54 protein-coding genes (1 of these 54 running past the window's edge) are annotated in these 57,671 nt (G+C 66.9%); 35 read left to right on the top strand and 19 right to left on the bottom strand.

Annotated elements, in window-relative coordinates; genetic code table 11:
- On the bottom strand, positions 1–164 hold the start of the coding sequence (locus M1M07_RS17215) for an IclR family transcriptional regulator (protein WP_248674995.1). 664 nt of this gene lie to the left of the window's left edge; only the first 164 of its 828 coding nucleotides appear in the window; it begins with the start codon at positions 162–164; the stop codon falls past the left edge of the window.
- A 333-nt stretch (positions 165–497) separates the two neighbouring features.
- Here M1M07_RS17215 and M1M07_RS17210 point away from each other — a divergent pair, with 333 nt between their 5' ends.
- On the top strand, positions 498–1,412 hold the full coding sequence (locus tag M1M07_RS17210; RefSeq protein WP_248674983.1) for an LLM class F420-dependent oxidoreductase: 915 nt from the start codon (positions 498–500) through the stop codon (positions 1,410–1,412).
- 3 nt (positions 1,413–1,415) lie between these two features.
- Complete coding sequence (locus M1M07_RS17205) at positions 1,416–2,561, top strand: NADH:flavin oxidoreductase (RefSeq protein ID WP_248674982.1); 1,146 nt, start codon at positions 1,416–1,418, stop codon at positions 2,559–2,561.
- Positions 2,562–2,619: 58 nt separating this feature from the next.
- On the opposite strand, the gene M1M07_RS17200 is transcribed toward M1M07_RS17205, so the two are convergent.
- Complete coding sequence (locus tag M1M07_RS17200; RefSeq protein WP_197251752.1) at positions 2,620–2,970, bottom strand: hypothetical protein; 351 nt, start codon at positions 2,968–2,970, stop codon at positions 2,620–2,622.
- Between the two features lie 68 nt (positions 2,971–3,038).
- Here M1M07_RS17200 and M1M07_RS17195 point away from each other — a divergent pair, with 68 nt between their 5' ends.
- From M1M07_RS17195 to M1M07_RS17185, 3 genes are all read left to right on the top strand, one after another.
- On the top strand, positions 3,039–3,422 hold the full coding sequence (locus M1M07_RS17195; protein ID WP_282582122.1) for a type VII secretion target: 384 nt from the start codon (positions 3,039–3,041) through the stop codon (positions 3,420–3,422).
- A 161-nt stretch (positions 3,423–3,583) separates the two neighbouring features.
- Positions 3,584–5,638 carry a hypothetical protein gene (locus M1M07_RS17190; protein ID WP_248674981.1) on the top strand — a complete coding sequence of 685 codons (2,055 nt, stop codon included), beginning with the start codon at positions 3,584–3,586 and terminating at the stop codon, positions 5,636–5,638.
- Between the two features lie 275 nt (positions 5,639–5,913).
- Positions 5,914–6,702, top strand: a complete 789-nt coding sequence (locus M1M07_RS17185) for a hypothetical protein (protein WP_197251749.1) — start codon at positions 5,914–5,916, stop codon at positions 6,700–6,702.
- A gap of 87 nt (positions 6,703–6,789) precedes the next feature.
- On the opposite strand, the gene M1M07_RS17180 is transcribed toward M1M07_RS17185, so the two are convergent.
- From M1M07_RS17180 to M1M07_RS17160, 5 genes are all read right to left on the bottom strand, one after another.
- Positions 6,790–8,148, bottom strand: a complete 1,359-nt coding sequence (locus tag M1M07_RS17180) for an MFS transporter (protein WP_197251767.1) — start codon at positions 8,146–8,148, stop codon at positions 6,790–6,792.
- 330 nt (positions 8,149–8,478) lie between these two features.
- The gene (locus M1M07_RS17175) at positions 8,479–9,282 is read right to left on the bottom strand and encodes an SDR family oxidoreductase (RefSeq protein ID WP_197251748.1); all 804 of its coding nucleotides are present in this window, start codon (positions 9,280–9,282) and stop codon (positions 8,479–8,481) included.
- Between the two features lie 51 nt (positions 9,283–9,333).
- Positions 9,334–9,591 (bottom strand): hypothetical protein, encoded by a 258-nt coding sequence (locus M1M07_RS17170; RefSeq protein ID WP_197251747.1) that lies wholly within the window; start codon positions 9,589–9,591, stop codon positions 9,334–9,336.
- Complete coding sequence (locus M1M07_RS17165) at positions 9,569–10,747, bottom strand: Rieske 2Fe-2S domain-containing protein (RefSeq protein WP_248674980.1); 1,179 nt, start codon at positions 10,745–10,747, stop codon at positions 9,569–9,571. The genes M1M07_RS17170 and M1M07_RS17165 overlap by 23 nt, the downstream gene beginning before the upstream one ends.
- 139 nt (positions 10,748–10,886) lie before the next feature.
- Positions 10,887–12,554 (bottom strand): AMP-binding protein, encoded by a 1,668-nt coding sequence (locus M1M07_RS17160; protein WP_248674994.1) that lies wholly within the window; start codon positions 12,552–12,554, stop codon positions 10,887–10,889.
- Positions 12,555–12,725: 171 nt separating this feature from the next.
- Between M1M07_RS17160 and M1M07_RS17155 the strand changes: the two genes are divergently transcribed.
- From M1M07_RS17155 to M1M07_RS17125, 7 genes are all read left to right on the top strand, one after another.
- Complete coding sequence (locus tag M1M07_RS17155) at positions 12,726–14,408, top strand: class I adenylate-forming enzyme family protein (protein WP_248674979.1); 1,683 nt, start codon at positions 12,726–12,728, stop codon at positions 14,406–14,408.
- Positions 14,409–14,509: 101 nt separating this feature from the next.
- The gene (gene echA20, locus M1M07_RS17150) at positions 14,510–15,271 is read left to right on the top strand and encodes a (7aS)-7a-methyl-1,5-dioxo-2,3,5,6,7,7a-hexahydro-1H-indene-carboxyl-CoA hydrolase (protein ID WP_197251744.1); all 762 of its coding nucleotides are present in this window, start codon (positions 14,510–14,512) and stop codon (positions 15,269–15,271) included.
- A gap of 13 nt (positions 15,272–15,284) precedes the next feature.
- Positions 15,285–16,184: a cholesterol ring-cleaving hydrolase subunit IpdA gene (ipdA, locus tag M1M07_RS17145; protein ID WP_248674978.1), complete on the top strand. Its 900-nt coding sequence runs from the start codon at positions 15,285–15,287 to the stop codon at positions 16,182–16,184.
- Positions 16,181–16,939, top strand: a complete 759-nt coding sequence (gene ipdB, locus M1M07_RS17140; protein WP_248674977.1) for a cholesterol ring-cleaving hydrolase subunit IpdB — start codon at positions 16,181–16,183, stop codon at positions 16,937–16,939. The genes ipdA and ipdB overlap by 4 nt, the downstream gene beginning before the upstream one ends.
- Positions 16,936–18,000 (top strand): nitronate monooxygenase family protein, encoded by a 1,065-nt coding sequence (locus tag M1M07_RS17135; protein WP_197251741.1) that lies wholly within the window; start codon positions 16,936–16,938, stop codon positions 17,998–18,000. Before ipdB ends, M1M07_RS17135 begins: the two co-directional genes overlap by 4 nt.
- A 165-nt stretch (positions 18,001–18,165) precedes the next feature.
- Positions 18,166–18,939, top strand: coding sequence for an SDR family NAD(P)-dependent oxidoreductase (locus tag M1M07_RS17130; protein WP_248674976.1), 774 nt, complete (start codon positions 18,166–18,168; stop codon positions 18,937–18,939).
- Between the two features lie 129 nt (positions 18,940–19,068).
- Entirely contained in the window at positions 19,069–21,057 is a 1,989-nt protein-coding gene (locus M1M07_RS17125) for a CocE/NonD family hydrolase (RefSeq protein ID WP_248674993.1), read from the top strand.
- A gap of 59 nt (positions 21,058–21,116) precedes the next feature.
- Here the strand turns inward: M1M07_RS17125 and M1M07_RS17120 are convergent, their stop codons facing one another.
- The gene (locus tag M1M07_RS17120) at positions 21,117–22,301 is read right to left on the bottom strand and encodes a serine hydrolase (RefSeq protein WP_248674992.1); all 1,185 of its coding nucleotides are present in this window, start codon (positions 22,299–22,301) and stop codon (positions 21,117–21,119) included.
- 29 nt (positions 22,302–22,330) lie between these two features.
- Positions 22,331–23,950 carry an NAD(P)/FAD-dependent oxidoreductase gene (locus tag M1M07_RS17115; protein WP_197251739.1) on the bottom strand — a complete coding sequence of 540 codons (1,620 nt, stop codon included), beginning with the start codon at positions 23,948–23,950 and terminating at the stop codon, positions 22,331–22,333.
- 178 nt (positions 23,951–24,128) lie between these two features.
- Here M1M07_RS17115 and M1M07_RS17110 point away from each other — a divergent pair, with 178 nt between their 5' ends.
- Positions 24,129–25,949, top strand: a complete 1,821-nt coding sequence (locus M1M07_RS17110) for a sigma-54-dependent Fis family transcriptional regulator (protein ID WP_248674975.1) — start codon at positions 24,129–24,131, stop codon at positions 25,947–25,949.
- 20 nt (positions 25,950–25,969) lie between these two features.
- Here the strand turns inward: M1M07_RS17110 and M1M07_RS17105 are convergent, their stop codons facing one another.
- Positions 25,970–26,554 (bottom strand): TetR/AcrR family transcriptional regulator, encoded by a 585-nt coding sequence (locus tag M1M07_RS17105; RefSeq protein ID WP_197251737.1) that lies wholly within the window; start codon positions 26,552–26,554, stop codon positions 25,970–25,972.
- A 97-nt stretch (positions 26,555–26,651) separates the two neighbouring features.
- Between M1M07_RS17105 and M1M07_RS17100 the strand changes: the two genes are divergently transcribed.
- The gene (locus tag M1M07_RS17100) at positions 26,652–28,058 is read left to right on the top strand and encodes a cytochrome P450 (RefSeq protein ID WP_248674974.1); all 1,407 of its coding nucleotides are present in this window, start codon (positions 26,652–26,654) and stop codon (positions 28,056–28,058) included.
- 24 nt (positions 28,059–28,082) lie between these two features.
- Here the strand turns inward: M1M07_RS17100 and M1M07_RS17095 are convergent, their stop codons facing one another.
- From M1M07_RS17095 to M1M07_RS17085, 3 genes are all read right to left on the bottom strand, one after another.
- Positions 28,083–28,352, bottom strand: a complete 270-nt coding sequence (locus tag M1M07_RS17095; protein ID WP_197251735.1) for a DUF2277 domain-containing protein — start codon at positions 28,350–28,352, stop codon at positions 28,083–28,085.
- A 794-nt stretch (positions 28,353–29,146) separates the two neighbouring features.
- Positions 29,147–30,556: an aldehyde dehydrogenase family protein gene (locus M1M07_RS17090; protein ID WP_197251734.1), complete on the bottom strand. Its 1,410-nt coding sequence runs from the start codon at positions 30,554–30,556 to the stop codon at positions 29,147–29,149.
- Positions 30,553–31,350, bottom strand: coding sequence for an SDR family NAD(P)-dependent oxidoreductase (locus M1M07_RS17085; protein ID WP_248674973.1), 798 nt, complete (start codon positions 31,348–31,350; stop codon positions 30,553–30,555). The genes M1M07_RS17090 and M1M07_RS17085 overlap by 4 nt, the downstream gene beginning before the upstream one ends.
- Before the next feature lie 138 nt (positions 31,351–31,488).
- On the opposite strand from M1M07_RS17085, the gene M1M07_RS17080 reads away from it, so the two are divergent.
- The 12 genes from M1M07_RS17080 (at position 31,489) to M1M07_RS17025 (ending at position 43,533) form a co-directional block, all read left to right on the top strand.
- Positions 31,489–32,322, top strand: a complete 834-nt coding sequence (locus M1M07_RS17080) for a FadR/GntR family transcriptional regulator (RefSeq protein ID WP_307846146.1) — start codon at positions 31,489–31,491, stop codon at positions 32,320–32,322.
- Between the two features lie 9 nt (positions 32,323–32,331).
- Positions 32,332–33,066 carry an alpha/beta fold hydrolase gene (locus M1M07_RS17075; RefSeq protein WP_197251731.1) on the top strand — a complete coding sequence of 245 codons (735 nt, stop codon included), beginning with the start codon at positions 32,332–32,334 and terminating at the stop codon, positions 33,064–33,066.
- A 67-nt stretch (positions 33,067–33,133) separates the two neighbouring features.
- Entirely contained in the window at positions 33,134–33,934 is an 801-nt protein-coding gene (locus M1M07_RS17070) for an alpha/beta fold hydrolase (RefSeq protein ID WP_197251730.1), read from the top strand.
- A 94-nt stretch (positions 33,935–34,028) separates the two neighbouring features.
- Positions 34,029–35,384 carry an ABC transporter substrate-binding protein gene (locus M1M07_RS17065; RefSeq protein WP_197251729.1) on the top strand — a complete coding sequence of 452 codons (1,356 nt, stop codon included), beginning with the start codon at positions 34,029–34,031 and terminating at the stop codon, positions 35,382–35,384.
- Position 35,385: 1 nt separating this feature from the next.
- Positions 35,386–36,186 (top strand): ABC transporter ATP-binding protein, encoded by an 801-nt coding sequence (locus M1M07_RS17060; RefSeq protein WP_197251728.1) that lies wholly within the window; start codon positions 35,386–35,388, stop codon positions 36,184–36,186.
- A 74-nt stretch (positions 36,187–36,260) separates the two neighbouring features.
- On the top strand, positions 36,261–36,965 hold the full coding sequence (locus M1M07_RS17055) for an ABC transporter ATP-binding protein (protein WP_368862566.1): 705 nt from the start codon (positions 36,261–36,263) through the stop codon (positions 36,963–36,965).
- 2 nt (positions 36,966–36,967) lie between these two features.
- Positions 36,968–37,912 carry a branched-chain amino acid ABC transporter permease gene (locus tag M1M07_RS17050; protein ID WP_197251726.1) on the top strand — a complete coding sequence of 315 codons (945 nt, stop codon included), beginning with the start codon at positions 36,968–36,970 and terminating at the stop codon, positions 37,910–37,912.
- Positions 37,909–39,051, top strand: a complete 1,143-nt coding sequence (locus M1M07_RS17045) for a branched-chain amino acid ABC transporter permease (protein ID WP_248674970.1) — start codon at positions 37,909–37,911, stop codon at positions 39,049–39,051. Before M1M07_RS17050 ends, M1M07_RS17045 begins: the two co-directional genes overlap by 4 nt.
- Positions 39,052–39,203: 152 nt before the next feature.
- On the top strand, positions 39,204–40,706 hold the full coding sequence (locus tag M1M07_RS17040) for a carotenoid oxygenase family protein (RefSeq protein WP_248674969.1): 1,503 nt from the start codon (positions 39,204–39,206) through the stop codon (positions 40,704–40,706).
- A 136-nt stretch (positions 40,707–40,842) separates the two neighbouring features.
- Positions 40,843–42,465 carry a long-chain fatty acid--CoA ligase gene (locus M1M07_RS17035; RefSeq protein WP_248674968.1) on the top strand — a complete coding sequence of 541 codons (1,623 nt, stop codon included), beginning with the start codon at positions 40,843–40,845 and terminating at the stop codon, positions 42,463–42,465.
- A gap of 145 nt (positions 42,466–42,610) precedes the next feature.
- Positions 42,611–42,856 carry an SDR family NAD(P)-dependent oxidoreductase gene (locus M1M07_RS17030; RefSeq protein ID WP_308200809.1) on the top strand — a complete coding sequence of 82 codons (246 nt, stop codon included), beginning with the start codon at positions 42,611–42,613 and terminating at the stop codon, positions 42,854–42,856.
- Positions 42,857–42,969: 113 nt separating this feature from the next.
- Positions 42,970–43,533 carry a MaoC/PaaZ C-terminal domain-containing protein gene (locus tag M1M07_RS17025; protein WP_248674967.1) on the top strand — a complete coding sequence of 188 codons (564 nt, stop codon included), beginning with the start codon at positions 42,970–42,972 and terminating at the stop codon, positions 43,531–43,533.
- Here M1M07_RS17025 and M1M07_RS17020 read toward each other — a convergent pair.
- From M1M07_RS17020 to M1M07_RS17005, 4 genes are all read right to left on the bottom strand, one after another.
- Entirely contained in the window at positions 43,461–44,615 is a 1,155-nt protein-coding gene (locus tag M1M07_RS17020; protein ID WP_248674966.1) for an acetyl-CoA C-acetyltransferase, read from the bottom strand. The two genes, M1M07_RS17025 and M1M07_RS17020, sit on opposite strands and share 73 nt — an antisense overlap.
- An 8-nt stretch (positions 44,616–44,623) precedes the next feature.
- Positions 44,624–45,238 carry a TetR/AcrR family transcriptional regulator gene (locus tag M1M07_RS17015; RefSeq protein WP_248674965.1) on the bottom strand — a complete coding sequence of 205 codons (615 nt, stop codon included), beginning with the start codon at positions 45,236–45,238 and terminating at the stop codon, positions 44,624–44,626.
- A 70-nt stretch (positions 45,239–45,308) separates the two neighbouring features.
- Positions 45,309–46,109, bottom strand: coding sequence for an SDR family oxidoreductase (locus M1M07_RS17010; RefSeq protein ID WP_248674964.1), 801 nt, complete (start codon positions 46,107–46,109; stop codon positions 45,309–45,311).
- Complete coding sequence (locus tag M1M07_RS17005; RefSeq protein WP_248674963.1) at positions 46,106–47,314, bottom strand: acyl-CoA dehydrogenase family protein; 1,209 nt, start codon at positions 47,312–47,314, stop codon at positions 46,106–46,108. The genes M1M07_RS17010 and M1M07_RS17005 overlap by 4 nt, the downstream gene beginning before the upstream one ends.
- A 44-nt stretch (positions 47,315–47,358) precedes the next feature.
- Here M1M07_RS17005 and M1M07_RS17000 point away from each other — a divergent pair, with 44 nt between their 5' ends.
- Genes M1M07_RS17000 through M1M07_RS16975 form a run of 6 tightly spaced genes read left to right on the top strand, consistent with a single transcriptional unit; the run spans position 47,359 to position 53,528 of the window.
- On the top strand, positions 47,359–48,906 hold the full coding sequence (locus tag M1M07_RS17000) for a FadD3 family acyl-CoA ligase (RefSeq protein ID WP_248674962.1): 1,548 nt from the start codon (positions 47,359–47,361) through the stop codon (positions 48,904–48,906).
- On the top strand, positions 48,903–49,772 hold the full coding sequence (locus tag M1M07_RS16995) for an enoyl-CoA hydratase (RefSeq protein ID WP_248674961.1): 870 nt from the start codon (positions 48,903–48,905) through the stop codon (positions 49,770–49,772). The genes M1M07_RS17000 and M1M07_RS16995 overlap by 4 nt, the downstream gene beginning before the upstream one ends.
- Entirely contained in the window at positions 49,772–50,932 is a 1,161-nt protein-coding gene (locus M1M07_RS16990) for an acyl-CoA dehydrogenase family protein (RefSeq protein WP_248674960.1), read from the top strand. The genes M1M07_RS16995 and M1M07_RS16990 overlap by 1 nt, the downstream gene beginning before the upstream one ends.
- Entirely contained in the window at positions 50,929–51,894 is a 966-nt protein-coding gene (locus tag M1M07_RS16985; protein WP_248674959.1) for an acyl-CoA dehydrogenase family protein, read from the top strand. The genes M1M07_RS16990 and M1M07_RS16985 overlap by 4 nt, the downstream gene beginning before the upstream one ends.
- A complete protein-coding gene (locus M1M07_RS16980; protein WP_248674958.1) occupies positions 51,891–52,946 on the top strand; it encodes an acyl-CoA dehydrogenase family protein in 1,056 nt (351 codons plus the stop codon). Before M1M07_RS16985 ends, M1M07_RS16980 begins: the two co-directional genes overlap by 4 nt.
- Before the next feature lie 18 nt (positions 52,947–52,964).
- Positions 52,965–53,528, top strand: a complete 564-nt coding sequence (locus M1M07_RS16975) for an AAA family ATPase (protein WP_248674957.1) — start codon at positions 52,965–52,967, stop codon at positions 53,526–53,528.
- 59 nt (positions 53,529–53,587) lie between these two features.
- Here M1M07_RS16975 and M1M07_RS16970 read toward each other — a convergent pair whose 3' ends face one another.
- Positions 53,588–53,905 (bottom strand): helix-turn-helix transcriptional regulator, encoded by a 318-nt coding sequence (locus M1M07_RS16970; RefSeq protein WP_197251713.1) that lies wholly within the window; start codon positions 53,903–53,905, stop codon positions 53,588–53,590.
- A 5-nt stretch (positions 53,906–53,910) separates the two neighbouring features.
- Complete coding sequence (locus M1M07_RS16965; RefSeq protein WP_248674956.1) at positions 53,911–54,342, bottom strand: SRPBCC family protein; 432 nt, start codon at positions 54,340–54,342, stop codon at positions 53,911–53,913.
- A 123-nt stretch (positions 54,343–54,465) separates the two neighbouring features.
- Here M1M07_RS16965 and M1M07_RS16960 point away from each other — a divergent pair, with 123 nt between their 5' ends.
- From M1M07_RS16960 to argJ, 3 genes are all read left to right on the top strand, one after another.
- Positions 54,466–55,338, top strand: coding sequence for an aldo/keto reductase (locus M1M07_RS16960; RefSeq protein WP_197251711.1), 873 nt, complete (start codon positions 54,466–54,468; stop codon positions 55,336–55,338).
- An 88-nt stretch (positions 55,339–55,426) separates the two neighbouring features.
- Positions 55,427–56,176: an acetoacetate decarboxylase family protein gene (locus M1M07_RS16955; protein ID WP_197251710.1), complete on the top strand. Its 750-nt coding sequence runs from the start codon at positions 55,427–55,429 to the stop codon at positions 56,174–56,176.
- A 188-nt stretch (positions 56,177–56,364) separates the two neighbouring features.
- Positions 56,365–57,513: a bifunctional glutamate N-acetyltransferase/amino-acid acetyltransferase ArgJ gene (argJ, locus tag M1M07_RS16950; RefSeq protein WP_197251709.1), complete on the top strand. Its 1,149-nt coding sequence runs from the start codon at positions 56,365–56,367 to the stop codon at positions 57,511–57,513.
- Positions 57,514–57,671 lie beyond the last annotated feature (158 nt).

Genomic DNA, 57,671 nt, shown 5'->3' with positions numbered 1-57,671 from the left:
TAACCGAACGACGCGTGGTCGACCCATTCGAGCCGGACCATCTGGTCGAGGATGCGGTGGACGGTGGAGCGGGGCAGCCCGGTGCGGCAGGCCACCTCTTCGAGGGTGAGCCGGGAGGAGGCGTTGTCGAAGGCGTCGAGGATCAGCGTCATGCGCTCGACCATGGAGGCGGGCAGTTCACGCTGCGGCGCCGACGATCCCCGAGCCGACTCCGATGTGGTCTCGTATTCCCCTTCAGCAGCATCGAATTCGGGCATCGACGTAACCTCCTCCAACCCCTCGGACCGAGGGAGACCCCAAGAGACTGAAATTCATTCTTGTGACCGACGTAACAAGTATTGCCGATCGGCCCGTGATTGACAACATCCCACTGAACAGGAAGCACACCGGCCACCCGTTCCCCGACCGGTAGAACGGTCGGGAAGGACGATCACGCGCTTCACACCCGGGCCGCCGCCCGGGCGCGCGCCGGGTTCGCGTACGAGGGGTTCGATCGCATGTACATAGGTGTCACATCGCCCGTGGTCATCGACCACCCCGCCTCCCGCGCCGAATGGGAGCGCCACGCCGGCATCGACGAACTCGCGCGCGTCGCCGAGACCGCCGATCGCCTCGGCTACCACCACCTCACCTGCAGCGAACACGTCGCCGTCCCCACGCGGATCGCCGCCGAACGCGGCGGCGTCTACTGGGACCCGCTGGCGACCTTCGGATACCTCGCCGCACGCACCCGGCGGATCAGGCTCAACACCCGGGTGCTCGTGCTCGGCTACCACCATCCCCTCGAGATCGCCAAGCGGTACGGCACCCTCGACGCCGTCAGCGGCGGCCGGCTGATCCTCGGCCTGGGCGTCGGCAGCCTCGAGGAGGAATTCGCACTGCTCGGGGCGTCCTTCGAGGACCGCGGCGCCCGTGCCGACGAAGCGCTCCGCGCGCTGCGTGCCGGACTGTCGACCCCGAATCCCGAGTTCCACGGCACCTACTACGACTACGAGGACGTCGAGGTACGCCCGCACGCGGTGCAGCCGCGGGTGCCGTTCTGGATCGGCGGCCGCACCGGTCGGTCACTGCGTCGGGCGGTCACGCTCGGTGACGGCTGGCTGCCGTTCGGTCTCACCGTGCAGCAGATCGCCGAGATGCTGCGCAAGGTGGATCCGCCGGAGGGATTCGACGTCGTCCTCGACGCCGGTCGCCCGCTCGATCCGCTCGGCGACCGCGACGCCACCCTGCGGGCCCTCGAACGACGCCGCGCAATCGGCACCACGATCGTGAGCGCGACCTTCGCCGCCACCGGCGCGGACCACTACTGCGATCAGCTCGCGGCGCTGCGCGAGATCGCCGTCGAGACCGGGGCCGAATTCGAATCCGATTCTCCGCAAACACCTTCCGATGTCGACGAAAGCTCCCGATAACGCATGACGAGAACCCTGTCCCCACTCTTCCGGCCCCTGACGGTGCGCTCGCTCGAGCTGCCCAACCGGATCGTGATGTCGCCGATGACCCGGTCGCACTCCCCCGGCGGCGTGCCGGGGCCCGACGTCGCCGAGTACTACCGGCGACGCGCCGCCGGCGGAACCGGCCTGATCGTCACCGAGGGCGTCGCGATCGACCACCCGACGGCCGTCGACAACCCGCGGGTCCCGCGGATGCACGGCGACGACGCCCTCGACGGGTGGCGGCGCGTCGTCGACGCCGTCCACGCCGAGGGCGGCCGGATCATCCCGCAGCTGTGGCATGTCGGGCCGCTGTGGGGCGCGATGACGAGTAACGTCGACCCGGCTCTGACGCCGATGCGCCCGTCGGGTGTGTGGGGCGAGCCCGGCGTCACGACCTATTCGGACGAGTACGTCGCGCAGGCCTCGCGGCCCTGCCGGCCGATGACCGACGACGACATCACCGACGTCATCTCCGCCTACGCGCGCGCGGCGCGGGCCGCGCTGGACGTCGGGTTCGACGGGGTCGCGCTGCACGGCGGCCACGGCTACCTGCTCGACGCGTTCCTGTGGGCGAGCACCAATCGCCGCGACGACGAGTGGGGCGGCGACCTGCAGCGACGTACCCGGTTCCCGGCCGCGGTGGTCGCGGCGATCCGCGCCGGGATCGGCGAGGACGCCCCGATCTTCTTCCGGTTCTCGCAGCACAAGCAGCAGGACTACACCGCACGCATCGCGGAGACCCCGGACGAGCTGGGCACGATCCTCGGCGCCCTCGCCGACGCGGGAGTGGACGTGTTCGACGCGAGCATCCGCCGCTTCGACGTCGCCGCGTTCGAGGGCAGCGACCTGTCGCTCGCGGGGTGGGCGAAGAAACTCACCGGCGCGATGTCGATGGCCGTCGGCAGCGTCGGTATCGCGACCACGTTGCGCGAGACCCGCCTCGGCGTGGCCGCACCGTCCCGCGACAACATTCCCGAACTCGAACGACGGCTCGCCGCAGGAGAATTCGATCTCGCCGCGATCGGGCGCCTGCATCTCGCCGATCCGCAGCTCGCCACGACCCTGCGTGCCGGTGGTCCTCTCCCCGAGTTCGATCAGGGCGTGCACGCGCGCACCCTGACCTGACCCCCGCACCCGTGCGCGTTTTCGGTAGTCGGAACTACCAGAAACGCGCACAGGGTCGTCAGCGACGTTGGTCCAGCGCGGACATCAGGTAGGACACCGGTCGAACATAGTCGTCCGGATCCTGCTCACGGACCACCGGACGCTGCGGCCACGGCTTGTCCATGGCAGCCTCCACCACCGCACTGGCCTCCGCGATACGCGGATCCGCGAACAACGCCGCTTGGGTAGCACGACGACGTTCCACAAGCTCCGTGTGGGCACGTCCCATCACTTCGGTGATGTGTTCGGCGAGTGCTGCTCCGGTGCTCGCCAGCGCGCGGTCGTCGATTCGCAGCTGTTCGACGGATCCGTCGGCGCGCAGATGCACAGAGATCAGGTCGCTACTCGCGCTCGCGGTTACAGTCGTCACCTCGGAGACGAGGTCGTCGAGTCGGCCGACAAGCGGATCGGCGCCAGATCCATGCCGACGATCCCCCGATGTGTGTCCATTCTCCCCTTTGTCCGAGTCGGGTACGCTACCAGTGCGTCATCGGGGGACGACGAAGTTTCGGGGGGATTCACGCGGTGTACGTCGATACTGCGCGGGTGCGTGAGCTCGCGGCCCACATCAGCGCTACCGGCACGGATGTCGGTGACCTACGCACGGCCGACAACTACCCGGCCGTTCGTAACGGTCTTCCGGGGTCGACAGTCGCGCCGGCAGCCTTGGCACTTGCACTTCTCGTCCATACGGCCATGCAGCAGGTTTCCGCGCAGCTCCTCGACTCGGAGAACCGCTTGATGGCTACCGCCGACATCTACGAGGTCACCGAAGACGACTTTGCGGCCGACCTTTCGATCCACGGGGAGCCTCTGTGGTGACTCCGACTGTCTCCCAAGTTCTCTCCTGGACACCGGAATCACTGCGGGGACTGTGCTCGGAGTGGAGAACCGCCGCCTCCACGACCGCCGACCGCATGAAAAGCGCGGGGACCGTGACCACCGACTCCTACACATTTTGGGGTCCGGGTGCCGGTGATTCGATGCGCGACCGCGTTCACAGCATCCTCGACTCCGGGCGGAAACTCACCGCTGCTCTGGAGGACGCATGCACAACTCTCGAAGCACATCGAGGCCACCTTCAGGACGCGGTCGACGTCGCCGTGATGGCCATTCGAGCGACCATGTCAACAGGATTCACCGTCGCCGACGATGGCATGGTCACTCCCCCGCCGGCAGTTCCGGATCCCGGGCACCCGAGCGGCTCGATGATCATTGTGCAAGCGGTTGCCCTCCAGAGCAAGGCAGACGAGTTCACCCGAATCATCACTCGGCATCTCGACCAGGTCGGTGTCGCCGACGACCGGGCCGCTGTCGCGCTCACCGAGATCCTCACCGACGTGCAGAAAGCTGTCGGTCTGGATCCTGTTCTGGGAGAGGCCTATCGATCGCTCGCCGTTGCCGACGCGGTTGCCGACGGGATCGCGGTACGCAACGGGCCCCTCGAGCCCGAGGATTACAACCGGATCTGCACAATCCTCGAAGCGAGCCAGCTCTCCCCGGCGCAGCTCGAAGCACTTGCACGCGGTGAGACCGTCGACAGTGTTCCGACCGTCGTCATGGACTACCTGCGCGACTTCTATCGAGAAGCAGGTTCCGACGGTCTACTCAACCTCGCGGAGGCCCTTCGGTCCCGCGAGCAGGCAGGCGATCCGCACGCCGCCGCGCAGCTCGACGCATTGGCCAACGGTCTGCTCACTATCTCGAACGACAACGTCGGCGACGGTTGGGTCGGTGGCAGCTATGACCTGCTTCCGGACGACTTGAGAGACACGTTGTCCCGAATCAACAGCCACTCGCTCGGACCCACCTACGACGCCCTCCACGACGTTACGACAGCCTACAATGAGGGGCGGATTCCAGAAGTCGCCGCTCTGTTGGCCGAGGCCAATCCGACTTTCGTTCCCGGGGTCGAGTTCGCGACCGAACTCGACCGAGCAGCGTCGAGCATGGTCGACGTATCGACGCCGTCAGGCAGTGCAACGCTTTTCGACACCACAGCTACGAAATTTCTGGAGATCGGCACACGAAACGAGGCTGCCTCGTACGAACTGCTCACCACTCCCGGAAATGCCCGGATATTGATACCGCTACTCGAACACGACTGGGGCGACGGAGGAGTCACCGCAGGGCGGCTCGTCGACTGGATCGCCCGAGACGCAGTGGTCACCGACCCCGACAACTCGACGCGCGCTGACCGCGCCGGTGAGGCTGCTCACTCCCTTGCCACCCTGATGTCATCCTCCGGGTCGGAAACACCCCTCGCCTTCACGGATCCCACGAACACCAACCCCTACGACCGGCTCATGAACATTCCCGGAGTCGGCGACGGAAGGTCATCGCTCGGAGAAGTGAATCCGGCACTGGCACAATCGATTGCCAGCTCTCTGTCTCCGTACGTGATCGATATGGTCACCAGCGACAGAACCTTGTCGACTACATCGAATTTCGGACAGCTCGGCCCCGTCGAGACAACTCGCCTGTTCTCCATTCTCGATGGTGATCCCCATGCCGGGACCCTCATCAGCGGGCACGCGCTCGCTGCTGCCGACGAGATCGATCGCGCGTTCGCACGTTCCGATCGCGAGCCTCCTCCGATCATGCTGGGTGAAACCTCCGGACGACTGCACGCCGCGGTTGAGGGCGGGCTTGACATCGAAATCGGAGATCGGATGAACGATCTGGACGAGCGCAAGGCGGAACGTGCGACAACTCGCGCTGGGTTCTTCGGCGCCGCGCAAGCAATCGGCGCCGGTGCGGTGAGCTACCTTCCACCGCCTTGGGGCGTCGCTGCATCGACTGGAACGTACGTCGCAGGCTCGTTCCTGTCGTCCGACATCATCGACGCGGACGGAAACCTGACAAACGAATTCGCACTGTCACCTCAGGCACGATTCAGGCTGGGCGCCGGTGAGTCCGGCACGCCGGACCAGACGCAGGTCACCGACAACGAGATCAGTTACATCATGTTCAGTGAACTGGTCGCATCCGGCCGAGTATCAGGCATCGAACTGCCCGAATACCTCTGGCGCGACTAACGTCTTGCCACGTATGCCGAGATCACCGATGGCGAGGAGTCGCACTCGGCCGAACTCGACAGGCTCGGCTCCGCGGCACGGCGCGGAATCGTCGAATACATGCCGGGCATCTTCGACGATGCCGGACTTCGATCCGTCGATGGGTACCTGCACCAGCACTCGATCGCTGTCAACTCATACCGCGACATGATCTTCGGACACGCAAGTCCACAGGACTCATTCGGAACCACGATTCGGGGGTCAGGCGATCCCACTTCGATGAGCAGGTGGCCCGCATGACAACCACCCGGCAACTCTCGGGAGTTCTTGCAGCGATTGCCATCGGCTCCGCCGCCGCCTGCCACTCGGCCGGTGAACCGACTACTGAGCGCAGCACGACCTCCACTGTGACGTCTCGGTACGCCGTCGCCGCATATCAAGTGCCCGAAAATATCCGGAACTCCACCGTCGTCTGGTCAGCCGAGCCCGCCATAGATCTCCACGGTGAGCAGGCGACGCTTGTCCGCGCCGCCGTCGAGGCCGACTGGATCGCCCTCGGGAGTCCACTTACCAAGAGCTACCCAGGCTATGAACGTGCCATCGATACCGATTCCAAGGCATCCTACGAAAGGTTCGGTTCCGAGGCAGCCCGGGAATTCGGTACCGCCTACCGCCACATCATGCGCATCGAACCCCTGGAGGACGGATTCGTCGCACACACATGCCATCAAACCTCGAACGTAGCTGTCGAAAGGGAACCTGGTCGGTACCTTCGTCGGATTTACGGTGGAGACTTCGAAACTGCCATCACGTTCAAGCGCGTGGGAACGGCGACCGTACCGGGAACGCCGGAACCGACAGCGACGGCCGAAAAGGAGGAATCCGGCCGCCCTCAATGGCAGGCTCCCACCTACGACCTCTTCACCGGTTGGAACATCATCCGCGGTGACTGGTCCGGATCCGAGCACACCCAGGCCTGCCGACAGTGGGGACGACAACTCGTCACCGAAGCTCCCGAGCAGGGCACCATCGAAGTCTGGTCCGACACTCCACCCGAAACCCTGCCCGCGTTTCCCGGGTGGTGATGGCTGATGCGAAATTCATAAACGGGACCCGTGCGCGTTCCTGGTAGTTGGAGCTACCAGAAACACGCACGGGGCAGCGGGAGTCGGTCAGTCCGCGGTCCGCCGCGGGATCATCACCGTGAGCGCGATGGCCACGACCGTGCAGATCACGATCATGGCACCGACGAGGTTCAGGCCGGTGATCGTCATCGCACCCTGCGACGTGACCGTTGCGGTCAGGATCATCGTCGCGAGCGACGTGCCGACGCCCTGGCCCGCCATCCGCAGCACGGTCTGGGTGCCGGTCGTCTCGCTGGTGTTGCGTTCCGGCACGGACTCGACGACGAGGATGGGCAGCGCGGTGTATGCGAACGCCGTCGCGACCGACACCACGACCACCATCGCGGTCATCGCGAGTTCCGAACTGTGCGCGGTCAGCATCACGACGACACCGACGACGAACAGCGCGCTGCCGAGCAGCATCGACATTCGCGCGCCCACGGCCGCGGCGATCCGGCCGCTGATCGGTGTGCACGCGAATCCGAACAGCGAACCGATGAACGACAGCCACCCGGCGTGCGTCGCGGACAGACCCAGCCCGAACGACCCGGTCGTCGGGGACTGCATCACGATCGGGATGATCATGGTCACCACGCCCAGCGGACCCATCGCGATCGCGAGCGTCGCGAGCATCGTCAGGGAGAACTTGCGATCGGCGAACAGGCGCACGCTGATGAGCGGGTTCGGGACCTTCAGTTCCCACCGCACGAGCAACGCGAGCCCGGCGAGTCCACCGATGACGAGCGCGAGGAACCGCGGGTCGGACCAGCCCCACGCGCCGACCTTGTTGATGCCCAGCAGCACCGCGGCGACGGATGCGGCGAACAGGACGGCGCCGATGTAGTCGATCGCCTCCTTCGTTCCCTTCGGGGGTCGCCAGGGCAGAACGAACAGCACGAGGAACAACGCAAACAGTGAGTAGGCTGCAGCGACCACGAAGATCATGTGCCAGCTCGCGTAGTCGATGAGCAGCCCGGCGACGAGCAGCGAGGCGGCACCGGCGGTCACCGCGGTGCCCGAGATCAGCGCGACGGCGACGGGTACACGCGCGGGGGGAAGGTGCTCACGTGCCAGGCCGATGCACAGCGGCAGGATCGCGCCGGCCACGCCCTGGATCGTCCGGCCGACGATGATGCTGCCGAGGCTGTCGCCCAGGGCGCTGATGAGCGAGCCGAGGGCTGCGAGGGCGAGCAGGACGACCAACACGCGTTCGCGGCCGTACATGTCGCCCAGCCGGCCACATGCGGCCGCGGACGCCGCGGCCACCAGGAGGAACGCCGTGACGGCCCAGCCGACCGTGGTGGCGTCGCTGCCGAAATCCTTGATGAGCGTGGGGATCGCGGCGTACATCATCGATGTTTCGAAGGCGCTGATGATCTCGACGGCGATCAGCACCGCCACGATCACCCAGACGGGACGTTGGCGGGCGTAGCGCCCCTTGGCCGGTGGATCGGGAATCAGAGGTTCGACTCGAGTCGCATCGGAAGTCACAGATTCGGTTCCAGACTTTTCGGCGCACCGCGTATTGCGGTACGCGGGTGAAGGGAGGGGGAGGGAACGACGGCAACAGCCGTGTCCCACATCACTTTCCCGCTCCGAATGTGCCTGCCGCCTCCGCGGTCTCACTCAGCAGGAACCAAAAAGGAAGACGCCCAACGTATGTCGTGGGCGTCTTCCTCGAAACTTCTCGTGCGCGTTTCCGGTAGCGGGAACTACCGAAAACGCGCACGGGGCAGGTCAGCGGTTCAGCAGCGCGCGCATCGCCTCGGCCGCGCCGCGGACCAGTGCGTCGCGCGGGAATCCGCTGCGCTTGACCGCAGCCTTGTAGTTGCCGCCCGCAACCCACACCGGGCCGTCGGCGAGGTGCTCGAGACCTTCGCGGGCGACCTCCTCCGGCTCGGACACGAGCATGCCCGGCACGTCGAAGTTCAGCCCGGCACGTTCCATCGCGGGGGTACGGGTGACACCGAGAACCAGTTCGAGGACGTCGACGCCGTACGGCGCGAGCTCGAGCCACAGGCTCTCCGCGAACACCCGGCTGAAGGCCTTCGACGCCGCGTAGATGCTCTGGTGCTCCGAACCCATGTACCCGGCAAGGGATCCGAGCAACATGATCCCGCCGCGACCCATGTCCTTCATGCGCGCCCCGAACAGGTGCGCGAGCTCGACCTGCCGGTGCACGTTCAGATCGATGACGCCGCGGAAACCGTCGAGGTCGCCGGTGACGAACTCGTGGCCGTAGCTGTTGGCGCCGGCGTTGAAGATGAACAGTCCCACCTCGAGGTCCGCGGTGGCCGTGCGGATCTGCTCGACGGCGTCGTCGGCGAGCAGATCCAGTGCGAGCGTGCGCACCTCGACGCCGTGCTCGCGCACCGCGGCGGCGGTGTCCTCGAGCGGCCCCGGCTTGCGGGCGATCAGCAGCAGATCGAACCCGGCGCGGCCGAGTTCGTCGGCGAAGGCAGCGCCGACTCCCTCGGAGCCACCGGCGATCACCGCCCACCTGCCGTAACGGGCACTGTCGATCTGCAGGGTTTCGCTCATCACTGTCCTTCGGATTCCGTTGTTACGCGAGCCGACACGAATCGGATCGAACTACTGGAGGATCGGGCCGGGAATAGGCGCGTCGTCGAGGACGTCGATCAGCCCCTCGGTCGCGGCGCGGGCCACACCGGCTTCCAACGCCGAACACGTCAGGACCGGTGCACCCGGCCGGCGACCCGATCCCGCCGCGTTGCCGAGCTCATGACAGCGGCTGCGCGCCTGCGCGTTCCACTGGACCTCGGTGTGCTCCCAGCTGTTCTTCCGCACGAGCACCTGGGCCTGGCACTCACTGCACCGCAGGGGCTGCATCCGTGTCCGCCTTCGCCGCGCGGGCCGCCCGGGCGGCGACGTTCGCTTCGACTTCCTTCATCCACGCCGCGACCGGACGCGTGGTGTCCATCTCGAACTCGAACCGGTCGGTCATCTCCGGGGTCACGTCCGCGACGTCGACGTAGAACTGCTCGTACCAGCGGCGCAGCTGGTAGACCGGGCCGTCCTCCTCGCACAGCAGCGGGTTCTCGATGCGGGTCTTGTTCTTCCAGATCTCGATGTCCTGCTCGAAACCGCGGGCGATGAAATCACCGAACTTCCTGGCGGTTTCGAGGGCGACATCGTCGGGCAGCTGCGGCGACTTCTTGACGATCATGCCGTACATCAGCACGAACTTGTCGGCCGAGACCGGGTAGTGGCAGTTGAGCAGAACCGACTCGATGTCGTAGCCCTCGTACTCGTACTTCAGGTCGTCGATCATGAACGACGGTCCGAAGTACGAGGCCTCCGAGCGGCTGCCCAGCATCTTCGGCTGCCCCTCGGTGTTCGGGCGCATGTCGTCACGTGCCTTGCCGTGCATGACCTGGGTCGCGACGTGACCTTCGAAGATGTTCTTGAAGAACGTCGGGAACGAGTAGTGCACGTAGAAGAAGTGCGCCATGTCGACGATGTTGTCGATGATCTCGCGGCAGTTGGTGTCGACCTCGGTGGTGTACCAGACCCAGTCGGTCCACTCGTCGCTGGTGGCACCCTCGATGCGCGGGATCGTGACGTCGGCCGGCGGCGGGTTGCCCTCGGGGTCGTGCCAGACGAAGAACAGACCGTCCTGGTCGAGGGTGCGCCACGCGCGGGTCTTCGCGAGCGGCGGGACCCGGCGGGCGTAGGGGATGTTGGTGCACTTGCCCTTGCCGCCCCAGCGCCAGTCGTGGAACGGGCAGGCGATGTCGTCGCCCTTGATCGTTCCCTGGCTGAGGTCGCCGCCCATGTGCCTGCAGTACCCGTCGAGAACCTGCAGTTCCCCGGCGGTGTCGGCCCACACGACGAGTTTGGTGCCGAACGCCTCGACGGAGTGCGGCTTCCCGTCCCGGAAGCTCTCCGCCAGACCGAGGCAGTGCCAGCCGCGGGCGAAGCGGGTGGGAGCGGTACCGGTGACGATCTCGCGGATGTCGGAAGTACCGGTGGTTTCCAAGCTCACGGCTGGCCGTCCTTTCGGCAGTGATGGTCGGTGGGATCGAAAGTGCTACTGAGGTTTCCGTGCTCCTTCGATCCTCACGGTAGGTGAGTCCGGAAGCGGCGGAATCGCAGGTCCCACTCGCCGGGATCCGGGGTCGGGCTCAGGCGACCGGCGCCGGGAGCAGCGCCGCGCGACCGTTCGCGACGAAGTCGCGTTCGATGTCGGCGCGGGCGGACTCGTCGAGCAGAACGTATTCGGGGGTGCGCCCGACACGCACGTAGACGGGGTCGTCGGTGTACCACGCGACCACCCGCAACGGCGCCTTGTCGATCTTGTTGCTGCCGGTCAGCGGAATCCGGTCGGTGACCCGCACGAACCGCGGCCACCACTTGTCCCCCATGTCCGGTTGTTCGGCCAGCTCACGGCCGAAGGCGACCGGGTCGAACACGGCACCGGCGTCGAGTTCGACGGCACACATCACCTGATCGCCGGTCGTCGGGTCCGGCACCGCGAACACCGGGGCCGACAGCACGCCGGGAAGGCGCTGCAGGATCCGTTCGACGGGCGCGGCGGCGAAGTTCTCGCTGTCCACGCGCAGCCAGTCCGAAGCCCGTCCCGCGAAGTAGAAGTAGCCGTCGGCGTCGCGGTAACCGAGGTCGCCGGTCCAGAAGTCGTCGCCGCGGATCCGGTCCGCGGCGGCACCCGGGTTCTCGTAGTAGCCCTCGAACGAGGCGGCCGCACCGATCGCGACGATCTGCCCGATCGCCTCCGGGTTCAGCAGCCGGCCCGTCTCGTCGAACCGAGCCCGGGGGCATTCGAGCCCCGTGTTCTCGTCGAGGATACGGGCGTCGGTGCCGCCGGCGGCGACCCCGAGCGACCCGGGCGGAGTGTCGGGGGTGCGGTTGATGCGCAGGACGCCCTCGCTCGAGCCGTAGCCCTCGATGACGGTGCAGCCGAACCGCTCGGAGAACCGGGCGACGTCGACCTCGGATGCTTCGGTGCCGAACGCCACCTCGAGGGTTCCGGTGCGGTCGCGGGGGTCCTCGGGCCGGTTCAGCACGTACGACAGGGCGCGGCCGACGTAGTTGACGAAGGTCGCGCCGAACCGGTGGATGTCCTCCGAGAAGCGGCTCGCGGAGAACTTGCGGATCAGGCCGACGGTCGCGCCGACCCGCATCGCGGTGCCGAGGTTGAGCATGACGGCGTTCCCGTGGAACAGCGGCATGCACAGGTACGCGACCGAGTCGCGGCGCATGTGGGTGCGTTCGACGAGCACGTCGACGAGCCGCCCGAGCCGGCCCTGCGTGACGATCACCGCCTTGGGGCGGCCGGTGGACCCGGAGCTGAACAGCAGCAGCGCGATGTCGTCGGCCGCGGGCACCGTGTCGGGGAGAGCGGACCCGCGGTGCGGTTCGAGGAACCGCGTGTAGGCGGACGTATCGATGTCGAGGATGCGGTCGGCGGGCAGTCCGTGGCCGGTGCCGTCGACGAGGTGCGCCAGGCGTGATTCGGTGACGAGGAGATCCACGTCGGCCTGGCGGATGTCCTCGGCGAGCTCCGGGCCGCTGCGGCTGGCGTTGATCCCCACGACCACGGCTCCGGCGAGGGCACCGGCCCCGATCCAGAACACGAAGTCCGGCACGTTCTCGAGCAGCACCCCGATGTGGCGTTGCCGGCCGGCCGGGGCGGGCACGGCCGCGACGAGCGCGGCGGCACGATCCGCGCTCTGCTGCACCACCTCGTCCCAGGTCCACTGCCGGTCCTCGAACCGCACTCCGACCTTGTCGTCGCCCTTGCGGGCACGTACGACTTCGGCGAACGTCTGCACTGCCACCTCCGAATCGTTGCCGGCGCCCGCACGCGGACGCCCGGGCAAGCACGTTAGGAGCGCGGCCACCCCGGGCATCTGTGCAGGTCCCACTCACCGGTACGTTCGGATGGCGGCGCGACGGGCGTGAGAGTCTTCGGCCGGACGTTCGGTCGAGAAGGGAGGCCCGCGATGACCGTGCCACCCGATCCGGAGCAGTACCTCGACCAGCTGGTCTCGCGTCTGACGGGGCGCGGCGGCGCCTTCGAGATCGTGATGAGCGACGTGCTGGGCGCCGAGATGCCCGTCATGCGCAACCGTGACACCGCCGTCGCGGATCTGCTGGAGCGGTCACAGGCCTGGGGCGACCGGGAGTATCTCGTGACGGCGACGCGGCGGATCTCGTTCGCCGAGCACGCGCGGGATGCGTACGCGCTCGCGGCGGCCCTGCAGCAGCGGTACGGCGTCGGGGTCGGCGACCGCGTCGCGATCCTGTCGGCGAACCGGCCCGAGTGGGTCACCGCGTTCTGGGCGACGCAGGCGCTCGGTGCGATCACCGTCGGACTGAACGCGTGGTGGGCGCAGCCCGAGATCGAATTCGGGATCCGTAACTCCGCGCCGCGGGTGGTGTTCGCGGACGAGCCGCGCGCCGAGGCCCTCTCCGGGCGCAGCCCGCACGGCACGATCGTGCTGACCGTCGAGGACGATTTCCCGCGGCTGATCGCCGAGTTCGCCGGGATGCGACCGCCGCCGCCGCGCGTGGACGAGGACGATCCGGCCGTCCTACTCTACACCTCGGGTACGAGCGGCGACCCGAAGGGCGCGTTGCATTCACAGCGGAATCTGTTGGCGGTCACGGACTATCACCGGTTCGCCGATGCGATCTCCACGACTTGGTGCGGGGAGGTGTACGACCGGGACGCCCCGCACGAGGCGCGGTACCTGCTGACCTCTCCCCTGTGCCACATCACCAGCCTGCACAACACGATCGTCCCGCGGCTCGCGACCGGCAGCACCGTCGTGATGAACCAGGGATGGTTCGACGTGCACCGCGTCCTCGAGATCATCGAGAACGAGCAGATCACGCATTGGAACGCGGTCCCCTCGATGGCCGCGCGGATGCTCGAGATCCCCGACCTGGACCGGTACGACCTGGGTTCGCTGACCCGGTTCACCCTGTCGTCGGAACCGACGTCCCCCGAGTTCAAGCAGCGGTTGCGGGAGCGGCTGCCGTTCGGCCGGTACGCGGTCGTCGACAGCTACAGCATGACCGAGTGCAGCACGTCGATCGCGGTGGCCAGCGCGCAGGATCTCGAGCGGTATCCGGGCACGGTGGGTCCACCGGTGATCACGGTGAGCATGGAGATCCGGGACGAGCACGGCGGGTGGCTGCCGGACGGTCACGTCGGCGAGGTGTGCGTGCGCAGCCCGTTCGTGATGCTCGGCTACTGGGGCGACGAGGCCGCGACCGCGGCGGCGATCACCCCCGATCGGTGGCTGCGGACCGGCGACCTGGGCGTGGTCGAGAACGGCCGGCTGCGCCTGCTGGGCAGGCGTGCCGATCTGATCCGGCAGAACGGCGAGGACATCTACCCGTCGGAGATCGAACGGGTACTCGGCGGGCACCCCGCCGTGCGGGAATGCCTGGTCATCGGCGATCCGCATCCCGAGTGGGGTGAGGAGGTGTGCGCGGTCGTCGTTCTCGCCCCCGGAAGGGAGGCGACGAAGGAGGAACTGACCGCCTATCTCGCCGATCGGCTCGCGTACTTCAAGGTGCCCACCCGCTGGAAGATCACGCGGAATCTTCTGCCGCGCAACACAACCGGCAAGATCGTCCGGCGTCACCCCTGGACGGAAGACCCGTCCGGGCACTGAGTCCGGCTCCACCACCACATGGCGGACCCTGTGCCGCGGAGCGGGCGTGTGCTAGCTTACCAAGCAATCGCTTGGTTCGGTACCGACGTAAGGAACATGCCATGGGCATCACCTCCACCTCCGACGGCGCGGGAATCACCACGGTCACCGTCGACTACCCGCCCGTGAACGCCATTCCGTCCGCCGGGTGGTTCGAACTGGCCGACGCGGTCCTCGCCGCCGGCAAGGACCCGGACACCCACGTCGTGATCCTGCGGTCCGAGGGTCGCGGCTTCAACGCCGGCGTGGACATCAAGGAAATGCAGGCCACCGAGGGGTACGACGCGCTCATCGCCGCCAACCACGGCTGCGCCGCCGCGTTCTCCGCCGTCTACGACTGCGAGGTCCCGGTCGTGGTCGCCGTCAACGGCTTCTGCGTGGGCGGCGGCATCGGCCTGGTCGGCAACGCAGACGTCATCGTCGCGTCCGACGACGCGGTCTTCGGGCTTCCCGAGGTCGACCGCGGCGCGCTCGGCGCCGCCACCCACCTGTCGCGCCTGGTCCCGCAGCACCTGATGCGCACCCTGTACTACACGGCGCAGAACGTCACCGCGCAGCAGCTGCACCACTTCGGCTCCGTCTACAAGGTGGTACCGCGCGCCGAACTCGACGCCGCCGCCCGCGAGGTCGCCGGCCTGATCGCCGCGAAGGACACCCGCGTGATCCGCCGCGCGAAGGAAGCGATCAACCGCATCGACCCGGTGGACGTGAAGAACGCCTACCGCCTCGAACAGGGATTCACCTTCGAGCTGAACCTCGCCGGCGTCGCCGACGAGCACCGCGACGAATTCGTCGCGACCGGCAAGCCGCGCGCGAACAAGTAGGGAGAGAAAAACAGTGCGTGACAAGAGGATTACTCTCGACGACGCCGTCGGGCAGCTGCGCAGCGGCATGACCATCGGACTCGGCGGCTGGGGTTCGCGACGCAAGCCCATGGCGTTCGTGCGCGCGATCCTGCGCTCGGACGTGAAGGATCTGACCGTCGTCACCTACGGCGGACCGGACCTGGGCCTGCTGTGCTCGGCCGGCAAGGTCAAGAAGGCGTACTACGGTTTCGTGTCGCTCGATTCGGCCCCGTTCTACGATCCGTGGTTCTCCAAGGCCCGCACCGAGGGCGCCATCGTCGCCCGCGAGATGGACGAGGGCATGGTCAAGTGCGGCCTCGAAGCCGCCGCCGCGCGCCTGCCGTTCCTGCCGATCCGCGCCGGCCTCGGCTCGGACGTGCAGAACTTCTGGGGCGACGAACTGCAGACCGTCACCTCCCCCTACCCGGACGCCTCCGGCAAGCACGAGACGCTGATCGCGATGCCCGCCCTGAACCTGGACGCGGCCTTCGTGCACCTGAACATCGGTGACGCCCACGGCAATGCGGGTTACCAGGGCGTCGACCCGTACTTCGACGACCTGTACTGCCTGGCCGCCGAGAAGCGCTTCGTCTCCGTGGAGAAGATCGTCGAGACCGAGCAGCTCGTCAAAGAGGTTCCGCTGCAGCAGCTGATCCTCAACCGCATGATGGTCGACGGTGTCGTCGAGGCCCCGAACGGCGCCCACTTCACCCTCGCCGGCGAGTCCTACGGCCGGGACGAGAAGTTCCAGCGCCACTACGCCGAGGCCGCCAAGACACCCGAGTCGTGGCAGGCCTTCGTCGACCGGTTCCTGTCCGGATCCGAGGACGACTACCAGGCCGCCGTCGAGAAATTCCACGCGGATTCCGAAAAGACTGGGGAGCAAGCATGACCTCCACCGAGACCATCACGCGCGCCGAGTACTGCGCGATCGCGTGCGCCGACATCTTCGCCGGGGCCGGCGAGATCATGGCCAGCCCGATGTCGACGATGTCGCAGATCGGTGCGCGCCTGGCGCGCCTGACCACCGAGCCCGACCTGCTCATCACCGACGGCGAGGCACTGATCCTCGCCGACACCCCCGCGGTCGGTGCGAAGGGTGCGATCGAGGGCTGGATGCCGTTCCGCAAGGTGTTCGACGTCGTCGCCTCCGGTCGGCGCCATGTCGTCATGGGCGCCAACCAGATCGACCGCTACGGCAACCAGAACCTGTCGGCGTTCGGCCCGCTGCAGCAGCCGACCCGCCAGATGTTCGGCGTCCGCGGCGCCCCGGGCAACACCATCAACCACGCCACCAGCTACTGGGTCGGCAAGCACAACAAGCGCGTGTTCTGCGACAAGGTCGACGTCGTCGCCGGTGTGGGCTGGGACAAGGTCGATCCGGAGAACCCGGCATACAAGTACCTGAACGTGTACCGCGTCGTCACCAACCTCGGCGCCTTCGACTTCGGCGGCCCCGGCCACACCTTCCGCGCGCTGAGCCTGCACCCCGGCGTCACCGCCGACGAGGTCGCGGACAACACCTCCTTCGAGGTCGCGGACCTGGCCGACGCCGGGGTCACCCGCGAACCCACCGCCGAGGAACTGCGGATCATCCGTGAGGTCCTGGATCCGAGGAACCTGCGCGACCGCGAGGTCGCCGCATGAGCACCCCCCATATCGAGACGGCGCTGACGAAGCTGGTCGGGATCGAGCATCCGATCGTGCAGACCGGCATGGGCTGGGTGTCCGGCCCCCGCCTGACCGCGGCCACCTGCAATGCCGGCGGGCTCGGCATCCTGGCGTCCGCGACGATGACCTACGACGAGCTCGAGGCCGCCGTCGCGAAGACGAAGTCGTTGACGGACAAGCCTTTCGGCGTGAACATCCGCGCCGACGCGTCGGACGCCGCGCAGCGCATCGACCTGCTCATCCGCGAAAACGTCAAGGTCGCCTCGTTCGCGCTGGCACCGAAGAAGGATCTGATCGCCAAGCTCAAGGATCACGGCATCGTCGTGATCCCGTCGATCGGCGCCGCCAAGCACGCGGTGAAGGTCGCGTCGTGGGGCGCCGACGCGGTGATCGTCCAGGGCGGCGAGGGTGGCGGCCACACCGGTGGTGTCGCCACGACGCTGCTGCTGCCGTCCGTGCTCGACGCCGTCGACATCCCGGTGGTCGCCGGGGGCGGATTCTTCGACGGCCGCGGGCTCGCGGCGGCGCTGGCGTATGGTGCGGCGGGCGTGGCCATGGGTACCCGGTTCCTGCTCACCAGCGACTCCGCGGTGCCGGATTCGGTGAAGCAGCAGTACCTTTCGCGCGGGCTGCAGGACACCACCGTGTCCGTGAAGGTCGACGGCATGCCGCATCGGGTCCTCAACACGGACCTGGTCGACGCGCTCGAGAAGTCCAGCTATGCGAAGGGACTCGTCGCGGCGACGAAGAACGCGATGAAGTTCAAGTCGATGACCGGCATGAAGTGGTCGACGCTCGTCAAGGACGGGTTGGCCATGAAGCGGTCCGGCGACCGGACGTGGCAGCAGATCATCATGGCCGCGAACACCCCGATGCTGCTCAAGGCCGGACTGGTCGAGGGCAACACCGAAGCCGGGGTGCTGGCGTCCGGTCAGGTGGTCGGCATGATCGACGATTTGCCGAGCTGCCGGGAACTGATCGACCGCATCGTGGCCGAGGCCGTCGAACGCATCGACGCACTGGCTGCGCTGCGCTGATTCCGCCGCACCCGGCTTTCGCAGCACCGAAGCGCCGTCCCGCTTTTCCGTCGCGGGGCGGCGCTTCGGCGTGCGGGGTACTTCCCAGAGCCACCGTCGTCCGTTAACGTCAAGAATAACGTTCTTGAGAACGAGAACACCATTTTCTGACGAGAGGGCAGCTCGATGACCGACGCGATACCCGCACCGTTCGACCGATTCCGTCTCGACGGCAGGGTCGCATTGATCACCGGCGGCAGCCGTGGCATGGGCAAGGAGATCGCGCTCGCATTCGCCCGCGCCGGGGCCGACGTCGTCGTCGCGAGCCGCAAGATCGAGAACTGCGAGAAGGTGGTCGCCGAGATCGAGGAGACCACCGGCCGGCGAGCCCTCGCCTACGCCTGCCACATGGGCCACTGGGACGAGATCGAAGGACTCGTCGACGCCGCCTACGCGACCTTCGGACGCATCGACATCCTCGTCAACAACGCCGGCATGTCCCCCGTCTACCGGAACATCGCCGATGTCACCGAGGCGCTGTGGGACAGCGTGCTGGGACTGAATCTCAAAGGGCCGTTCCGGCTCACCCAGCTCGTCGGTCCCCGAATGAAGGAGCAGGGCAGCGGCTCGATCATCAACGTGAGCAGCAGTGGCTCGCTGCACCCTTCCGGCGCGTTCATCCACTACGCCTCCGCCAAGCGCGGTCTCAACGCCATGACCGAGGGTTTCGCCGACCTGCTCGCGCCCGAGGTGCGCGTCAACACCCTCATGCCCGGCCCCTACCGCACGGACATCTCCAATGCCTGGACCCCGGAACAGATCCGGCAGTCGGGTGAGGCCGTGCACCTGAAGCGGATCGGTGAACCCCACGAAATCGTGGGCGCTGCACTGTTTCTCGCGAGCGACGCGTCGAGTTTCACCACCGGGACCATCGTCCGGTCCGACGGCGGATTCCGCTGAACAAATAGCGGACACCCGTGCGCAGATCGTTGACCCACCCCACCGATCGGGATACGTTTTCCGGGGTTTTCACCGTCGAGATGGGGGTTCCGGGTGAAGAGACGATTCCTGCGCGGGGCGATCGCGTCGGTGGCCGTCGCCGCCACCACAGTCGCCGCCGCGATCACCGCGACACCGGTTGCCGGCGCCGATCCGTCCGGCGGGACCGACGCTGCCGCGTGGCAGGCCGCGGTCGACGCACCCGACGCGTACCCGAACACCGCCGTCGAATGGGACGTCCCCATCACGATGAGCGACGGCACCGTCCTGCGCGCCAACGTCTTCCGCCCCGCGGACGCGAACGGAACACCGATCGCGGAGCCCACCCCCGTCGTCCTCAACCTCACGCCCTACACCAAGCTGCTCTCGACCCTGGGAACCGTCGTGGCCGACGACCCCACCCTCGCCCCGCTGGTCGAGGGCCTCGGCGACACGCTGAACTTCGCCGCCCCGTACGACGGGGTCACCGAGCTCGCGAAGACGACCGGCGGCGGACTCGTGCAGGTCTTCGGACTCAACCGCGACCTCGTGCAGAACGGCTACACGCAGGTCATCGTCGACGTCCGCGGCACCGGATTCTCGCAGGGTGAATGGCAGGTCCTCGGCCCGCGCGAACAGCAGGACACCGTCGAGGTCATCGACTGGGCGTCGAAGCAGCCGTGGTCGAACGGCCGCGTCGGCACCAGCGGTGTGTCCTACTCGGCGATCAACCAGTTGCAGGGTGCGGGTCTGCAACCGGCCGCGCTCGACGCGGTGTTCGCGGTGGAACCCGGCAACGACCTGCTGCGCGACATCGTCGGCACCGGCGGCGCACTCGGTATCGGATTCATGCCGATGTGGCTCACCCTCGTCAACGGGCTCAAGTGGATCCCGGATGTGCAGGCCCTGCTGCAGGGCAACTTCGACGCGCAGTGGCTGCGCGACCGGATGGCCGACCCCGCCACCAAACTTCCCGAACTCGTCGAGGCGGTCACAGCCCCCACCGTCGAAGGGGTCTCCCCCAACGCACTCGAGGTCGCGCAGGACGGACCGTTCTACCAGGACCGCACCGCGAATCTCGAGTCGATCGAAGTGCCCAGTTTCGTGTACGGGGGCTGGCACGACATCTTCGCCAACAGCGAGCCGGACATCTACAACCGCATCCCGGTCGCGCCGGGCGAGAAGCAGCTGATGATGGGCGACGGCTACCACGTCGTCGCCGGTACCGACTTCGGCAGGCCGGGCTTCCCGCCGAAGCTCGGCACCCTGCAGCGCGCCTGGTTCGACCACTGGCTCAAAGGAATCGACAACGGCATCGAGAACTACGGGCCGGTCACCCTGTTCCAGCAGGGCGGCGGATGGACCACCACCGATCAGTTCCCCCGTGCCGGTGCCGAATTCGAGAAGTTCTATCTGTCCGGCGCCCCGAGCGGCACCGCGGGCCACGCCGCCTTCGACGGAAGCCTCACGCCCGAGGCGCCCTCCGGCACCCAGGATCTGACGATCGCGCCGGGTCTGCGCGGGTTCTGCTCGCGCGAATCGGCCGTCGGCACCGCCGGAATCACGGTGCTGCTCGGTTCGAACTGCACCAAGGACGCCCGCTTCAACGAGGCGGAGGGTCTGACGTTCACCGGCGCCCCGGTCACCGAACCGACCGAGATCTCCGGCGCGATCAACGTGCACCTGAACACCGTCCTCGACGCCCCCGACGGCTTCTGGTCGGTGACCGTGAACGACGTGGCGCCCGACGGCCGTTCGACCGTCCTGACCTCCGGTTCGCTCGTCGCGTCGCTGCGCGCGATCGACGACTCCCGCAGCACCTTCACCCCCGCCGGCGACTACGCCCACGCCGTCCCGTACCTGACGCTCGACACGCGGGAGACCCTCGAGACCGGTGTGCCCACCCGCCTGGACATCTCGACGGTGCTCACCGACGCGATCCTGCAACCGGGTCACCGGCTCCGGATCGACGTGTACGCGTCGAGCGTGCCGCGGTCGCTGCCACTGGGTCCGATGCTTCACGACAGCGGTCTGAAACCGCAGCACATCCGGCTCGATCCGTCCGCGCCGAGCTTCGCCACCGTCCCGATCGTGCGGTAGTTCCCCGACCGGCACACGCAGGGACGCGCTCGGGCCGAGCCCGAGCGCGTCCCCCCGGCTCACCGTCGGTCGAGCGACGCGTACAGCGCCGATTCGAATTCGAGGTAGCCACCGAACGAGGTGGGATCACCGAACGGCAGGATCTGGGTCGCCCAGAATCCCCCGTATCCGGACTGTCGATCGATCCAGTAGAACAGGTTGGCGAGCCCCGCCCACCCCAGTGCACCGGCGGGTCGCCCGGTGGGAGCCTGCTGGTTGTTGATCATGAACGGCAGCGACCACGATTTCGAGATCCCGGGGAAGAACTCGGCGTCGTTCGACAGCGACGGGATGACGCCGGGCAGCGGTGTCACGGGAAGCTCCCCGAGATGATTCTGCACGGCCATCCGGACCGTCTCCGGTCGCAGGACCTGCCCGTGTTCACCCTTTCCGTCGTTCAGCCACATCCGGATGAACCGCATGTAGTCACCGACAGTGCCGTACAGGCCGTGACCCCCCATGTGCACTTCCGGCGGGGACGGCAGTTCGAAGTCCATCACGGAAAGCGATCCGTCGGAATTGCGGGCGTGCATCCCGGCCAGATCGGCACGGCGCGTGTCGTCGAGTTCGAAGGTCATGCTCTCGATGCCGAGCGGCTCGAAGATCCCGGCAGAGAACACGTCGCCGAGCCGGTTCCCGGTGATCGCCTCGATCACCCGGCCGCACCAGTCGAGGTTGCTGCCGTACTCCCAACGGTCCCCGGGGTCGAACAACAGCGGAGTGTCCAGTGCCTGCTTCGTGGCGGTGATGACGCTCGGCTGTCCCTTCTCCTCCGCCAGGCGCCGGTACTTCTCGTTGAAGAAGTCGTAGCCGAATCCGGCGGTGTGGGTGAGCAACATGCGGGTGGTGATGTCGCGGCGGGGTTCTCGAAGCACCGGTTCGCCGGAGTCGTCGAACCCCTCGATGACCTGGACGCTTCCCAGCTCCGGAACGTACTTGCCCGCCGGCGCGTCGAGGTCGAGGCGGTTCTGCTCCACCAGCTGCAGTGCCGCGGTCGCGGTGAAGGCCTTCGTCGTCGAGAAGAGCGCGAAGACATCGTCCGTCGTCATCGCCGCGTCCTGGTCGATTCGGCGCTTTCCCGCCGCGCCCTCGTAGACGTTGCCTTCCCGGTCGGTCACCATCGCGACCACTCCCGGCACCGGCGCCTCGGCGGTGACAGTCTTGTTCAGGATCGCATCGACGGATGCGCGAAGTGCTTCGGTCATGATCTGTCGTCCCTTCACGGTGTCGGTGCTCATCGCAGTTCGAATCCCTTGTAGCCGGCAGCGGCGGCCTCGAGCGTCTTCTCCCGATAGGTGCCGACACCGCCGGTGTACGACAGCACCCGGCGCGGCTTGCCCTCGACATTCGAGCCGGTGTACCAGGAGTTCGTCTTCGAGATCAGGTTCGCGGCGGCGGTCTCGTCATGGTGGGCGACCCACGCGGCCTCCCCCTCCTCGGTCGCCTCGATCACGGTGTAGCCGTTCTTCCGCATGTACCGGATGCACTCGTCGATCCACTCGGTCTGCTGCTGCAGGCAGGTGGTCATGTTGCACAGCGCCGCGGACGGGGCGAGGGGAACAGCGGTGGTGAGCATGTTCGGGTAGCCGTGCACCATCAGCCCCATCGTCGTGCGGATGTCCCGCGACCAGTCGTCCTTCAGCAACCGTCCGCCGACACCGCGGATGTCGATGCGGGTCAAGGCGCCGGTGCCCGCGTCGAAACCGGTGGCCAGGATGATCACGTCCAGCTCGTACAGGGTGCCGTCGGCGAGCAGCACCCCTTCGGGCACGATGCGGGAGATCGGGTTCTCGCGCACGCCCACCGCCGTGACGTTGGGTCGGTGGTAGACCTCGAGGTAGCCGGTTTCGAGCGGCACCCGGTGGGTGCCGAACCCGTAGTCCTCGGGGATCAGGAGCCGGCACAGTTCCGGGTCGACCAGCCGCGCCCGCATCTTCTCCCGCACGAACTCGGAGATCTCGTCGCTGACGGCCTCGTCGAAGAACATCTCGGCGAACGACGCCAGCCACATCTGCAGCGATCCGTTCTCGTAGATCTCCTCGAGCACCTCGCGTCGTTGCTCGGGCGTCAACTCGTCCCACACGTATCGGAAGTCGTATTCGAAACCGGTGAAGGTGTGCGGCAGCGTGCTACGGAGTTCCTCGAAGCGGGCCTTGTACGCCGCCACGTCGTCAGCGCTGTACGACGGGTTCTTCATCGGGAGCACATACTGCGGCGTGCGGACGAACACCGTCAGGTCCGCGACCTCGTCGACGATGGTCTGGATGACCTGGATACCCGTGGCGCCGGTGCCGATCACGCCGACCCGCTTGCCCGCGATCTCGGCTCCCTCACGCGGCCAGCGCGAGGTGTGGAAGATCTGCCCCGCGAAGTCCTGCTGTCCCGGGAACAGGTCCTGCAGCGGCGCCGAGAGCATCCCGCAGCACGTGATGAGGAACTGCGTGTCCACGACCTCTCCGCTGTCGGTCCGCACGGTCCACCGGCCCGACTTCTCGTCGTATTCGGCGCTCGTGACGGTCGTGGAGAACGAGATGTCCCGGCGAAGGTCGAGCGCATCGGCCACGTAGTGCATCCACCGTTCGATCTCGGGCTGAGCGGGGAACCGCTGGCTCCAACTCCAGTTCTTGTAGAGCTCTTCCGAGAACAGGTACTGGTAGATGTAGGCCTCCGAATCGAAGCGCGCACCGGGGTAACGGTTCCAGTACCACGTCCCCCCCACGTCGGCGGCGGTCTCGAACACGCGGACGTTCAGTCCCTGTTCCCGCAACAGGTGCAGTTGGTAGAGGCCGGCCACCCCCGCGCCGATGATCAGGGCGTCCAGAGTGCGGTGGGCAGTTGGTGTACCGATAGCCATTGTTCGACCCTTTCCTGTGATGTGTATCACGACTGCGAACAATGCTTCCGCTGTCCCAAGAGGCCGGACTGTCCCAAGATCGGACAGCCGGGAGGTCGCCAGACTCGGGAAACGAGCCGATAATGATGTGACGCAGGTCTCATTTTCGGACAAATCGAATCGCAAGAAGGGTGCATCCATGGTCGACGAGCGCGAGCGACTGCGCATTGCCGCGGCGCGAGCGGACTTCCTCGAATACGGGAGCGCCGGAGCAGCCGGGGTTCCCGACGTCGTTGCCGCCTCGTGGCAGCGCAGCCAGTCCGCCGGCGTCGATTACGCAACGTTCCACGTGGAGTATCACGACGACATCGACTTCGATTCGCGACTGGTACGGTGCGCACGACCGGTCCTCGAGCGACTCTCCGCCGACATCGCGGATGTCCCCGTCGGTATCGCGCTCACCGACGCCCACGCCCGCATCGTCGATCGCCGCGACTGCTCCAATTTCGTCGGCAGGCTGCTCGATCGGGTCGATTTCCTGCCCGGGTTCAGCTACGCAGAACAGGGTGTGGGAACCAACGGTATCGGCACCGTCTTCGAATCCGGTTCTGCGATCAGCATTGTGGGCCCCGAACATTTCAACGACGCACTGGTGCAGTTCGCCTGCACCGGCGCGCCGATTCTGGATCCCATCTCCGGCAGGATCGAAGGCGTCCTCGACGTCAGCATGCTCGCCGAGAGCTGGTCCCCGCTCCTGCACGCCCTGGTCAAGTCCGCAGCCATGGACATAGGCCGCAATCTGCTCCTCGACCGGAACCAGGCGGAGCAGGCGTTGTTCGAGATGTACGTCAAGGCCGATTCGCGTCCGCGTCAAGCGGTCATGGCGATCGGCGAGACCGTGATCATGAACCGGCGCTCACAGAACATGTTCACCCCGGAGGAACAACTCGCGATCCACGAGCACGCGCGTTTCCTCATGACCCGACGCGACCGCAGCGCGGAATCGATTTCGCTGCCTTCGGGCCGGACCGTCCACATCCGCGCCACCAGGATCCTGTGCGGCGACGAGGTTGCGGGAATGGTTCTGCTTCTCGACGACAACACCCCGGACAATGCCGGCACTCCGGCGGTCGACCGGACGCTTCCCGCGGTCGACGCACCGGACCCCCGAACCACCGCCATCGCATCCGGACTTCACAACCCGCCACCATCGATCACCGAAAGCCGCTGTCCGGCATGGAAACAGGCGTGCGACTCGATCATCGAGTCACTCGGACGACGGGAGAACCTGCTCGTCCTCGGCGAACCCGGGACAGGGAAGTTCACTCTCCTCGCGGAGCTGTTCCATCGGATGTACCCGTCCGGCCGGAGCATCGCGATCGACGCGGACAGCGTGACGCGGCAGGGTGAGCTCACTGCGGTCGACACGACCACCTCGACATTGCTGATCGTCCGGAATCTCGACCGGCTCACCACCTACGGCGTCGACGTTCTCAACGAGTTCTTCGATTCCCTGGATCTCGATACGAGAAACTTCATCGTCGCCGCGACACTGTCGGACACCGGCATCGAGTCCGACCTGCCCTGCAAAGACGTCCTGGCGAACTTCGACCAGTCGGTGACCGTCCCCGCGATCCGGTTCCGATCCGTCGACTTCCCTCGTCTCGTCGACAGGACGCTCCGCGAAATCGCCCCCGAGCGCCGGATCCGACTGAGTCCGGAGGCGATGCGTGTCCTGGGCGCCTACTCGTGGCCACGGAACATGACTCAGCTGCGCGAAGCGCTTCACAGCGCCGTGCTGAAACGTCCGGTCGGTGAGATCCAGGCCGATGATCTCCCCGGCTACTGCCGGTCGACGAGTACTCGCACCCTCAGTGTGCTCGAGGCTACCGAACGGGACGCGATCGTCGCCGCGCTCCGCGAGTGCGACGGAAACCGCGTCCGCGCCGCAGAAATGCTCGGGATGGCGCGAAGCTCGTTGTACCGCAAGCTCAAGACCTACGGAGTCACGGAGATCTGAGGCGGCAGCCGGGTCACGACTCAACCGAGCCGATCGCCGAGCAGTCCGGCGAGCGCAGCGAGGCACAGTTCGCGCATTTGCACGGTGGTGACGCCAGGGCGGTCCAGCCAGTCGACACACACACTGCGCACGAACGCGATCCACCCGCGCACCGCGAGTTCGACGAGTTCGCGGTCCCCGTCGGACGGCGCGAGCGCGTCGACGATGCGCCGCTGCTGCACGTCGAGTTCCGCGTCGACGATGCCGCGGATGCTCGCATCGGCGGAGGCGGCACCGCGGTTGACCGCCAGCACACCCTGCGCGTGCGACTCGATGTATTCCAGATAGGCGTCGAGTCCCGCGGCGATCCGGTCGTGCACCGACAGCGCCGGATCGGGTTCGGTGACGACGAGCAACCGGTCGGACTCGCGTTGCACGACCGCCGCCATGAAGTCGCGCTTGGTCGGAAAGTAGTGGTACATCAGGCCCCGCGAGACACCGGCGAGCTCCGCGACCTCCTCGATGCGCACGTCCTCGTAGGCGTGCTGCGAGAACAACCGGGCACCGATGTCCAGCAGCTCGGTGCGCCGCTGGTCGGGGCTCAGTCGTCGCCGTGGTGATGCCACGTCGCCAATCTAGCGTCTTGACAGCGCCCGATCCGGGCGTAGCGTGACTACTGTACGTCGGTTCAATAAGAGTTCGAACTGTCCGGGGGACGAACAGATGGCCGTGGCCACATCACACGTGTTCGACACCGAGATCCCGCACCCGCCGTGGCGCCTGCCCGTACTCGGCGACGTGCTGGGAATGTCCGTGAGCACGCCGGTGCAGGATTCGATGGAGTTGCACCGCCGGCTCGGCCCGGTCTTCGAACGTCGGCCGTTCGACCTGCGGTTCGTGTTCGTGTGCTCCGGCGAACTCACCGCCGAACTGTCCGACGACCGCCGCTTCGCCAAACACCTGGCACCCGGAGTCGAAGCGCTGCGCAGCCTGGGCGGGGACGGACTGTTCACCGCATACAACGACGAACCCAACTGGCGCCGCGCGCACGACCTGCTCGCCCCCGCCTTCACGCAGTCGGCCATGCGCTCCTACCACGCGACGATGCTGGATGTGACCGCCGATCTGCTCGCGCACTGGGATCGGCGCGCGGCCGAGGACGGACGCGTGGACGTGGCCGCCGACATGACGAAACTGACCCTCGAGACGATCGGCCGCACCGGATTCAGCTATTCGTTCGGCCCGTTCGAGCGCGACCGTCCGCATCCGTTCGTCGAGGCGATGGTCGGTGGTCTGGCGTTCTCGCAGCGCAGCGCCCTACGGAGGCTACCGGTCGTCGGGCGGCACTTGTTCCCTCGGCAGAAGCGGCAGTACCTCCTGGATCGCGCGTATCTGCACCGGGTCGTCGACGAGGTGATCCGCGAGAGGCAGGCCGCCGGCGAGACCGGGCACGACGATCTGCTCGAACTCATGCTGCGGGCGGCGCGGGAGAACGACCCGAACCGGATCGACGACGAGAACATCCGCAACCAGGTTCTCACCTTCCTGGTCGCCGGCCACGAAACCACTTCCGGTGCATTGTCGTTCGCGCTGTACTACCTGATGCGCAACCCCGAGGTGTTCGCCCGCGCGCGGGCCGAGGTCGACGCGGTGTGGGGCGAGGACGTTCCGGCCTTCGAACAGGTCGCGAAGCTGCGGTACGTGCGGCGGGTGCTCGACGAGGCACTGCGGCTGTGGCCGACCGCGCCCGGGTACGCCCGCGAGGCACGCGAGGACACGACGCTGGGCGGACGGTACCGGCTGTGCAAGGGCGACTGGGTTCTCGTGCTGCTCCCGGCGGTGCACCGCGATCCCGAGGTATGGGGCCCCGACGCCGAGACGTTCGATCCGGATCATTTTCTGCCGGAACGGGTTCGGGCGCGCCCGGGGCACGTGTACAAGCCCTTCGGCACGGGTGAGCGCGCCTGCATCGGGCGTCAGTTCGCCCTGCACGAGGCCACCCTGGTTCTGGGAAGTCTGTTGCGGCGCTTCGATTTCAACCTCGATCCGAATTATCGGCTGCGGGTCGCCGAACGGCTCACCCTGATGCCGCGGGACCTGTGTCCCACGGTGTCGGTGCGCGCCCGCTGAGCTCGTTATCCGGCCAGCGGCGAGTCAGCCGCGCGCCGCGATGCGCGCCTGCACCTCGGGGCGCCGCAACGGCGGGACGCTCGCCGGGGGTTGTCGTCGCTCCGGCAGGGCCGCGAGCAGTCGCGTGGTGGTCGCGGCGACCTCCGCGACCGCCTGTTCGAACGGTTCCCGGGTCGTGTCGGACAGCTTGTGGATGCCGCTGACCTTACGCACGTATTGGCGCGCGGCGGCTTCGATCTCCTCCGCCGTGGCAGCAGGTTCGAGTCCGCGGAGTTCGGTGATGTTCCGGCACATGGCTCCGAGGGTAGTCCCGCCGCCCGACACCACCCGGTTGAATACGGACGTATGCCCCACATCCCCTGGAGGGTCGATCCGACCACTCCGGAAGTCGCGGGTGCCGCGGCGACGCATGACTGTCCCTCACGCCACGCACCGCCCGTCTCCGGGGCGGCGGCTCCCGCTGGAACAAGATCGGCCGGCGCCGCGCGCTCGGCTCGGCACTGCGCTGGAAGGCCCGACCGACAGGGGGGTTCGGGTCGAGCCTTCCAGCAGTTCGGGCCACCGGCGGGGATGGGTGGCCCAACCGTTCCCGGAATCAGGGGGAGTAATCCGGGAACGGGTGTTCGGTGTGCCGGCGTGAAGCCCCTCCACTGCCTGTCGCCGGTCCTGACACGAATGATTCACTGCCTAACTGTTCTCCTCCGTGCCGCCTCGATCCGTGGCGCGGGTCCGCCGGACCGTGATGGACCGAGACATCGACTCGGCTCCACCCGTGGAGGACCGCTCGACGCTGATCAGCTCCGGCCGCCCGGTGCCGGCGGGCAAGAGGACTTGCCCCACGGCGGCGGCCGAACTGTGCCGGGGGTGGTGCCCATCTCCGATCCACACCCCCTCGCTGTCGGAGCCCCGATCGGCAACGAAACGAGCCGGCCGTGCACGGAATCCGTTCTGCGTGCCATCGCCGGCGCCGACGCCGGCGATGGCGATGGCGATGACGATGACGAAGGGGCTTCCGAGCACATTCCCGGTGCAGGGAGCATGCGGCCGTGCGACCGATGCGGTGATCGGTTACACGGCCGCCGGTTCGCTCAGATCCGTGGATAGCCTGCGGGCAGCCCGGGTCGCATCGCGGTCCACACGCTCTTGTTCCGGGTAAGTTGCTGGATCGATTCGAGCCCACCTTCCGCGCCGTAGCCGGACAGGCCGAAGCCGCCGCCGGGGACCATGTCGTGCACGATCCGGTAGGTATTCAGCCAGATCATGCCGGCGCGGATGTCGCGGGCCATGCGGTGAACCCGGCCCGAGTCGGAGGTCCACACACCCGCCGCCAGCCCGAACTGTGTACTGTTCGCCAGCGCCACCGCTTCCTCCTCATCCCGGAATCGCATCACGGAGAGGACCGGCCCGAAGATCTCGTCCTGCATGATGGGCATGTCGACGGTGACATCGGTGAAGATGGTCGGGGGGACGTAGTAGCCGCCGCGCAGCCGCTCGTCGTCCGGCACGGCACCGGAGGCGGCTACGGTCGCACCCGCGTCGCGACCGGCCTGGATCATGGCGAGGGTCTTGTCGCGCTGGGTGGCGGTGACGTGTGGGCCGACCTGCGTCGCTTCGTCCTCGGGGTCGCCGACACGTAGTGCTGACACCCGATCGGCGAGACGTTCGAGGAACGCGTCGGGAACGCCGTCCTGCAGCAGCAGTCGAGATCCGGCGATACACATCTGACCGGTCGAGGCGAACACACCGACCATGATCGCGTCCATCGCTTCGTCGAGATCGGCGTCGGCGAACACGATCTGCGGCGACTTGCCGCCGAGTTCCTGGATCGTGGGTGTCAGGTTGTTCGCGGCCGATCGGGCGATGTGCTTCCCTGTCTCGTGGAACCCGGTGAAGCAGATCAGATCCGTCTCGGAATGTGCCACGAGAGCGGCGCCGATGTCGCCGGCACCGGTGACGATCTGAACCACGCCGTCCGGGATCCCCACCTCGCGGCAGGCCTCTGCGATCATCAGCGCTGTCAGCGGGGTTTCGAGGGCCGGCTTGAGGACGATGACGTTACCGGTCGCGAGAGCGGTGACGATCTTGCGGATCGCGAAGATATACGGAACATTCCACGGAATGATGCCGACCACGATCCCGTACGGTTCACGGACCGTGTAGGCGTGGAAGTCACCGGGAACAGGTACCGTGGTGCCGTAAATCTTGTCGGCCCAACCTGCCCAGTACCGTACCGATGAGGGCATCCGGGATGCCTCGGCGCGGGTCTCGCGGATAGCCTTGCCGGTGTTGCGCGCCTCGGTCAGCGCGATGGCTTCGGTCTGCTCCTCGAGACGATCGGCGAGCGCGAAGAGCAGTGCCGACCGTTCCGTTCCGGACAGGCGACGCCACACCTCGGAGGCGGCGCGGGCGCGGGCGAACACTGCGTCGATATCGCTCGGGTCGGTGTCCGCGACCTCGGTGAGAACTTCGCCCGTTGCGGGACGGTAGATCGTGGTCACGACGCGTCTCCCGTGGTGGTCGTGGGCTGGAGGCTGCCCGCGGATCCGGCAGTCAGGCCGCCGTCGATGACGAGTTCGCTTCCCGTCATGTAGGACGACTCGTCGGACAGCAGGAACACGACGCCCTGCGAGATTTCCCGCGGGTCGGCGAGTCGGCCCACCGGGGTGCGGGCGACGGAGTCGGCGAGTCCGCCGACGCGGCGCAGTCCGTCGAGGAAGGGGGTGTCGACCAGACCCGGTAACACCGTGTTGACCCGAATCCCGTCGGGCGCAAGTGCCAGAGCAGCGCTCTTGGTCATCATGCGCACCGCACCCTTTGTCGCCTGGTAGGCGAAGCCGACTCGGGAGGCGAAGAACCCGAGTGTCGACGCGACGTTGACGATCGAACCGCCGCCCGATTCCTTGATGACAGGGGCGATCGTGCGCATCCCGAGAAACATCCCGGTCTGGTTGATCGACACGGTGCGGGCCCACTCCTCGTCGGTGGTGCCCAGTACGTCACCGTTCGACGGGATACCGGCGTTGTTGACCAATCCGTCGATACGGCCGAATCGCGAACGCACCGCGTCCGCGGCGGCGGCCCAGTCGGCGGAGGACGTGACGTCCACCGGGTGGAAGAGCGCGTCATGTCCGGCGCCACGCATCGACTCGGCGGCAGCCTCTCCCGTTTCCCTGTTGACGTCGGTGATTACGACCCGCGCGCCCTCTTCCGCGCACGCCCAGGCGTGCGCGAGGCCCTGGCCCTGGCCTGCGCCGGTTATGACCAGCACCTTGTATGCGAGTCGTACGGTCATGTCTTGTCACTCCTGAAGTCTGTTCTCGTGGGGGGGTGGAACTGCCGGTGCCGGCAAAGGCCGGGGGCGTTCCGGTCGTGTGCACGGGGGATCGGTCGGCAACGCCGTGTCGATTTGTGGGTGACGGGTTGACCTTCGATGCGAGTGAGCCTAATCTCATCTTCCGATTGGTGCAACCAGTCAAACAGAAAAGCAATCAACAACTACTCCGGGTGTCACAGACGGGCATCGACCGATTTGTGTCGAGTGGTACGAGAGGATGACCACATGCCTTTTGAGATCAAACGAGTGCCCATTCACGACCAGGTCCGGGATCACCTCCTGGATCTGATTCGCTCCGGAAGCTTTCCGCGCAACTCCGCGCTTCCACCCGAACGTGAACTCGCCGCGACCCTCGGCGTCTCACGACACTCGTTGCGACAGGCACTCGCATCTCTGGAGACCGTGGGCCTGATCGAGGCCCGCCACGGGTCCGGTGTGTACCTGACCGAGCGCCCATCAGACGAGGCCGTCGTCCGGGTGTCAGATGTCCTCCTCGCGCCGGATCGGTCGCTCGTGGATGTGCTCGAGGCGCGCCTCGCAATCGAGCCGTTCATCGCGGCCACCGCTGCGGAACGCAGGACCGACGACGACATCGCGGACATACGTGCAGGGACCGAGCAGGACGAACGGACCACGGAAGGGATAACCCGCGCTGCGATCGACTTTCATCAGTGGCTTGTGGGAACCACCCGAAATCCGGTGCTGCAGGGCATAATGCGCTCCCTCACAACGGGCGAACACGGCATCGCGGAGCTACTCGCAAAGGAACCGGGCGAAGCCGGTCACTGGCACGTCCACCACGAGGAGTTGATCGATGCGGTCGTCGCAGGCAACGCAGATCTGGCGCGCCGGCTGATGACGGAACATATCGAAGAGATCCTCGCGATCGCCCGTACGGACGTCGGATCAGAGGAGGGTCGAACCCAGTAAGGAGCGCGTATGCCCGGCAATGAGACAGTCGTTTTTCTTCCGGGACTGAACAATTCGTCGTCGGTCTGGCGACAGGTGATTGAAGCATTGCCGGCCGGTATCGGCGGTCGAGCAGTGGATCTCCCACTGCTCGAGGACATCGACTCGATCGCGGACACGGTGGTCGCCGACCTGCCCGAAAAGTTCGTCCTGGTCGGACACTCCTTCGGCGGCTACGTAACTCTCTCGGCGCTTGAGCGGCACCCCGATCGGATCCGGGGCATCGTGCTGGTGAACAGCTCGTGCCGTGCGGACAACGATCAGCAGCGTTCGACCCGGATCGCCCGGATCGAGCAGCTGACTCCGGAGAACTACGAGCAGATTGCGATGTCGGTTGTCGACGTCAGCTATCACCAGGACAGCATCGGCCCCGGCGCCGCTTCGGCGGAACGCCTTCTGGCAGAACGTAGATCGATGCTCCGCGAATACGGCTTCGAGAGGTTTGTCGCGCACAGCCGTGCCGCGGCGCACCGGCCGGATCGCACCGATGTTCTCCGCACCGCGACAGCCCCCGTGTTGGTCGTCGCGGGTGACGACGACCGTGTGATCCCGACCCCCGATCAACAGGCGATGGCACTGGACGTCGGCGCGAGCATGCGGGTACTGGCCCGAGCCGGCCACATGCTCCCCGCCGAACAGCCGGACGCTCTTGCCGACGTCCTCGCCGAATGGCTGCAGAAGCACAGTTCTGCCACGGCCCACTGACTTCTTTCCCGACCGCGCCGGCCGTGAGCCGCCCGCGCGCACAACCCACCGCAGAATCGGAGACCACATGCCCGTCGATACCCCTTTGCCTCAGCACGTCATCACCGGAGACGGTCCCACCACCGTCTTCCTACTGCACGGCGCCTACGGTGACGGACGCTACTTCGATCACACCCGGGACGTGCTCGTCGACGCGGGATACCGGGTCGTGGTCTGGGACTGCCCTGGCTATGCCGGTACCCCGATACCTCAGGACAGCTCGATCGATGCGCATGCACACGCGCTGGCCGACCTCGTCGCGGCCGTCGGCGGTGAGCGCAACGTGCTGCTGGGCCACTCCATGGGCGGTCTCATCGCTCCCCACGCGGCCAACCTGATCGGCGATCGTGTGCACGGGCTCGTTCTGTCCCATACCAGTCCGGGACTCAACACCTTCTCACCGGAGGACCAAGCACGGTTCATAGCCGAACGGATCGACCCGATCGAGGACGGTCGGAGCGTGGCCGAGTACGCCCCCGAGTTGCTCGTGTCGATGATGCGTGAGGGCGCATCGGGACCGCTCGTCCAGCGGGTCGTCGACGTGATCTGTGCGATGTCGACGGACACTTTCAAGGCCTCGATGCGTGCCATCGTGGATTACGACGGCGTCCCGGCGCTGCGCTCGGTTGCGGTGCCCACCCTCGTCATTGCCGGTGAACTCGACTCAGCCTGCCCCCCAGCGGGATTGCGGAGGATCCATGAGCTGGTCACCGACTCGGAGTACCACGAACTCTCCGGCGTCGGGCACTACGGATTCGCGGAGGAGCCGGAAAAGTACGAGCGCATCGTCATCCGTTTCCTTGCCGACCTGACTGCCAGCGCGCACTGAATTCCAACCAACACCAGCAACATCCGAGACTCACGACGATACACCCGGATGGATCGTCGACGTCTCTTCCTCGAGTCCTCGAACGGAGACACCCATGCCCACTCAACACGACCCGGCCCAGACGGCCGCCTCGAGTCAGCGAATCATCCCTCGCCGGGCCCTCGCCTGCCTCGCACTGCCCGCAGTCGTTGGGCTCGCCCTGACCGGTTGCTCGACGAGCGGATCATCGCCCTCCAGCGGTGGCGCCGAGGTCAGTGGTGACACCGTGACCGTCGACAGCTCAGCCTGCCCGCCCGACGCGACGGCCGCCCTCGCCGACGGGGCCGACATTGTCGTCGGTACCTCGCTGGCGATGTCGGGGCCCGCGTCCTCGTCTGCGGTGACGCTCGGCGGAGCCAACGCCTACTTCGACAAGGTCAACGCCGCCGGCGGCGTCGATGGTCACAAGATCCGATTCGAGACGAAGGACGACGCACTCGATCCCGCGCGGGCCGTCGCCAATGTCAAGTCGCTGATCGAACAGGACAAGGTATTCGCGACGATCCTGCAGCTGGGCACACCGCAGTCCCAGGCGACGCGAGCAATGTACGAGAAGAACTGTGTACCACAGCTCTACGTCTCCTCCGGCGCTCCGGACTTCTACGATCCCGCGGCACACCAGTGGTCGACGTCGAACTTCCTGCCCTATGAGGTCTGGGGTCAGGCCACGGTGGACTATCTGACCAAGACCTTCCCGCAGGGAGCAAAAATCGGTGAGCTGGTATGGAATTCGGACACCGGTAAGGCATCGTCCACCGCACTGTCCGAGGCCATAAAGGGCGGAAACGCCACCGTAGTGGCGCAGACCACCCACGACTCGACGGCGGTGTCGCTGAGCAATCAGACCGGCGAGATCCTCGCGGCCTCACCCGACGTCATCGTCGCCAGTACCGGCGGCGCATTCTGCACGCAGCTCGTGTCCGAAGCACGTCGTGCCGGTTTCAAAGGACCGATCATGATGCCGCTTGCCTGCCGAGACACCACTCAGTTCTTCGAGCCTCTCGGTGATCTCGCCACGAATGTCCTCGCGGTGCGCAGCTCGCTCGACCCCGCCAGCACCCGAGATGCCGAGAACGCGGACGTGAAGACGTATCTGGCCGACATGGCCGCCTTCCAGCCGTCGGCCAACGCGCGATCCACGTACGTGGCCGACGGCTATCGCTTCGCGGCCCTCCTGGTCGAACAGCTCGGCCGCGCCGCGAAGTCGGAAGCCGGACTGACCCGGGCTGCCCTGATGGACGCCGTCTGGTCCACCGATACGAACCTGGCGATGAACTTCGACGGCAACAAGGTCGTTGTCAACGGCGCGCGGCCCTATCCGGTCGGGAACGGGACCGTCCTCTCGTATGACGCCTCCGCGAAGTCCTGGACCGACACCGGCGTCGACGTCGTTGCCGGCGCAGGACAGTGACATGGATGTGACGACCAATTCCGACACTGGAGCGACGCCGGCCCTCGAGGTAGTGGACTTGAGTCTGTCGTTCGGTGGTATCCAGGCCCTCGACAGCGTCACCTTCACCGTCACCGCCGGCAGTATCTGTGGGCTGATCGGTCCGAACGGCGCCGGCAAGACCAGTGCGTTCAACATCATGACTCGCATCTACGAACCGAGCAGCGGCTCGGTGCGGCTCTTCGGTGACCACGATCTGCTCTCGGTGCCGGTGCATCGAATTTCCGAGCTCGGTATGGCCCGGACATTCCAGGAGATCGCACTGTTCCCGACGTTGAGCGTTCTCGACAACGTCGCGGTGGGTGTGCGCGGCCCGTCCCGGATCGGCTGGCTGCGCTCCTCAACCGGGATCGGTGCCCGGCGCGCCGAGCGTGAGATCTGTGAGCGCGCTTACGAAGTCCTGTCGGAGCTCGGACTGGCGCACCTCGCGGATCGGCCCGCGGCAGACCTGCCGATCGGCACGCTCAAACGGATCGAACTGGCCCGGGCGCTCGCATCCCGGCCCCGCCTCCTGCTTCTGGATGAACCGGCCAATGGGTTGATCCACAGTGAGGTGGACGAACTCGCAGAAGAGCTCGTCACGCTCCGCGCCCGGCTCGACCTGACGATCCTGCTGGTCGAACACCACATGGGCCTGGTAATGGGGAACTGCGATCACGTCGTGGTTCTCGATCGTGGAGTCAAGATCGCCGACGGTGAGCCGCGTGAAGTCGCGCAGGATCCACGCGTCGTCGAAGCGTATCTCGGAACGAAGGCCGAATGACCATGACGACGAATGAATCGGAACCGGCGGGGCACGTCGAGCAGGACTCGACGACGCAGCCCGCCGCGGACGCGCTGCTCGAGGTCGCGTCGATCCGGGCCGGGTACGGTCCGGTCCCCGTTCTGCACGACGTCTCACTTCGGGTGGGCCGCGGCGAGGTCGTCGTCCTGCTCGGCGCGAATGGTGCCGGGAAGACAACCACCCTGCGTGCCCTGTGCGGCGTGGTCCGCTCCTCGGGCAGTGTCCGGTTCGACGGTGAGGAGTTGGTGGGCCAATCGACACGCACCATCGCGCGGCGCGGAATCGCGATGGTGCCGCAAGGTCGCGGCACCTTCAAGGACCTCAGTGTGCTCGAGAACCTCGCGGCGGGTGCATTCCTGCGCCGTTCCCGTTCGGAAGTCGCGCAGGACATTGCGTTCTGGCTCGAGACGTTCCCGCGCCTCGGCGAGCGACGACAACAGAAGGCGGGCACCCTCAGCGGCGGTGAGCAACAGATGCTGGCAATCGCTCGGGCGATGATGTCGCGCCCGCGCCTGCTACTGCTCGACGAGCCGTCGTTGGGGCTTGCGCCCCGCATCGTGCAGGACCTGTTCCGGATGCTCGGGAAGATCAACCGGGAACAGGAGACGTCGATGCTCGTCGTCGAGCAGAGCGCCGAACTGGCTCTCGCCATCGCAGACCGCGGTTACGTGCTCGAGTCGGGAAACACGGTCCTGTCCGGAACCGCCGCCGAACTGCAGGACCACGACGGCGTCCGACAAGCGTATCTGGGAGTATGACCATGAATCCGTCGACACACATACTCGCAGCGGAGGTCTCGCTGCCGGAATGGTTGAGCACCGTGTCCACCGGGCTGGCGAACGGCGCGCTGTACGCGCTGCTCGCGGTCGCCCTGGTCACCGTGTATCGCACCACCGGTCACCTCAACTTCGCACAGGGCGAGTTCGCGATGATCTCCGCATTTCTCGTGTTCACGTTCGTCGGGATGGGAATGCCGATCTGGGTTGCCATCCTCGTGACGATGGTGGTCACAGCGGCCGCATCGGCGGCCCTGCAGTTCGGCGTCATGCGTCCACTCGAAAGCCGTGGGCACAGTGCGTCACTCATCGCAGTGTTGGGAATGTTCCTTTTCGCCAACTCGTTCGCAGGTGTCGTGTGGGGAGTCGATAACAAGACTCCACTGGCTCCGTTTCCGGATGGAACGGAGGACCGGTTGACGATCATCGGCGGAGACCGGCCCTTCACTCTGAGTTTCGTGACTCTCGGGGTGTGGGGGGCGTTGATCGCTCTGCTGATCGTGCTGTGGATTCTGTTGTCCAAGACGAAATTGGGGGTCGCTTACCGGGCGGTCATCTCCAACCGATCCTCAGCGGCACTGGTGGGCATCCCGGTCGCGGGTGTGTTCGCTTTCGGGTGGGCGCTCGCCGCCGTACCCGGAACGCTGGCCGGCGCGCTCACCTCTCAGGCGACGAGCACGCTCAACTTCTCGATGATGATCAACGTCCTGATCTTCGCGTTCACCGCGGCGTGCGTCGGCGGCTTCGACAGCCTCGTCGGTGCGGTCGTCGGTGGACTGTTGGTCGGCGTCGTCGAATCGGTGGTACCGAGGCTCTTCCCCGCGATCGGCACCGGCTCGGGACTGATGATTGCACTGGTCCTGCTCCTTGTCGTCCTGGTGATCCGGCCTCAAGGCATGTTCGGACAGAAGGAGGTGACACGGGTATGACTACCGAAACTGGTGTCGTGCAACGGAATGTCGAATCGGTCAGCGGTCGCCCCGTGGCCGAGGAAACGCGGTCCGCGATGCAGGCGGTGGCGGCGCGGTTCTCTCGCCGCTCCCTGTACGTCGGAGCGCTTGGATACGTGGCGGTCGTTGCGGTGACGGCGGTCGCCCTCCCCGAGGCCCGAGTCCTGCAACTGGCGACGGCGCTGGCCTACGGACTGTCGATACTCGGGCTCAACCTGGTGTCCGGATATGCGGGGCAGATCTCGCTCGGTCACAGTGCATTCTTCGGCATCGGCGCGTACACGAGCACGATCCTTGTCACCGACCACGGGTGGCCGCTACTGGCAACGCTACCGGTCGGCGCCGTCCTCGGATTCGTGGTCGGTGTGATCGCGGGCCTGCCCGCGCTACGCCTCAAGGGCCACTACCTGGGTCTGGTCACCTTGAGTTTCGCGGTGGTCTTCCCACTGATCATCACGCATTTCCCGGACCTGACCGGTGGCGTCAACGGAAAGCTCCTCCAGTCGGCGTGGGTGATACCCGACGGTGCTCCTGCCTTCTTCACCCAGACGACCATCAACTACCTCGTCGTCGCCGTCGTCACCGGAATCGGATTGTTGGTGTGCCGCAACCTCGTCCGCTACGGGCGATCCCGGACGCTCATAGCGATCCGTGACAACGAGGTCGCGGCCGCCACGAGTGGAGTGCACCTGGCGCGGGAGAAGACGATCGCATTCGCCTCGAGCACCGCCATCGCTGCCATCGGTGGTTCCCTGTTCGCCATGGTCACCGGGGTAGTCGGACCCGAGACGTTCGGCATATTCCTGTCCATCCAGCTGTTGACCGGCCTCCTCATCGGCGGGTCGGGGACACTGGTCGGACCGATAATCGGCGGCCTGGTGCTGGCATTCCTGCCGACCCTTACCGCCGATGTCGTCGGCGGCACGGGGGCCAACATGGTGTACGGCGCGCTTCTCGTGCTGTTGATGTTCTTCATGCCTCTCGGTATCGCAGGCGGCGGGCGGGGACTGCTCCGCCAGGTCTCACGTTGGTTGGAAGCGAAGGGCAGACATCGCTCCACCCGACGCTCCGTACCTCGAGACACCGCGGGACCGACATCGCAGAATCCGTGTATCTGATCGGGTACGGTGGACTCACCTGGTTTCTGTTTCGCCCAGGTGAGTCCACCACCTCACACCACTTTCGCCGATCAATCTGCCGAAAATGGTTCAACCAATCATCCACTTTACCAAGCACTGTACGGACATCAAAGACACAGCAAGGAGAACCCATGTTCAACGTCGACGAATCGCTCGTCCTCACCGTTCCCACCGAGGACCAGACCGACAATCCGTGGTTGCGCGGCGCATGGAAGCCGCAGCGCCGCGAGTACGCGGTTTCTGGTGACGAAATGAAGGTCATCGGTGAGATCCCTCGTGACCTCAACGGCATCTACATCCGCAACACCCACAACCAGGCCATGGCGCCGATCGGTATCTACCATCCGTTCGACGGTGACGGAATGCTCCATGCGATGCGCTTTGACGACGGAAAGGTCGAGTACCGCAACAAGTTCGTGCGAACCACCGGCTTCCTCGCCGAACAGGGCGCGGGCAAGGCACTATGGCCGGGACTGCTCCAGCCGCAGGACTACACCCGTCGCGGGTGGGGGTCGATGGGCGCGATGAAGGACAACGCCGGCACCGATGTGATCGTGCACAGCGGCCAGATCATCGCATCGATGTCCCAGGGCAGCGAACCGTGGAGCCTGAGCCCCACCACGCTCGAGACTCTCGGAACCAAGAGCTGGGCACAGCTGGTCCCTGACGGTCTGGCGTCGCACTACAAGGTCGACAACGACACGGGCGAGCTGGTCTTCTTCAACTACCCGATAACCGCTCCGTTCATGAACTACGGCGTCGTCAACAAGGAAGACAACCTCGTCCACTACGTGCCGATCGAGTTGCCCGGCGCGCGCTGGCCCCACGACCTGGGTATCACCAAGCGGTACTCGATCCTCCACGATCTGCCGTACTTCTTCGACCCGGATGCACTCAAGGCCGGGCGCAAGAAGCTGGACTTCCATGACGAAATTCCGGCACGGTTCGGTATCATTCCCCGCTACGGACGGACCGAGGACGTCCGCTGGTTCGAAGCAAAGCCGGCCTGGGTGATGCACCTGGCCAACTGCTTCGAGGACGGCGACTGGGTGGTCCAGGACGGCTGCATCTGGGACAACCCCGTGATGCCGCCCGTGCAGAATCCGAACGACGTCTACGGGCGCATTGCCCGTCAGCTCGACAAGCACGCCACCCATACCCACATGTACCGGTGGATGTTCAACATGGTGACGGGCGAGGTCCGCGAGTTCCCCCTCGACGACGAGGTCGTCGAATTCCCGGTAGTCAGTAACGATTTCGTGGGTCGCGACTACGAGTACGCGTACGCATCGCTATTCCTGCCCGGGCACTGGATGATGACCGGAATCAAGAAGTTCGAGCTCAAGACCGGCAACGTGACCCGCACCGAATACGGCGACGGCCGTTTCGGGTCCGAAGTGTGCATGGCGCTGCGCGACGGCTACACCGCCGAGGACGACGGTTACGTGATCACCTTCGTCAACGACCTGACGGCCGACACTTCCGAGTGCGTCGTCTACGACGCCGCGCGCATCGAAGAGGGACCGGTCTGCCGGATCATCCTCCCCGAACGGATCTGCGCGGGCACCCACGCATGCTGGGTCGAAGGTGACCGGATCGACGGCGAGAATCGGGTTCTCGCGGAAGCGCGGTAATCCGCCCTAGCCGACGAATGACATTACCCTGCAACGGATGATGCCTTCCGCGGGTCCGGGAACACCACCCCGGATCCGCGGCCACACCTGCGGTGCCGACGAGACTCGGTTCGCCGCTTCCACGAGAGGAGTTCGGATGCTCAGCACGATGCAGGACGCGCCGCTGTCCATCGCTACCTTGCTGCGTTACGGCAGCACCGTTCACGGCGGGGCCGAGGTCGTCACCTGGACCGATTTCGGAGCGCAGCGTCGCAGTTACGCCGAGATCGGCAGACGATGCGCGGCACTGGCACACGCCCTGCGCGGACTCGGAGTCACCGGCGACCAGCGGGTGGCCACGTTCATGTGGAACAACGCCGAACACCTCGAGGCATACCTGGCGGTACCGTCGATGGGCGCCGTCCTGCACACCCTCAACATCCGCCTGTTCCCGGAGCAGTTGGTCCACGTCGCCAACCGCGCCGAAGACCACGTGATCATCGTCGACCCCACCCTCATCCCGCTCCTCGCACCGCAACTACCGCAGCTGACCTCCGTCAAGCACGTCATAGTCACCGGTGACACGACCGCCGGTCTCGAGGCGCCCGAGGGCGTGCAGGTACACGCCTACGAGGCTCTGATCGCAGACCAGCCCACCGAATTCCACTGGCCCGAAATCGACGAGCGGTCCGCCGCCGCGATGTGCTACACCTCGGGTACGACCGGAGATCCGAAAGGCGTTGTCTACTCACATCGTTCGATCTGGTTACATTCCATGTCCGTGTGCATGACCGACGGGATGGCGCTGCGGCAGGGCGACAACGCATTGGCGATCGTCCCACAGTTCCATGCGATGTCGTGGGGACTGCCCTACGCCGCGTTCATGGTCGGGGCCTCGTTGCTCATGCCTGATCGCTTCCTGCAACCCGAACCCCTCGTCCGGATGATCGCCGAAGCTCGCCCGAACTTCGCCGCGGCCGTGCCGACGATCTGGCAAGGCATCCTGCACCACCTGGAGAACCACGCCGACGACGTTTCGTCGATGAAGACTGTCGTGGTGGGTGGGTCGGCCGTTCCGCCCGCCCTCATGCACGCATTGGAGGAGCAGCACGGCATCACCGTGCTACATGCGTGGGGCATGACCGAAACGTCGCCTCTGGCCTCGGTCGCCCACCCCCCGAGTAGTGCCACCGGCGAGGAGGCCTGGCGATACCGCTACACCCAGGGGCGGTTCCCCGCCGGTGTCGAGGCCAGGCTCGTCGACGACACCGGCGCCGTCGTTCCGTCGGACGGCACGTCCGTCGGAGAACTGGAAGTGCGAGGACCGTGGATCGCCGGCGCGTACTACGGAGTGGACGCACCGGAGAAGTTCGATGACGGGTGGCTTCGCACGGGCGACGTCGGAAAGATCACCCCGGATGGCTTCCTTACCATCACCGATCGTTCCAAGGACATCGTCAAGTCCGGCGGTGAGTGGATCTCGTCGGTCGAACTCGAGAACCTCGTCATGGCACACCCCGATGTCCTCGAGGCGGCGGTAATCGGCATCCCCGATCCCAAGTGGGATGAACGCCCACTCGTCGCCGTCGTAATCCGTGACGGCTCCGATGTCACCCCGACTCAGCTGAAGGAGTTCATGGTGGGCAGGGTGGCAGGCTGGCAGCTCCCCGAGAACTGGGTACGGATAGCGGAGGTGCCGAAAACGTCCGTCGGAAAGTTCGACAAGAAGCGACTTCGTACGCAGTTCTACGACGGCGAATTGTGTGTCGAACACGTCTGACCGACAGTCCGGGCGGGAAGGTCGGCAACAGGAGGCCGTGTTCCACTCCACGGACAGATCGAGTTACCCTGGGGTCCAATATGTTCGATAGACCGATGACCGGCTACGACAAGTGGGCCTGGATCTGTGAGTTCACCTCGTCCCGATGTCGCGGCCCCAAGGCTTCGGTCGGGTCGTCAACGTCACCTCCTTCACCGGGCTGCGTGGCAACACCGGCCAGGCCAACTACGCCACGGCCAAAGCCGGCATCATCGGCATCACCAAGACCGCCGCCAAGGAACTCGCCCGCTTCGGTGTCACCGTCAATGCCATCTCCCCCGACGCCGAAACCCGCATGGTCGCCTCCATCCCGGACGACAAGAAGGCTGAACTCGCCGCCGCGGTCCGATAGGTGGTTTCGCCGACGCCTCCGAAATGTATGCAGCGGTGGCGTTTTCTCGCCTCCCGTGAAGCCGGATCCATCACCGGTGTCGTCCTGCCCGTCGACGGAGGCATGTCTATCTGATGCCGTCCTTCACCTGTGACGAGCTGACCACGGCCGCCGGCACCGACCTCGGACACAGCCGGTGGATCGAGATCGACCGGGCTCACATCGATGCCTTCGCCGAGATCACCGAGGATCACCAGTGGATCCACGTCGATCCCGAGCGCGCCATGCAGAGCTCGTTCGGCAGTACGATCGTCCACGGCAATCCGACGTTGTCGTTGGTTCCGGTCGAAAGCCGAGTGCGAGGGCACGGTGAGATCGTCGACGTGTCTCCGGTGTCGACCGGTCTGCATTCTGGCCATATCAGCGAGGCGACAACCAACAGAACCGCCACCGCTCGGAAATCTATCCGCTTCATCCGGAAAGCTGCCGGGTCGATCCCGATGCTGACGGGAACACCCGGAGCCTGCCGTTGGAACCGTCGGGCACGATGGTCGCGCACAACGTCGCACCCGGCGGTAGGTGTCCGTCCCCGCCTCCTTCAGCCGGGACGGACACCCGTATGCGATCAGGCCTCGAGGCGCTCGATGATGGTGACGTTGGCGGTGCCGCCGCCCTCGCAGATGGTGAGCAGCCCGTAGCGGCCGCCGATGCGCTCGAGTTCGTTGAGCAGCGTCGCCATCAGCTTGGTGCCGGTCGCGCCGAGCGGGTGGCCGAGGGCGATGGCGCCGCCGTTGACGTTGACCTTGGCCGGGTCGGCGCCGATCTCCTTGATCCACGCGAGCACGACGGGTGCGAACGCCTCGTTGATCTCGACCAGGTCGATGTCGTCGATCGTCAGACCGGCCTTCTCGAGGGCGTACTGCGTCGCCGGGATCGGGGCGGTGAGCATGAAGATCGGGTCGTCGCCGCGGGCGCTGAGGTGATGGATGCGGGCGCGGGGCTTCAGGTTGTGCTTCTTCACCGCCTCGTCGGACGCGAGCAGCAGTGCGGATGCGCCGTCGGAGATCTGGCTCGCGACCGCCGCGGTGAGGCGACCACCCTCGACGAGCGGCTGCAGGCCCGCCATCTTCTCGAGGCTGGTCTCACGCGGGCCCTCGTCGACGGTCGCGTCGCCGAGCGGCACGACCTCGTTGTCGAAGCGGCCGGCGGCGATCGCGGCCTTCGCGCGTTCGTGGCTCTGCAGCGCCCACTTCTCGAGTTCCTCGCGGCTGAGGTCCCACTTCTCGGCGATCATCTCGGCGCCCTTGAACTGGGACACCTCGTCGCTGCCGTAGCGCTCGGTCCAGCCCTTCGACCCGCCGAAGGGGGTGTCGAACCCGTACTGCTGACCGGCGGTCATCGCCGACGAGATCGGGATCTGCGACATGTTCTGCACGCCACCGGCGATGATCAGGTCCGCGGTGTTGCTCAGGATGGCCTGGGCACCGAAGTGGATCGCCTGCTGGCTCGAGCCGCACTGGCGGTCGACGGTGACGCCGGGGACGTGCTGCGGGTAGCCCGCCGCGAGCCACGCAGTGCGGGCGATGTTGCCGGCCTGCCCGCCGATGGCGTCGACGCAGCCGAACACGACGTCGTCGACGTCGGCGGGGTCGATGCCGGTGCGTTCGACGACCGCCTTGATCACGTGGGCGCCCAGGTCGGCGGGGTGCACTCCGGCGAGGCTGCCGTTCTTCTTGCCGATCGGGGTGCGCACCGCGTCGACGATGTATGCCTCGGTCATGTTTGCTCCTATGAGGATTCGGGTCTCGACAGGCCGTCGAGGACGATGCTGAGGTACTGCTGGGCCACGCGGTCGGCGGTGAGGGTCCCGCCGGGCCTGTACCAGCGCACCGCGACCCACACGGTGTCGCGCAGGAACCGGAAGACCAGTTCGACGTCGAGTTCGGGGCGGAAGCTGCCGTCCTCGATGCCGCGTTCGATGACACCGACCCAGAGGTCGCGGAATTCGGTGTTCAGTTCGGCGATGTACGCGAAGCGTTCGTTGCCGACGAGGTGCTTGGCCTCGTCCTGATAGATCGCGACCGCCGAGTGGGATCGGTCGATCGACTCGTAGGACGCCGTGATGAGTCCTTCGAGGGTCGCGCGGGAGTCGAGTCCGGCGGCGACGATCTTGCGGTAGCGGCCGAACAGGTCGTCGAGGAATCCGCGGAGGATCTCGTCGACCATCGATTCCTTCGAATCGAAGTGGTGGTAGAGGCTGCCGGACAGGATGCCCGCCGCGTCGGCGATGTCACGGACGGTGGTCGCGCGCACGCCTCGGGAGGCGAACAGGTCGGCTGCGATGGCGAGCAGTTCGGCACGGCGTCCGGACTTACCGGCGGCATCGTCACGGGGTGGAGTCATGGATGCATCCTTTCAAGGCCGCGGTGTGCCTTTGTGGCGGCCAGGGGCGCCACAAGGGCACACCGGGCGGTCACGCCCTCTGCGACGAGATCGAGACGACCTCGCCGGTCAGGTACGTGGTGTAGTCGCTGGCGAGCATGGCGATCGTCGCGGCGATCTCCCAGACGTCCGCGGCCCGCCCGAAGGCTTCGCCGGCGGCGAGACGGTCGAGCAGCTCCTCGCTGGTGACCTTCGCGAGGAACGGGTGCCGCGCGATGGACGGGGCGACCGCGTTGATGCGCACCCCGTATTCGGCGGCTTCGATCGCCGAGCACCGGGTCAGCGCCATGACACCGGCCTTGGCGGCGGCATAGTGCGCCTGCGAGTGCTGGGCACGCCAGCCGAGCACCGACGCGTTGTTGACCAGCACCCCGCCGTGGTCGACGCTGCGGAAGTAGCGCAGCGCCGCGCGGGTGGCGCGGAACGTGCTGTTGAGGGTGATGTCGAGGACGCGATCCCACTGTTCGTCGGTCATGTCCACGACGGGAGTTTCCCCGCCGAGCCCGGCATTGTTGACCAGGACGTCGATGCGGCCGAGTTGTTCTGCGGCACCGGTGATCAGGGCGTCGACCTGCTCGGTGGACGAGACGTCGCACACGATCGAGGCGACCTGCTGCTGCGGGAACTCGGCGGCGAGCTTCTCGACGGTCTCGCCGAGGCGGCGTTCGTGGAAGTCGGAGACGAGCACGTCGCCGCCTTCGAGCAGCGCGCGCCGCGCGGTCGCGAATCCGATGCCCGTTCCCGCGGCTGCGGTGACGACGACCTTCTTACCGGCGAGCAGGCCGTGGCCGGGAGTCTCGACGGGAACTTCTGCCAGAGGTGAGGTGGTCACGAGCGAGCCTCTCGGGGAAGGCCGAGCACCCGCTCGGCGATGATGTTGCGCTGAATTTCGTTGGATCCGCCGTAGATGGTGTCGGCGCGGGTGAACAGGAACAGCCGCTGCCACTCGGCGAGTTCGAGGTGTTCGGGGTCGGTGATCACCGACGGGTTGCCGGCGTGATCGTGATCGGGGCCGACGAGTGACGCCGCACCCTGCACGTCCATGGCCAGCTTACCGAGATCACGATGCCAGTTGGCCCACAACAGTTTCTGCACAGACGCCTGGCCGGGGTCGGCGTCGGCGAGGGTGCGCACGGCGTGGGCGCGCATGACCCGCAGGCCGATGCGGGCGCGGGCGATGCGCTCGCGGATGTGCGGGTCGCCGACGGCGCCGTTGGCCTCGGCGAGCGCGACGATGCCGTCGAGTTCGCGGGCGAAGCCGATCTGCTGGCCGAGGGTGGAGACGCCGCGCTCGAAGGTGAGCAGCGCCATCGCGACCTTCCAGCCGTCGCCGGGCGCGCCGACGACGAGGTCTGCGTCGGTGACGGCGTCGTCGAAGAACACCTCGTTGAATTCGGAGGTGCCGGTCAGCTGCTGGATGGGCCGGACGGTGACGCCGGGTTGGTCGAGCGGCACGAGCAGGAAGCTCAGGCCCTGGTGCCGGGTCGAGCCGGGCTCGGTGCGGCACACGACGAACGCCCACTGCGCGACGTGCGCGAGGGACGTCCACACCTTCTGTCCGTTGATCACCCACCTGTCGCCGTCGAGCCGCGCGGTCGTCGAGACGTTGGCGAGGTCGGACCCGGCGCCGGGCTCCGAGTAGCCCTGGGCCCACAGTTCGGTCACGTTCCGGATCCCGGGCAGGAAGCGCTGCTTCTGCTCCTCGGTGCCGAACGCGATGAGCGTCGGGCCGAGCAGTTCCTCGCCGAGGTGATTGACGCGCGCGGGCGCGTTCGCCTTGGCGTATTCCTGGTGGAAGATCACCTGCTGTTCGAGGGTGGCACCGCGCCCGCCGTACTCGGTCGGCCATCCGATGCACGTCCATCCGGCGGCGGCCAGATGCCGATCCCAGGCGAGCCGCTGTTCGAAGAACTCGTGCTCGCTTCCGGGCCCGCCCTTACCTCTGAGCTCGGCGAATTCGCCGGTCAGGTTTTCTTCGAGCCACTGGCGGACGGTGGCCGCAAACTCTGCGTTCTCGAGACTCTCGCTCTGATCCACGTCTGTACGATAACCTACCAAGCAATTGCTAGGTAGGGAGCTCAGTGACTGCACATCCGAGAACCACGCCGGCCGCCCTGGATCGCGCCGCCGGCACCTACGCCGACCGGCTCGCCATCGCCGACGGCGATACCCGTCTGACCTTTGCACAGCTGCGCGACCGGGTCCGGGACTTCGCCGCCGCGCTCGTCGCGAGCGGCGTCGAACCGGGTGACCGCGTCGTCCTGTGGTCGCCGAACACGTATCACTGGGTCGTCGCCGCCCTCGGTGCGCACTGGGCCGGTGCCGTCGTCGTCCCCGTCAACACGCGCTACACCGGCGCGGAGGCGGCCGACATCGTCGACCGCGTGCACGCCACGGTGCTCGTCGTCGTCGGCGAGTTCCTCGGCGCCGACCGGTACGCCCAGCTGCGCGAGGCCGCACCCGAACTGCACGTGCCGCATGTCGTGCGGGTCCCGGTCGGCGGGAACGACGTTCCCACCGAGGGCGTGCGGGACTGGGACGACTTCCTGGCCCTCGCGACCGACGCGAGCCGCGCCGAAGCCGATACCCGGGCCGCCGCGGTCGACGCCGACGACGTCTGCGACATCCTGTTCACCTCCGGCACCACCGGCCGCAGCAAGGGCGTGCTCAGCGCACATCGCCAGACGATCGGGGTCGCGCAGGCGTGGGCCGACTGCGCCGAACTGTCCGCCGAGGACAACTACCTGATCATCAACCCGTTCTTCCACAGCTTCGGCTACAAGGCCGGCATCGTGGCCGCGCTCCTGTCCGGAACGACCGTCGTGCCGATGGCCGTGTTCGACGTCGAGAAGGTCATGGCGATCGTGTCCGCCGAGCAGATCAGCGTGCTGCCCGGCGCACCCACGATCTACCAGAGCATCCTCGACCATCCCCGCCGCGGCGACTACGACCTGTCGAACCTGCGCATCGCGGTCACCGGCGCGGCCCCGGTGCCGGTCGCGCTGGTCGAGCGGATGCAGAACGAGCTGGCCTTCGACGCGGTGCTCACCGCCTACGGCCAGACCGAGGCGGTCGTGGTCAGCATGTGCCGCACCGACGACGACCCGGTCACCGTGTCCACGTCCTCGGGCCGCGCCACCGCCGACTTCGAGATCCGCATCGGCGAGAAGGGCGAGATCCTGCTGCGCGGACCCAACGTGATGCTCGGCTACCTCGACGATCCCGAGGCCACCGCGGCGACCATCGACGCCGACGGCTGGCTGCACACCGGCGATGTCGGAACCCTCGACGAGCGCGGCTATCTCGACATCACCGACCGGCTCAAGGACATGTACATCAGCGGCGGTTTCAACGTCTATCCCGCCGAGGTCGAGGCGGCACTGCTGCGACTGCCCGGTGTGCACGAGGTCGCCGTGATCGGCGTACCCGACGGCCGCATGGGCGAGGTCGGCCGCGCCTTCGTCGTGCCGCTGGCCGACGCCGACCTGACGGAGGACGCGGTGATCACGTTCTGCAAGGAACGGCTCGCCGGGTTCAAGGTCCCCCGATCGGTGCGGTTCGTCGAGTCCCTGCCCCGAAACCCGTCCGGCAAAGTTCTGAAAAACGTTCTGCGTGAGGAGAAATCATGACCGTCCCGTTCGAGCCCGATGTCGTCACCTACGAAGTACGGGACGGGGTTGCGATCGTCACGCTCAACCGCCCGGACTACCGAAACGCCCAGAACTCGGTGATGACCTACGCCCTCGACGCCGCCTTCGAGCGCGCCGTCGAGGACGACGAGGTGAAGGTGATCGTGCTGGCCGGCAACGGCAAGCACTTCTCCGCCGGCCACGACCTCGGCACCCCGGGACGCGACCACCACGTGCACTACGACAACAAGGCCGTCATGTGGTGGGACCACATCGACAAGCCGGGCGGCGACCAGCGCTACGCCCGCGAGATGGAGGTCTACCTCGGGATGTGCCGCCGCTGGCGGGAGATCCCCAAGCCGACCATCGCGTCCGTGCAGGGCGCGTGCATCGCCGGTGGCCTCATGCTCGCGTGGGTGTGCGACCTGATCGTCGCGTCCGAGGACGCGTTCTTCTCCGATCCCGTTGTGCGCATGGGTATCCCGGGTGTAGAGTACTTCGCCCACCCGTGGGTGCTGGGCACGCGCTTCGCCAAGGAGATCCTCTACACCGGTGACCGCTTCACCGCGCAGCGCGCGTACGAGGTGGGCATGGTCAACCGCGTCGTGCCGCGCGAACAGCTCGAGGACGAAACCCTCGCCCTCGCAGCGCGGATCGCGGAGATGCCGCGCTTCGGCCTGGCCCTGACCAAGCGCGCCGTCAACCAGTGCGAGGACCTCATGGGCATGCGCAACGGCATGGACTCGGTGTTCGGACTGCACCACTTCGCGCACGCCCACAACGCCGAGGTCGGCACCGATTCCCTCGGTGGCATGAACGCGAAGTCGATGGCGGCCAGCGCCCGGCCCGTCCAGGAAGGCAAGTGATGGATCTCGAGTTCGACGACGCCACAGTCGCATTCCGCGACGAGGTGCGGGCGTTCCTCGCCGAGAACGTGCCGTCCACACCGCTGAAGTCCATGGATACGAAGGAGGGCTTCGAGGAGCACCGGCAGTGGGAACGCACCCTCGCCGACGCCCGCCTGTCCGTCGTGTCCTGGCCCGCCGAGCTCGGTGGCCGTGACGCGACGCTGCAGCAGTGGGTGGTCTTCGAGGAGGAGTACTACCGCGCCGGCGCACCCGGGCGGGTCAGCCAGAACGGCATCTTCCTGCTCGCCCCCACCCTGTTCGAGCACGCCAACGCCGAGCAGCTCGCGCGCATCATGCCGAGGATGGCCCGCGCCGACGACATCTGGGCGCAGGCGTGGTCCGAACCCGAATCGGGCAGCGACCTGGCGTCGCTGCGCTCCACCGCGACCCGCACCGACGGCGGCTGGCTGCTCAACGGCCAGAAGACGTGGAGTTCGCGGGCAAGCTTCGCGGACTGGGGCTTCGGCCTGTTCCGCTCCGATCCGGATGCCCAGCGCCACAAGGGCATCACGTACTTCATGTTCGACCTGCGCTCCCCCGGCGTCACCGTCCGCCCGATCGATCAGCTCGACGGCGAGCCGGGCTTCGCGGAGATCTTCCTCGAGGACGTGTTCGTGCCCGACGACGCCGCCAACCCCGGCGAGTCCGGTGTCATCGGCGGCGTCAACGAGGGGTGGCGCGTCGCCATGAGCACCGCGTCGAACGAACGCGGCCTGTCGCTGCGCTCCCCCGGCCGCTTCCTCGCGACCGCCGACCGGCTGCTGCAGCTCTACCGCACCTCCCCGCTGCACGGTGACGCCGCGCTGCGGAACCGGGTGGCGGACGCGTGGATCGGTGCGCGGGCGTACGAACTGTCGACCTGGGGCACCGTGACCCGGCTCGAGGCCGGCGGCCAGCTCGGCGCCGAGTCGTCGATCAACAAGGTGTTCTGGTCCGAGTGGGACATCGCCGCCCACGAGACCGCGCTCGAACTGCAGGGCCCGGAGGCCGAGCTCGTCGACTCCTGGACCGACGGCTACCTCTTCTCGCTGTCCGGCCCGATCTACGCGGGTACCAACGAGATCCAGAAGAACGTCATCGCCGAGCGGCTGCTCGGCCTACCGAAGGGCGACCGATGAGATTCGCACTCGACGAGTCCCACGAGGACTTCGCGGCGAGCATCGACGCGCTGCTCACCAAGTCGGACATGCCGGCGGTGATCCGCGCCTGGAACACCGGCGACACCGGACCCGGCCTGAAGGTGTGGCAGCGTCTCGCCGAGACCGGCGTCAACGGCCTGCTCGTCGCCGAGGAACACGACGGTCTCGGGGCCGACGCCGTCGATCTGGTCGTCGCCGTCGAACAACTCGGCCGTCACGCGGTGCCCGGCCCCGTCGTGGAAACCGTCGCGGTCGCACCGAAACTGCTCGCCTCGGTCGCGCCCGACCGGCTCGCCGCGCTGGCGTCCGGTTCCCTCGCGACGGTCGCGGCGGCTCCGCACGTGCCGTACGCGGTCGACGCGGACACCGCCGATCTGGTTCTGCTCGTGCAGGATTCGACTGTATCCACCGGCGCCGCCGGCGACACACACGGATCGGTCGACCCGGCCCGGCGGCTCTTCGCGGTGACCGCGGCGGAGACCCTCGGCACCGCGGACTTCACCGACGCGTTCGACCTCGGTGCGCTCGCGACCGCGGCGCAGCTGCTCGGGCTGGGTCGCACCCTGCTCGAGACCAGCACCGAATACGCGCAGCAGCGCAAGCAGTTCGGTCGCATCATCGGCTCGTTCCAGGCGATCAAGCACCACCTCGCCGAGGTCGCCGTCGCCCTGGAGATGGCCCGCCCGCTGCTGCTCGGTGCGGCGCTCGCGGTGCGGGACGGACTGCCGACGGCCTCGCGGGACGTCTCGGCCGCGAAGGTCGCGTGCGGTGACGCCGCGTACCGGGCCGCCCGCACGGCGCTGCAGGTGCACGGCGCGATCGGTTACACGCAGGAACACGACCTGTCTCTGTGGCTGACGAAGGCCCGCGCGCTCGTCACCGCGTGGGGCACGCCGGATGTGCACCGGGCGCGGGTCGTCGCCGCTCTGGAGGCATCGTGACGTTCGAAACCGAGGATCGCGCCGCCCTGCGGCAGTCGGTGCGCGACCTGCTGGCCAAGCACTCCGACTCCGCCGCCGTACGCAAGGCCATCGCTTCACCGGACGGCTTCGACACGACCCTGTGGGCTCGGCTCGTCGAGCAGATCGGGGTCGCCGCACTCGCGATTCCCGAGGAGTTCGACGGAGTGGGCGCGTCGCTCGCCGAAACCCACGTCGTGCTCGAGGAACTCGGCCGCACCCTGACGCCCTCGCCCATGCTCGGCTCCGCGGTGCTCGCCGCGCAGCTGCTGCTCCTCTCCGGTGACGCCGAGGCGTCCGCACGGCTGCTGCCGGGCATCGCGGCCGGCGAGGTAGTGGCGGTGTGCTGGGCATCCGAATCCGGTTGGAAAACACCGGATGTCACGGCGTCAGGCGATTCACTGACCGGCACCGCGCACTACGTGCTCGGCGGGGACGTCGCGACGACGCTGCTCGTGCTCGCCGGCGACGGTGACAGTGACGGAGTCGCACTGTTCGAGGTGGATCCGGACGCCGACGGTGTCGAGCGGCGCCGGGTGCCGACGATGGATCCGACTCGGTCCCTGTCCCAGGTGTCGTTCACCGCGGTGACCGGGCGGCGCCTGTCGTCGCCGGCCGACCTGGTCGAACGGCTGACGACGGTCGCGCTCGTCGCACTGTCCGCCGAGCAGGTCGGGGCCGCGCAGGCCGCACTGGATCTCACCGTCGAATACGCGAAGAACCGCAAGCAGTTCGGTCGCGTCATCGGCTCGTTCCAGGCACTCAAACACCGGATGGCCGACATGTACGCGCTCGTCGAGACCGCCCGGTCGATGTCGTACGCGGCGGCACTGTCGCAGGATCCGCAGGACGCCTACGCCGCGAAGATCTACTGCTCCGAGGCATTCGAGCAGGTCGCGGCCGAGGCGATCCAGTTGCACGGCGGCATCGCCATCACGTGGGAACACGACGCGCAGCTGTATTTCAAGCGGGCCCACGGCACCGCGCAGCTGTTCGGCCGGCCGCACGAATATCTGGGTGCGGTCGCCCACTGACGGCGCTACCCTGCCCGGGTGCCCCTGCTCGACGCCACCGCACCGCCACCGAGCCGCCCCTGCCGCATCCTCGTCGCCGGCACCTCCGGGTCCGGGAAAACGACGCTGGCGGGGCGGCTCGGGGCGGTGCTCGGCATACCGCACGTAGAGCTGGACGGGTTGCACCACGGACCGAACTGGACCCCGCGGGCGTCGTTCGCCGACGACGTGGACCGGTTCAGCGCGCAACCCGCGTGGGTGACGGAATGGCAGTACCGCGCGGTGCGTCCGCTGCTGGCCGAACGTGCCGATCTGATGGTGTGGCTGGACCTGCCCCGCGCGACGGTGATGCGCCAGGTGGCCGTGCGCACCCTGCGGCGTCGGTGGCGCCGGGAAGTGTTGTGGAACGGCAACATCGAACCACCCCTGCACACGGTCTTCACCGACCCGGCGCACATCGTACGGTGGGCGTGGTCGACGCATCCCCTGACGGCGCAGCGGGTCGCCGAGGTCGTCGCGCGGCGACCCGAATTTCCCGTGATCCGGCTGACCGGCCGGCGCGAGGTCGACGCCTGGGTTCGGCAGCTTCGTCCCGTCGAGTAGTCGAGGCGCCGCCGATCCAGGGCATGTCTCCCATTCCCCGACGGATCGGGAGGCACGCCCTAATCGGGCCGTTCGGCGATACGTTTGATCGCCTCCATACGGCGATCCCACTGCCGCCCGATGGCGTCGAGTTCATCGGCGAGCCTGCCGAGCGGGGTGCCGATCGCCCGGTATCGGATCTCTCGCCCCACCCGGACCGACTCCACGAATCCGGCGTCGGCCAGCACGGACAGGTGCTTGGCGATGGCCTGCCTGCTGACCGGAAGCCGGTCCGCCAGCGCACTCGCGGACAGGTCCTCGGCGCCGATCTGCGTGAGGATGTTCCAGCGGGTCTCGTCGGCGAGTACCGCCAGCACCACCGGAACATCCTTGGACATGTCACTCACCGTGCTTCCACGTACTCCACGAGGTCGCCCAGTTCGGCTTGCCAGCCCTCGACGTTGCCGTCGTGAGCCGATCGCGGTTCGGCGAGCTCCTCGAAACCCGTCTCCACCAACGTCAAGCGGGTACCGCCGTCGATCTCGGCGAGGTCGAACCGCACCAGCGTGGAGTTTCCCGGCACGGGGTCGGCATTCGATTCACGTGCCCACCGGTAGATCAGGGTCTTCGGTTCGTCCACGTGCTCGACCAGCACGCGGAACGGACCTTCGTCGTGATTCGTCCAGCCGAAACTTCCTACGCCTCCGGGCTTCGGATCGAATTCTGCTGTGTCACCGAACCATTGGGCGATCAGCTCCGGTTCGGTCAGGGCGGCCCACACCTTGGCGATCGGGGCCTGGATGTCGATACTGCGGGTGATGTCGAGAGAGGCCATGACTTCCTCCGTGGTAGATGATTTGCAACTCCAGGGTTGCACATGTACCAGCGCACTGCAACCCCCGAGTTGCATTTCTTCTTCCGGACCGCGCAGCCGCACCCCGGTGGTTAGCCTGGGACGATGAGCACTCCCGAGATCACGCTGAATTCCGGAACGACCATCCCGCAGCTCGGCCTGGGAGTCTGGCAGGCCACCGACGAACAGACCGAGCACATCGTGCGGTTCGCGATCGACGAAGCCGGCTACCGGCACATCGACACCGCCGCCGCGTACGGCAACGAGGCGGGCGTCGGGCGCGGCCTCGCGTCGTCGTCGGTCCCCCGCGAAGACCTGTTCGTCACCACCAAGCTGTGGAACTCCGACCAGGGCTACGAACCCGCCCTGGCGGCGATCGACGCGAGCCTGGAACGGCTCGGTCTCGACTACGTCGACCTGTATCTCGTGCACTGGCCGCTGCTCGACGACCAGCGCCTGCTGCGCACGTGGGATGCGATGGAGGAGATCGCATCCTCGGGGAAGGCGAAGGCGGTCGGCGTCTGCAACTTCGAGCCGCGGCACCTGAAGCTGCTCGCCGATCGCGGCGGCCTGCTTCCCGCCGTCGACCAGGTCGAACTGCACCCCCACCTGCCGCAGGAGGAGATCCGCGCGACCGCCGCCGAACTCGGTATCGCCGTCGAATCCTGGAGTCCGCTCGGCGGCACCAGCGGTTCCGGGTGGGGTCCGGCATCCAAGCCGAACACGCTGCTCACGGATCCGATGATCACGCGCATCGCCGACCGGCACAGCAAGACGCCGGCGCAGGTCCTGATCCGGTGGCACCTGCAGAACGGGCTGATCGTCATTCCGAAGTCGGTGCACGAGCAACGGATCGCGCAGAACATCGACGTGTTCGATTTCGAACTGTCCGAACTGGACCTGAGCGAGATCGCGACTCTCGACGACGGCACCCGGGTGGGGATGCACCCGGACGAGATGAACCTGGGAGCGCCGTAAGGTCTTGCGTTCGCCGCACCCGGACCCAATAGTGGAACGTGTTCTCATTTCTGATCCGAGCGTTCCACGATTCTCCGGGAAGGCACACATGAGCGACACCACCGGCACGCACCTCGTCCTCGGCAGGAAGGTCGCGATGCCCGTGCAGGTCCGGACCGCGACCGCCTTCATGGCGATGTACTCGGTACCCACAGCACCGGCGCAGGCGCTGATCGCCGGCAGCGGCCTCGAGATTCTGCAGTACCGGCCCGGACACGGCCTCTGCACCCTCGTGTTCGTCGACTACGTCGACGGAGATCTCGGGCCCTACAACGAATTCGGCGTGTGCTTCCTCGTCCGCGACCACAACCGGCGCGGCGGCACGGTGCTGCAGGACCTCCGCGAACTCGGGTCCGGCGGCGCCGGTGCGCTCATCCACCGACTGCCCGTCGACGGCGACTTCACGCTCGCCGCCGGCCGCGGTATCTGGGGATTCCCGAAGATCCTCGCCGACTTCGACACCGACCATCACAGCGCCACCAAACGCGCGTCGGTGTCCGTGGACGACCGGCTCATCGCGGAACTGACCGTCGCCCGGGGTATTCCGGTTCCGGGGGCGGGTGCGACGGCGTCCGTCGCCGCGTACTCGTTCCTGGACGCGGTGACGCGCCGCACGAGCTGGGACATGAACCCGTCCGGAATGCGGACACGGATCGGGGGTGCCACGCTGCGGCTGGGGACGCACCCGATCGCCGACGAGCTGCGGTCGCTGGGGCTCCCCAAGCGTGCGCTGGTGTCGTCGTCGATCGGGAATCTGGCGATGACGTTCGGGGACGCCGTGGAAGTGCCGGCGCGGTAGCCTCCCCCTTCTTTCCGAGCGAATGTATCGTTCGTCTCCTTCAATCGATCGAACGTACCGTTCGCTCGAGCTACGAGGCACGGTCCGGTCCCATAAGCGGGCGCGCTGCTGCGCACCCCGGCGTCCCCGTTTCCGGCGTTCGTTCGGCAGAGTGGACCCTGCAGCAAACTCGCTCGAAAGGACTCTCAATGATCCCCGCCGTCGACGGCTTCATCTCGCTCACCGGAAGCATCGGTGTCAAAGACAACCGTCCCGACTTCGCGCTTCTCGGCGTGACCACCCCCGATGTCGCCTCCGCTGCGGTGTTCACCCGGTCCCGCTTCGCCGGCCCGAGTGTGCGTCTCGACCGTGAGGTCGATCTGTCGGCGCTCCGCGGAGTCGTCGTCGTGTCGGGCAACGCGAATGTCGCAACCGGAGAGCAGGGACTCGCGGATGCCCGGACACTCCGGGCCTGGGCGGCAGACCGCCTCGGATGCCCGGCCGAGCAGGTTCTGGTCGCCTCGACCGGCGTCATCGGGGTGTTGTACCCGATGGAACGCATGCTCGCGGGAATGGACGCCCTTCCCGCGCCCGGACCCGCCGATCTCGGCGCGGTCGCCGAGGCGATCATGACGACGGATACGCGCTCCAAGTGTGCGTTCCGTACGGTCGGGAACGCGACGGTGGTCGGGGTGGCCAAGGGTGTCGGCATGATGGAACCGAATATGGCGACGATGCTGTCGTTCATCGCGACCGACGCGCAGCTCGCCCCGGACGCCCTCGATCGCATCTTCCGCTCGGTCGTCGACCGCACCTACAACGCGGTCAGCGTCGATTCCGACACCTCGACATCGGACACCGCTGCCGTGTTCGCGTCCGGGGCGGCCGGGCCCGTCGACCCGACCGAGTTCGAAGCGGCGCTGCTCGAGGTGTGCACCGAGCTCGTGCGGATGATCGCCTCGGACGGTGAGGGCGCCAGCAAGCTCATCGAGGTCCGGGTCACCGGTGCCCGCGACGATGCGCAGGCCAAGCTCGTCGCCAAGGCGGTCGTGAACTCCCCGCTCGTCAAGACGGCCGTGCACGGCGCCGACCCGAACTGGGGCCGGGTGGCGATGGCCGTGGGGAAGTGCGAATCCGAAACCGACATCCTCGAGGAGAACGTGCGGATCGCATTCGGAGGGCTCGAAACCTATCCGGTCCCGGCATCACCCGAACGTCTCGCCGCTCTCCAGGAGTACCTCGGGGGTGACGAGGTGGTCATCGAGGTGGATCTGGGCATCGCCGCGGGCGAGTTCACCGCCTACGGCTGCGATCTGACGGAAGGCTACATCCGCATCAACGCGGACTACACCACGTAGCCGCCCCACCCGGGCGAGCCCCTCCCGTTTCCGAGCGAGCGGTACATTCGTCTCCTTCAACGGGCTGTTGCGAAATAGCCGAAGGTCCGCGACCGCGAACCACAGCGCCGGTCCCGGGGCGGGGTCTCCCGCCCCGGGACCACCGCTTCACACGACGG

This window comes from Rhodococcus sp. HM1, assembly GCF_023218075.1.
Classification (GTDB): Bacteria; Actinomycetota; Actinomycetes; order Mycobacteriales; family Mycobacteriaceae; genus Rhodococcus.
The sequence above is the reverse complement of the archived record's forward strand: the minus strand, read 5'-3'. Positions and strand labels throughout refer to the sequence as shown.

Coding starts and splice junctions, on each gene's coding strand:
- M1M07_RS16955 (WP_197251710.1), top strand. CDS start 55,427: ATGAGCGACACCACCGGCACGCACCTCGTCCTCGGCAGGAAGGTCGCG.
- M1M07_RS17120 (WP_248674992.1), bottom strand. CDS start 22,301: ATGACCGAAGCACTTCGCGCATCCGTCGATGCGATCCTGAACAAGACT.
- M1M07_RS17100 (WP_248674974.1), top strand. CDS start 26,652: ATGGCCGTGGCCACATCACACGTGTTCGACACCGAGATCCCGCACCCG.
- M1M07_RS17035 (WP_248674968.1), top strand. CDS start 40,843: ATGCTCAGCACGATGCAGGACGCGCCGCTGTCCATCGCTACCTTGCTG.
- M1M07_RS17195 (WP_282582122.1), top strand. CDS start 3,039: ATGTGTGTCCATTCTCCCCTTTGTCCGAGTCGGGTACGCTACCAGTGC.
- M1M07_RS17070 (WP_197251730.1), top strand. CDS start 33,134: ATGCCCGTCGATACCCCTTTGCCTCAGCACGTCATCACCGGAGACGGT.
- M1M07_RS17175 (WP_197251748.1), bottom strand. CDS start 9,282: ATGAGCGAAACCCTGCAGATCGACAGTGCCCGTTACGGCAGGTGGGCG.
- M1M07_RS16960 (WP_197251711.1), top strand. CDS start 54,466: ATGAGCACTCCCGAGATCACGCTGAATTCCGGAACGACCATCCCGCAG.
- M1M07_RS17190 (WP_248674981.1), top strand. CDS start 3,584: ATGCGCGACCGCGTTCACAGCATCCTCGACTCCGGGCGGAAACTCACC.
- M1M07_RS17130 (WP_248674976.1), top strand. CDS start 18,166: ATGACCGACGCGATACCCGCACCGTTCGACCGATTCCGTCTCGACGGC.
- M1M07_RS17060 (WP_197251728.1), top strand. CDS start 35,386: ATGGATGTGACGACCAATTCCGACACTGGAGCGACGCCGGCCCTCGAG.
- M1M07_RS17185 (WP_197251749.1), top strand. CDS start 5,914: ATGACAACCACCCGGCAACTCTCGGGAGTTCTTGCAGCGATTGCCATC.
- M1M07_RS17040 (WP_248674969.1), top strand. CDS start 39,204: ATGTTCAACGTCGACGAATCGCTCGTCCTCACCGTTCCCACCGAGGAC.
- M1M07_RS17110 (WP_248674975.1), top strand. CDS start 24,129: ATGGTCGACGAGCGCGAGCGACTGCGCATTGCCGCGGCGCGAGCGGAC.
- M1M07_RS17135 (WP_197251741.1), top strand. CDS start 16,936: ATGAGCACCCCCCATATCGAGACGGCGCTGACGAAGCTGGTCGGGATC.
- M1M07_RS17115 (WP_197251739.1), bottom strand. CDS start 23,950: ATGGCTATCGGTACACCAACTGCCCACCGCACTCTGGACGCCCTGATC.
- M1M07_RS17210 (WP_248674983.1), top strand. CDS start 498: ATGTACATAGGTGTCACATCGCCCGTGGTCATCGACCACCCCGCCTCC.
- M1M07_RS17205 (WP_248674982.1), top strand. CDS start 1,416: ATGACGAGAACCCTGTCCCCACTCTTCCGGCCCCTGACGGTGCGCTCG.
- M1M07_RS16985 (WP_248674959.1), top strand. CDS start 50,929: ATGAGATTCGCACTCGACGAGTCCCACGAGGACTTCGCGGCGAGCATC.
- M1M07_RS17050 (WP_197251726.1), top strand. CDS start 36,968: ATGAATCCGTCGACACACATACTCGCAGCGGAGGTCTCGCTGCCGGAA.
- M1M07_RS17085 (WP_248674973.1), bottom strand. CDS start 31,350: ATGACCGTACGACTCGCATACAAGGTGCTGGTCATAACCGGCGCAGGC.
- M1M07_RS17015 (WP_248674965.1), bottom strand. CDS start 45,238: ATGACTCCACCCCGTGACGATGCCGCCGGTAAGTCCGGACGCCGTGCC.
- M1M07_RS17030 (WP_308200809.1), top strand. CDS start 42,611: ATGTCGCGGCCCCAAGGCTTCGGTCGGGTCGTCAACGTCACCTCCTTC.
- M1M07_RS17020 (WP_248674966.1), bottom strand. CDS start 44,615: ATGACCGAGGCATACATCGTCGACGCGGTGCGCACCCCGATCGGCAAG.
- M1M07_RS17095 (WP_197251735.1), bottom strand. CDS start 28,352: ATGTGCCGGAACATCACCGAACTCCGCGGACTCGAACCTGCTGCCACG.
- M1M07_RS17025 (WP_248674967.1), top strand. CDS start 42,970: ATGCCGTCCTTCACCTGTGACGAGCTGACCACGGCCGCCGGCACCGAC.
- M1M07_RS17080 (WP_307846146.1), top strand. CDS start 31,489: ATGCGAGTGAGCCTAATCTCATCTTCCGATTGGTGCAACCAGTCAAAC.
- M1M07_RS17170 (WP_197251747.1), bottom strand. CDS start 9,591: ATGCAGCCCCTGCGGTGCAGTGAGTGCCAGGCCCAGGTGCTCGTGCGG.
- M1M07_RS16970 (WP_197251713.1), bottom strand. CDS start 53,905: ATGTCCAAGGATGTTCCGGTGGTGCTGGCGGTACTCGCCGACGAGACC.
- M1M07_RS17065 (WP_197251729.1), top strand. CDS start 34,029: ATGCCCACTCAACACGACCCGGCCCAGACGGCCGCCTCGAGTCAGCGA.
- argJ (WP_197251709.1), top strand. CDS start 56,365: ATGATCCCCGCCGTCGACGGCTTCATCTCGCTCACCGGAAGCATCGGT.
- M1M07_RS16995 (WP_248674961.1), top strand. CDS start 48,903: ATGACCGTCCCGTTCGAGCCCGATGTCGTCACCTACGAAGTACGGGAC.
- M1M07_RS16965 (WP_248674956.1), bottom strand. CDS start 54,342: ATGGCCTCTCTCGACATCACCCGCAGTATCGACATCCAGGCCCCGATC.
- M1M07_RS16990 (WP_248674960.1), top strand. CDS start 49,772: ATGGATCTCGAGTTCGACGACGCCACAGTCGCATTCCGCGACGAGGTG.
- M1M07_RS17075 (WP_197251731.1), top strand. CDS start 32,332: ATGCCCGGCAATGAGACAGTCGTTTTTCTTCCGGGACTGAACAATTCG.
- ipdB (WP_248674977.1), top strand. CDS start 16,181: ATGACCTCCACCGAGACCATCACGCGCGCCGAGTACTGCGCGATCGCG.
- echA20 (WP_197251744.1), top strand. CDS start 14,510: ATGGGCATCACCTCCACCTCCGACGGCGCGGGAATCACCACGGTCACC.
- M1M07_RS17045 (WP_248674970.1), top strand. CDS start 37,909: ATGACTACCGAAACTGGTGTCGTGCAACGGAATGTCGAATCGGTCAGC.
- M1M07_RS17155 (WP_248674979.1), top strand. CDS start 12,726: ATGACCGTGCCACCCGATCCGGAGCAGTACCTCGACCAGCTGGTCTCG.